This window comes from Halalkalibacter oceani (assembly GCF_040544555.1).
GTDB classification, from domain to species: domain Bacteria; phylum Bacillota; class Bacilli; order Bacillales; family Bacillaceae_D; genus Halalkalibacter; species Halalkalibacter oceani.
The window spans coordinates 576716-633481 of the sequence record NZ_JBEPKD010000001.1 but is presented as its reverse complement, the minus strand read 5'-3'; the positions used below and the strand labels follow the sequence as shown (position 1 = coordinate 633481).

62 protein-coding genes and 3 riboswitches (2 of these 65 only partly in view) are annotated in these 56766 nt (G+C 48.1%); of the genes, 56 read left to right on the top strand and 6 right to left on the bottom strand.

Translation table 11 applies throughout. The features are described 5' to 3' along the window. The 21 genes from ABMB67_RS03175 to ABMB67_RS03075 all read left to right on the top strand — a co-directional run. On the top strand, positions 1-497 hold the 3' portion of the coding sequence (locus ABMB67_RS03175; RefSeq protein WP_354571074.1) for a DUF1538 domain-containing protein. The gene continues 250 nt to the left of window position 1, outside the view; 497 of the gene's 747 nt are visible here — the last part of the coding sequence; its start codon lies off the left edge, out of view; the stop codon is at positions 495-497. After that, on the top strand, positions 451-1206 hold the full coding sequence (locus ABMB67_RS03170) for a P-II family nitrogen regulator (RefSeq protein WP_354571073.1): 756 nt from the start codon (positions 451-453) through the stop codon (positions 1204-1206). Before ABMB67_RS03175 ends, ABMB67_RS03170 begins: the two co-directional genes overlap by 47 nt. 55 nt (positions 1207-1261) lie before the next feature. After that, entirely contained in the window at positions 1262-1768 is a 507-nt protein-coding gene (locus ABMB67_RS03165) for an SMI1/KNR4 family protein (RefSeq protein WP_354571072.1), read from the top strand. Then, on the top strand, positions 1765-1911 hold the full coding sequence (locus tag ABMB67_RS03160) for a YycC family protein (protein WP_251192874.1): 147 nt from the start codon (positions 1765-1767) through the stop codon (positions 1909-1911). Before ABMB67_RS03165 ends, ABMB67_RS03160 begins: the two co-directional genes overlap by 4 nt. A gap of 164 nt (positions 1912-2075) precedes the next feature. Beyond that, positions 2076-3107, top strand: coding sequence for a LacI family DNA-binding transcriptional regulator (locus ABMB67_RS03155; protein WP_354571071.1), 1032 nt, complete (start codon positions 2076-2078; stop codon positions 3105-3107). 196 nt (positions 3108-3303) lie between these two features. Then, positions 3304-4218: a hydroxymethylglutaryl-CoA lyase gene (locus tag ABMB67_RS03150; RefSeq protein WP_354571070.1), complete on the top strand. Its 915-nt coding sequence runs from the start codon at positions 3304-3306 to the stop codon at positions 4216-4218. A gap of 11 nt (positions 4219-4229) precedes the next feature. Further along, positions 4230-5426, top strand: a complete 1197-nt coding sequence (locus tag ABMB67_RS03145) for a CaiB/BaiF CoA transferase family protein (RefSeq protein ID WP_354571069.1) — start codon at positions 4230-4232, stop codon at positions 5424-5426. 47 nt (positions 5427-5473) lie between these two features. Further along, positions 5474-6655 (top strand): iron-containing alcohol dehydrogenase family protein, encoded by a 1182-nt coding sequence (locus ABMB67_RS03140; protein WP_354571068.1) that lies wholly within the window; start codon positions 5474-5476, stop codon positions 6653-6655. A gap of 1 nt (position 6656) precedes the next feature. Then, positions 6657-8114, top strand: coding sequence for an aldehyde dehydrogenase family protein (locus ABMB67_RS03135; RefSeq protein ID WP_354571067.1), 1458 nt, complete (start codon positions 6657-6659; stop codon positions 8112-8114). 150 nt (positions 8115-8264) lie between these two features. Continuing rightward, positions 8265-9383, top strand: coding sequence for a TRAP transporter substrate-binding protein (locus tag ABMB67_RS03130; RefSeq protein ID WP_354571066.1), 1119 nt, complete (start codon positions 8265-8267; stop codon positions 9381-9383). Between the two features lie 85 nt (positions 9384-9468). Further along, on the top strand, positions 9469-9978 hold the full coding sequence (locus tag ABMB67_RS03125) for a TRAP transporter small permease subunit (protein ID WP_354571124.1): 510 nt from the start codon (positions 9469-9471) through the stop codon (positions 9976-9978). Next, positions 9971-11293: a TRAP transporter large permease gene (locus ABMB67_RS03120; protein ID WP_354571065.1), complete on the top strand. Its 1323-nt coding sequence runs from the start codon at positions 9971-9973 to the stop codon at positions 11291-11293. Before ABMB67_RS03125 ends, ABMB67_RS03120 begins: the two co-directional genes overlap by 8 nt. 142 nt (positions 11294-11435) lie before the next feature. Further along, positions 11436-11591: riboswitch (FMN riboswitch) on the top strand. A gap of 228 nt (positions 11592-11819) precedes the next feature. Beyond that, positions 11820-12902, top strand: coding sequence for a bifunctional diaminohydroxyphosphoribosylaminopyrimidine deaminase/5-amino-6-(5-phosphoribosylamino)uracil reductase RibD (gene ribD, locus ABMB67_RS03115; RefSeq protein WP_354571064.1), 1083 nt, complete (start codon positions 11820-11822; stop codon positions 12900-12902). Then, the gene (gene ribE / locus ABMB67_RS03110; protein ID WP_251195949.1) at positions 12903-13562 is read left to right on the top strand and encodes a riboflavin synthase; all 660 of its coding nucleotides are present in this window, start codon (positions 12903-12905) and stop codon (positions 13560-13562) included. Between the two features lie 75 nt (positions 13563-13637). Beyond that, complete coding sequence (locus ABMB67_RS03105) at positions 13638-14858, top strand: bifunctional 3,4-dihydroxy-2-butanone-4-phosphate synthase/GTP cyclohydrolase II (RefSeq protein ID WP_285874965.1); 1221 nt, start codon at positions 13638-13640, stop codon at positions 14856-14858. Between the two features lie 56 nt (positions 14859-14914). Then, on the top strand, positions 14915-15385 hold the full coding sequence (ribH, locus tag ABMB67_RS03100; protein WP_251222495.1) for a 6,7-dimethyl-8-ribityllumazine synthase: 471 nt from the start codon (positions 14915-14917) through the stop codon (positions 15383-15385). Positions 15386-15539: 154 nt separating this feature from the next. Beyond that, complete coding sequence (locus ABMB67_RS03095; protein ID WP_251222494.1) at positions 15540-15728, top strand: hypothetical protein; 189 nt, start codon at positions 15540-15542, stop codon at positions 15726-15728. Between the two features lie 22 nt (positions 15729-15750). Beyond that, the gene (locus tag ABMB67_RS03090) at positions 15751-16863 is read left to right on the top strand and encodes a GerAB/ArcD/ProY family transporter (RefSeq protein WP_354571063.1); all 1113 of its coding nucleotides are present in this window, start codon (positions 15751-15753) and stop codon (positions 16861-16863) included. Continuing rightward, positions 16860-18056, top strand: coding sequence for a Ger(x)C family spore germination protein (locus tag ABMB67_RS03085; protein ID WP_354571062.1), 1197 nt, complete (start codon positions 16860-16862; stop codon positions 18054-18056). The genes ABMB67_RS03090 and ABMB67_RS03085 overlap by 4 nt, the downstream gene beginning before the upstream one ends. A gap of 12 nt (positions 18057-18068) precedes the next feature. Beyond that, a complete protein-coding gene (locus tag ABMB67_RS03080) occupies positions 18069-19607 on the top strand; it encodes a spore germination protein (protein ID WP_354571061.1) in 1539 nt (512 codons plus the stop codon). 125 nt (positions 19608-19732) lie between these two features. Continuing rightward, on the top strand, positions 19733-20095 hold the full coding sequence (locus ABMB67_RS03075; RefSeq protein ID WP_354571060.1) for a GNAT family N-acetyltransferase: 363 nt from the start codon (positions 19733-19735) through the stop codon (positions 20093-20095). Positions 20096-20165: 70 nt separating this feature from the next. On the opposite strand, the gene ABMB67_RS03070 is transcribed toward ABMB67_RS03075, so the two are convergent. Then, positions 20166-20696: a DUF309 domain-containing protein gene (locus tag ABMB67_RS03070; protein WP_251222489.1), complete on the bottom strand. Its 531-nt coding sequence runs from the start codon at positions 20694-20696 to the stop codon at positions 20166-20168. A gap of 190 nt (positions 20697-20886) precedes the next feature. Between ABMB67_RS03070 and ABMB67_RS03065 the strand changes: the two genes are divergently transcribed. The 3 genes from ABMB67_RS03065 to ABMB67_RS03055 all read left to right on the top strand — a co-directional run bounded on the left by ABMB67_RS03065 (position 20887) and on the right by ABMB67_RS03055 (position 23345). Next, positions 20887-21648, top strand: a complete 762-nt coding sequence (locus ABMB67_RS03065; RefSeq protein WP_251222488.1) for a segregation/condensation protein A — start codon at positions 20887-20889, stop codon at positions 21646-21648. Then, positions 21645-22235: an SMC-Scp complex subunit ScpB gene (gene scpB / locus ABMB67_RS03060; RefSeq protein WP_251222487.1), complete on the top strand. Its 591-nt coding sequence runs from the start codon at positions 21645-21647 to the stop codon at positions 22233-22235. The genes ABMB67_RS03065 and scpB overlap by 4 nt, the downstream gene beginning before the upstream one ends. A 216-nt stretch (positions 22236-22451) precedes the next feature. Continuing rightward, on the top strand, positions 22452-23345 hold the full coding sequence (locus ABMB67_RS03055; RefSeq protein ID WP_354571059.1) for a superoxide dismutase: 894 nt from the start codon (positions 22452-22454) through the stop codon (positions 23343-23345). A gap of 307 nt (positions 23346-23652) precedes the next feature. Here ABMB67_RS03055 and ABMB67_RS03050 read toward each other — a convergent pair whose 3' ends face one another. Beyond that, complete coding sequence (locus ABMB67_RS03050) at positions 23653-24333, bottom strand: DUF421 domain-containing protein (protein WP_251195623.1); 681 nt, start codon at positions 24331-24333, stop codon at positions 23653-23655. A gap of 61 nt (positions 24334-24394) precedes the next feature. Next, positions 24395-24919, bottom strand: a complete 525-nt coding sequence (locus ABMB67_RS03045; RefSeq protein ID WP_251195624.1) for a hypothetical protein — start codon at positions 24917-24919, stop codon at positions 24395-24397. A gap of 144 nt (positions 24920-25063) precedes the next feature. On the opposite strand from ABMB67_RS03045, the gene ABMB67_RS03040 reads away from it, so the two are divergent. The 7 genes from ABMB67_RS03040 to ABMB67_RS03010 all read left to right on the top strand — a co-directional run bounded on the left by ABMB67_RS03040 (position 25064) and on the right by ABMB67_RS03010 (position 28770). Then, positions 25064-25267, top strand: coding sequence for a DUF1657 domain-containing protein (locus ABMB67_RS03040; protein ID WP_251195625.1), 204 nt, complete (start codon positions 25064-25066; stop codon positions 25265-25267). A 116-nt stretch (positions 25268-25383) separates the two neighbouring features. Next, positions 25384-25818, top strand: coding sequence for a hypothetical protein (locus ABMB67_RS03035; RefSeq protein ID WP_251195626.1), 435 nt, complete (start codon positions 25384-25386; stop codon positions 25816-25818). A gap of 15 nt (positions 25819-25833) precedes the next feature. Continuing rightward, positions 25834-26313, top strand: coding sequence for a stage V sporulation protein AC (spoVAC, locus tag ABMB67_RS03030; protein ID WP_251195627.1), 480 nt, complete (start codon positions 25834-25836; stop codon positions 26311-26313). 1 nt (position 26314) lies between these two features. Continuing rightward, positions 26315-27331: a stage V sporulation protein AD gene (spoVAD, locus tag ABMB67_RS03025; protein WP_251222485.1), complete on the top strand. Its 1017-nt coding sequence runs from the start codon at positions 26315-26317 to the stop codon at positions 27329-27331. Next, positions 27328-27678, top strand: a complete 351-nt coding sequence (gene spoVAE, locus ABMB67_RS03020) for a stage V sporulation protein AE (protein WP_354571058.1) — start codon at positions 27328-27330, stop codon at positions 27676-27678. The genes spoVAD and spoVAE overlap by 4 nt, the downstream gene beginning before the upstream one ends. Before the next feature lie 12 nt (positions 27679-27690). Next, positions 27691-27897 (top strand): DUF1657 domain-containing protein, encoded by a 207-nt coding sequence (locus ABMB67_RS03015; protein WP_251222483.1) that lies wholly within the window; start codon positions 27691-27693, stop codon positions 27895-27897. 15 nt (positions 27898-27912) lie between these two features. Then, positions 27913-28770, top strand: coding sequence for a DUF421 domain-containing protein (locus tag ABMB67_RS03010; protein ID WP_354571057.1), 858 nt, complete (start codon positions 27913-27915; stop codon positions 28768-28770). Here ABMB67_RS03010 and ABMB67_RS03005 read toward each other — a convergent pair whose 3' ends face one another. Next, the gene (locus tag ABMB67_RS03005) at positions 28771-29490 is read right to left on the bottom strand and encodes a DUF421 domain-containing protein (RefSeq protein WP_251222481.1); all 720 of its coding nucleotides are present in this window, start codon (positions 29488-29490) and stop codon (positions 28771-28773) included. A gap of 308 nt (positions 29491-29798) precedes the next feature. On the opposite strand from ABMB67_RS03005, the gene ABMB67_RS03000 reads away from it, so the two are divergent. From ABMB67_RS03000 to ABMB67_RS02960, 9 genes are all read left to right on the top strand, one after another. Continuing rightward, positions 29799-30947 carry a D-alanyl-D-alanine carboxypeptidase family protein gene (locus ABMB67_RS03000; protein ID WP_354571056.1) on the top strand — a complete coding sequence of 383 codons (1149 nt, stop codon included), beginning with the start codon at positions 29799-29801 and terminating at the stop codon, positions 30945-30947. Further along, entirely contained in the window at positions 30940-31533 is a 594-nt protein-coding gene (locus ABMB67_RS02995) for a nucleoside recognition domain-containing protein (RefSeq protein WP_354571055.1), read from the top strand. Before ABMB67_RS03000 ends, ABMB67_RS02995 begins: the two co-directional genes overlap by 8 nt. Then, positions 31530-32066, top strand: coding sequence for a spore maturation protein (locus tag ABMB67_RS02990; protein WP_251222479.1), 537 nt, complete (start codon positions 31530-31532; stop codon positions 32064-32066). Before ABMB67_RS02995 ends, ABMB67_RS02990 begins: the two co-directional genes overlap by 4 nt. A 289-nt stretch (positions 32067-32355) precedes the next feature. Then, positions 32356-33084: a pseudouridine synthase gene (locus ABMB67_RS02985; RefSeq protein WP_354571054.1), complete on the top strand. Its 729-nt coding sequence runs from the start codon at positions 32356-32358 to the stop codon at positions 33082-33084. Positions 33085-33216: 132 nt separating this feature from the next. Next, entirely contained in the window at positions 33217-33744 is a 528-nt protein-coding gene (gene resA / locus ABMB67_RS02980) for a thiol-disulfide oxidoreductase ResA (protein ID WP_354571053.1), read from the top strand. Between the two features lie 14 nt (positions 33745-33758). After that, positions 33759-35399, top strand: a complete 1641-nt coding sequence (gene resB / locus ABMB67_RS02975) for a cytochrome c biogenesis protein ResB (RefSeq protein ID WP_354571052.1) — start codon at positions 33759-33761, stop codon at positions 35397-35399. Between the two features lie 60 nt (positions 35400-35459). Next, on the top strand, positions 35460-36647 hold the full coding sequence (gene ccsB / locus ABMB67_RS02970) for a c-type cytochrome biogenesis protein CcsB (RefSeq protein WP_354571051.1): 1188 nt from the start codon (positions 35460-35462) through the stop codon (positions 36645-36647). Between the two features lie 163 nt (positions 36648-36810). Beyond that, positions 36811-37527, top strand: a complete 717-nt coding sequence (locus tag ABMB67_RS02965; protein WP_251222475.1) for a response regulator transcription factor — start codon at positions 36811-36813, stop codon at positions 37525-37527. After that, positions 37527-39305, top strand: a complete 1779-nt coding sequence (locus ABMB67_RS02960; protein WP_354571050.1) for an ATP-binding protein — start codon at positions 37527-37529, stop codon at positions 39303-39305. The genes ABMB67_RS02965 and ABMB67_RS02960 overlap by 1 nt, the downstream gene beginning before the upstream one ends. A gap of 309 nt (positions 39306-39614) precedes the next feature. Here ABMB67_RS02960 and ABMB67_RS02955 read toward each other — a convergent pair whose 3' ends face one another. Both ABMB67_RS02955 and metE read right to left on the bottom strand, forming a co-directional pair. Beyond that, positions 39615-39788 carry a hypothetical protein gene (locus ABMB67_RS02955; RefSeq protein ID WP_251222473.1) on the bottom strand — a complete coding sequence of 58 codons (174 nt, stop codon included), beginning with the start codon at positions 39786-39788 and terminating at the stop codon, positions 39615-39617. A gap of 16 nt (positions 39789-39804) precedes the next feature. Continuing rightward, on the bottom strand, positions 39805-42063 hold the full coding sequence (metE, locus tag ABMB67_RS02950) for a 5-methyltetrahydropteroyltriglutamate--homocysteine S-methyltransferase (RefSeq protein WP_354571049.1): 2259 nt from the start codon (positions 42061-42063) through the stop codon (positions 39805-39807). Positions 42064-42188: 125 nt separating this feature from the next. Then, positions 42189-42374: riboswitch (cobalamin riboswitch) on the bottom strand. A gap of 123 nt (positions 42375-42497) precedes the next feature. Further along, a riboswitch (cobalamin riboswitch) is annotated at positions 42498-42686 on the top strand. A 179-nt stretch (positions 42687-42865) separates the two neighbouring features. Between metE and ABMB67_RS02945 the strand changes: the two genes are divergently transcribed. The 16 genes from ABMB67_RS02945 to dmpG form a co-directional block, all read left to right on the top strand. Further along, the gene (locus tag ABMB67_RS02945; RefSeq protein ID WP_354571123.1) at positions 42866-43828 is read left to right on the top strand and encodes an ABC transporter substrate-binding protein; all 963 of its coding nucleotides are present in this window, start codon (positions 42866-42868) and stop codon (positions 43826-43828) included. Next, positions 43791-44849: a FecCD family ABC transporter permease gene (locus ABMB67_RS02940; RefSeq protein WP_251222471.1), complete on the top strand. Its 1059-nt coding sequence runs from the start codon at positions 43791-43793 to the stop codon at positions 44847-44849. The genes ABMB67_RS02945 and ABMB67_RS02940 overlap by 38 nt, the downstream gene beginning before the upstream one ends. Positions 44850-44867: 18 nt before the next feature. Beyond that, a complete protein-coding gene (locus ABMB67_RS02935) occupies positions 44868-46343 on the top strand; it encodes a heme ABC transporter ATP-binding protein (RefSeq protein WP_354571048.1) in 1476 nt (491 codons plus the stop codon). Continuing rightward, positions 46340-47296 (top strand): adenosylcobinamide-phosphate synthase CbiB, encoded by a 957-nt coding sequence (gene cbiB, locus ABMB67_RS02930; protein WP_251222469.1) that lies wholly within the window; start codon positions 46340-46342, stop codon positions 47294-47296. The genes ABMB67_RS02935 and cbiB overlap by 4 nt, the downstream gene beginning before the upstream one ends. Beyond that, a complete protein-coding gene (gene cobD / locus ABMB67_RS02925) occupies positions 47283-48356 on the top strand; it encodes a threonine-phosphate decarboxylase CobD (protein ID WP_354571047.1) in 1074 nt (357 codons plus the stop codon). Before cbiB ends, cobD begins: the two co-directional genes overlap by 14 nt. Next, a complete protein-coding gene (locus tag ABMB67_RS02920) occupies positions 48353-48928 on the top strand; it encodes a bifunctional adenosylcobinamide kinase/adenosylcobinamide-phosphate guanylyltransferase (RefSeq protein WP_354571046.1) in 576 nt (191 codons plus the stop codon). Before cobD ends, ABMB67_RS02920 begins: the two co-directional genes overlap by 4 nt. After that, positions 48922-50442, top strand: coding sequence for a cobyric acid synthase (locus ABMB67_RS02915; RefSeq protein ID WP_354571045.1), 1521 nt, complete (start codon positions 48922-48924; stop codon positions 50440-50442). The genes ABMB67_RS02920 and ABMB67_RS02915 overlap by 7 nt, the downstream gene beginning before the upstream one ends. Next, a complete protein-coding gene (gene cobS, locus ABMB67_RS02910) occupies positions 50429-51220 on the top strand; it encodes an adenosylcobinamide-GDP ribazoletransferase (protein WP_251222465.1) in 792 nt (263 codons plus the stop codon). The genes ABMB67_RS02915 and cobS overlap by 14 nt, the downstream gene beginning before the upstream one ends. After that, on the top strand, positions 51178-51810 hold the full coding sequence (locus ABMB67_RS02905; RefSeq protein ID WP_251222464.1) for a histidine phosphatase family protein: 633 nt from the start codon (positions 51178-51180) through the stop codon (positions 51808-51810). Before cobS ends, ABMB67_RS02905 begins: the two co-directional genes overlap by 43 nt. Beyond that, complete coding sequence (locus ABMB67_RS02900; RefSeq protein WP_251222463.1) at positions 51807-52181, top strand: bifunctional adenosylcobinamide kinase/adenosylcobinamide-phosphate guanylyltransferase; 375 nt, start codon at positions 51807-51809, stop codon at positions 52179-52181. The genes ABMB67_RS02905 and ABMB67_RS02900 overlap by 4 nt, the downstream gene beginning before the upstream one ends. Positions 52182-52191: 10 nt before the next feature. After that, entirely contained in the window at positions 52192-52776 is a 585-nt protein-coding gene (locus tag ABMB67_RS02895; protein WP_251222462.1) for a cob(I)yrinic acid a,c-diamide adenosyltransferase, read from the top strand. A 174-nt stretch (positions 52777-52950) separates the two neighbouring features. Next, positions 52951-53874, top strand: a complete 924-nt coding sequence (locus tag ABMB67_RS02890; RefSeq protein WP_354571044.1) for a DMT family transporter — start codon at positions 52951-52953, stop codon at positions 53872-53874. A gap of 28 nt (positions 53875-53902) precedes the next feature. Further along, positions 53903-54928 carry a LacI family DNA-binding transcriptional regulator gene (locus ABMB67_RS02885; RefSeq protein WP_354571043.1) on the top strand — a complete coding sequence of 342 codons (1026 nt, stop codon included), beginning with the start codon at positions 53903-53905 and terminating at the stop codon, positions 54926-54928. A gap of 214 nt (positions 54929-55142) precedes the next feature. Further along, a complete protein-coding gene (locus ABMB67_RS02880; RefSeq protein ID WP_251222459.1) occupies positions 55143-55814 on the top strand; it encodes a GntR family transcriptional regulator in 672 nt (223 codons plus the stop codon). 18 nt (positions 55815-55832) lie between these two features. Then, positions 55833-56717 carry an acetaldehyde dehydrogenase (acetylating) gene (locus ABMB67_RS02875; RefSeq protein WP_354571042.1) on the top strand — a complete coding sequence of 295 codons (885 nt, stop codon included), beginning with the start codon at positions 55833-55835 and terminating at the stop codon, positions 56715-56717. 12 nt (positions 56718-56729) lie between these two features. Then, positions 56730-56766, top strand: partial view of a 4-hydroxy-2-oxovalerate aldolase gene (gene dmpG / locus ABMB67_RS02870; protein ID WP_354571041.1) — the 5' portion only. The gene runs 971 nt beyond the window's last position; 37 of the gene's 1008 nt are visible here — the first part of the coding sequence; it begins with the start codon at positions 56730-56732; its stop codon lies beyond the right edge, outside the window.

The window sequence follows — 56766 nt, the reverse complement described above, 5'->3', positions numbered from 1 at the left end:
ACTGGGTGCTTGTGCCGATCGGCTTTGTCCTCGGTTTTGTTGCGACCTTTGCCGAACCCGCCGTTCGCATTATGAATGAGCAGGTCGAACGGATTTCAGGAGGCTACATTTCAGAGAAAGTGATGCTTTATACACTGTCCATCGGTGTCGGCGTATCGATTGCTTTAGCGATGCTGCGCATTCTTCTCGGTTTTTCATTATGGTATTATCTCATTCCAGGCTATGGCCTCGTGCTGATCTTGATGCTGCTTGTATCAAAAACATTTATTGCCATAGCCTTTGATTCAGGCGGAGTAGCGACAGGTCCGATGACGGTCACCTTTATTTTGGCGATTGCCGTCGGGGTCGCTTCCGTCATTGAAGGCAGAGATCCATTAATGGACGGTTTTGGCATGATCGCCATGGTCGCGTTAGCACCGATTTTGTCAGTACTGCTTTTAGGAATTCTTTATGAACGGAAAGGCAGGGATAAAGATGAAGCCGAGTCAGGCTCATAAATTATTACTAACAATCGTCAAAAAAAGTGAGGCGAAGCTCGTTGTACGTACTGCTAAAGAGGCGGGCGCACGAGGAGCGACCGTTTTATTAGCGAAGGGAAGTGGCATTCATGAGAAAAAAAGCTTTCTCGGGATTCCGCTAAGTTATGAAAAAGAAGTCGTCTTAACGATTGCTCCAGGCCAGGAGATGGAGAAAATTGCTAACTCTGTGACGGAGAAAGTCCAATTGAATCAGTCCGGAAAAGGAATTGGCATGGTCATCAATTTGGAAAACGTATTGGGTATTGTCACTCTTGCGCCGGGGAGTAAGGTTGAGAAACGAGACGAGGAGGAGCAAATAATGTCAGATCCAGCAAAAAAATTTGACCTGATAGTGACAATTGTAAACCGCGGCGATGCCAGCAAAGTGGTTGACGCCTCGCTGGCAGCCGGGGCCGAAGGAGCGACGGTGCTGTCCGGACGGGGCTCCGGCATTCACGAGAAGGCAAAGCTGTTCAACATTCAAATTGAGCCAGAAAAGGAAATTGTGCTGACATTAATTCACCATCAGCTAACGAAGCGCGTTGCTGAAGCAATTGAAACGGGGGTTGAACTCAATCAATCCGGCAAAGGGATCGCCTTCATTCTCGATGTGGAACGGGTGATTGGCATCAATCATCTCATTGAGGAGATCCGGCAAGAGGAGCAGACAAATCGGGAGAAAGAATAGCGCAGTTCTTGCCTTTTCCGCTATACTAAAGGAAGAGTAAGAAAGGAGCGTTTAGATGAGCTTAGATTTTTATCAGGGGGGATCGTTTTGGAAGGTCCCATCTGAATATAAACCGGGCGTTCCATTGACGGATCAGCGGATCACCGAGGTTGAACAGCTTCTTGGAGTATCCCTGCCAAAAGCCTACCTCCGCTATATGCTTGAGCAAAATGGCGGCGAGCTGGCTTATCGCTATGTATTGTTTGAGGATGGGGAGGCAGCGATTATTCCATATTTGTACGAAATGGACACAGCGAGCGGAGTCGGGATGTCGCCGCTATTCCTCGAACAATTCGGGCTGCCGGCAGGACTCGTCCTGCTAACGGGAGATTTTGATTCTTGGCTCGCGCTCGATTACCGGCAACAAACAGAGCCGGAAGTGATTTATCTTACAAATGAGGGAGATCTCGTCTCAGCTCAATGGAAGGAATACCGGCTTGCCCCGAATTTTGAGGAGTTCACCGCCAAGCTGTTTCGGCGCTCGCCATCAAAAGAGGAAAAGAAAGGAGGGACAGCCGAATGAGACCATTGCAAATTTCAGCGGAAACCGCCCAGAAGCTGGCGGAGTCGCTACAGGTTCCAATCGAACAAATCATGCACATGCCCCAGCATATTTTGCTGGCCAAATTGGCTGAGCTGGAGAAGAAAGAGAAGAAGGATGAATAGAGTGGAAATACAACCTTGCTTGCCGTAAAAATTACGGCGAGCTGTTTCTATGAATAATTATCAGAAAAATATAAATTTTTTATTGACAAATGGAATTTTTGCTACTAAACTGAAATCGTATTCAGGAATACGCATTCGGTTTAGCGGTGAAAGGAAAACTTCAAATGAAAATCACAGTTAATGAAATTGCTAAAAGAGCTGGGGTATCCCAATCAACTGTCTCAAAAGTTATGAATAATTATCCTCAAATTAAAGCCTCGACTCGTCAGAAAGTAATGGCGGCGATTGAAGAGCTGAATTTTACGCCAGACCTCATTGCAAGAAGTTTAGTCACGAATAAAACAAAGACAATCGGATTAATTGTCGGTGATATAGCGAACCCTTTTTATTCTGAGACGGCAAAAGTGATTATTAGTCAAGCTAGAGAGAGAGGGTATGATGTCAGCTTGAGTGATACGGATTTTAATACCGACAATTTAAAAGTGTCCGTGAAAAATCTTTTGGCCAGGCGTGTTGACGGGATTTTGATTGCGACAATTGATCGTGACGATTCAGTTGCGACTGATTTGTATAAAACCGGATTCCCGATTGTTTTGTACAATCAAAGGCCCAAATCTAAAGAAATTAATTATGTGAACCTGGATGATGTAATGGGCGCGAAAATGGCTGTAGACCATCTGATTACGTTAGGGCACCGACGGATTTCTTTCATTACAGGTCCTTCGGAAAGATATTCGACGTTCTATTACAGACATCAGGGATTTAAAGCAGCGTTGAATTCACATCATATCGCTTATGATGAAAGTATTGTATATGATGGTGAACTATTTAATGGGGAGCATTTACAATTTGTCCAACGTTTATTGACTAAGGAGGATCGGCCGACCGGCTTTTTTGCTGCTTCCGATGCGATTGCGATTGAGTTGATGAAAGTAGTTGCAAGAAGCGGATTAAGTGTACCCGGTGACGTCTCTATAATTGGCTTCGGTAATTTTGATATTTCCTCCAATCCATTCGTTAATTTAACGACAATTGCCCAAAGAAAAAAGGAAATGGCAAGTGTCGCGTTAGAGAAACTGCTATTGCTTGTTGAAAATGACGAAGAAGAGAAAAAGCAGCCCTATCATATTGTTTTGGAACCTGGTCTTATTGTCAGAAAGACAACAGGAATCAATTACGAGCAATTTTCCCAATGAAATCAAAAGGTACGTAAATAGATTTTTTCGGTTTACGTGCCTTTCATGATAAATTGTTTCTTTTTCACCCCGGAAAGAATACGTATTCCGTCTTTGATCTAAACATTGCTGTCGGTATGATGCTTGTTTATCACTTAAGGAGGTGATGGTGGAGTAAGAAAGGTCGCAGATGGAACGACAAGTAAGGAGGAATGAGATGAATCTAGTTAAAAAAGTGAAAATTATTGAAATTGGTCCGCGGGATGGACTGCAAAACGAAGAAAAATTTCTAGAGACTGAGCGCAAGATTGCTCTCATTAGGCAATTGGTTGAATGCGGGTTTCAGGAGATTGAAGCAACATCGTTTGTGCACCCTAAATGGATTCCGAATTTAGCTGACGCTGAACAAGTTATCCAGGAGATTATAGATCTCCCAATTACCTTTTTTGCGCTCGTACCTAATGAAAAAGGATATGAGCGAGCTAAGCAAAGTGGTGTCGATGGAATGACATTTGTTCTATCCGCAACAGATACGCACAGTCAAAAAAACTTAAATCGGAGCACAGAAGAATCGCTAAAAGAGATAGCATCCCTTGTAAAAAAAGCCCAAAATGATGACTTGCAATACAGGGCGTCAGTTTCGACCGTGTTTGGATGTCCATTTGAAGGAAACCCTGGGCTTGAAAGGACTCTGAAAATTGTAGACCAACTTGTAGAAAGCGGGTTTAAAAGAGTAGGGTTATGCGATACGATCGGCGTTGCCAATCCACTTCAAGTATTTGAATGGATGACGAAACTAAAGACTGAATTTTCTGATGTTGAATTTGAATTACACTTCCATGACACGTATGGGAGGGGGTTGGCGAATGTTGTAGCTGGCCTCGAAGCAGGCATTCAGGCGTTTGACAGCAGCATTGGAGGTTTAGGTGGATGTCCGTATGCGCCGGGAGCGACGGGAAATATTTCAACAGAAGATCTTGTTGATTTATTGAGGGAAATGAAAGTCGAAACTGGAATTAATATCGATAAATTGCTGGAAACGTCGCAAAACGTGCATCGTTTTATCGGAAAAGATTTGGACAGTAAAGTATGGAGAGTTGACAGAAGCGGCAGTCGTTACATTTCAACTTAGGAGGCTGTTACATGAAAGGACAAGAAAAAAGACCACTTTCAGGGGTTAAAGTTTTAGAAATGGGATCCCTCATTGCTGGGCCCTTTTGTACGAGAATTTTAGGAGATTTCGGGGCAGAAATTATTAAAATTGAGCCTCCTCAAGGAGGAGACCAGCTCAGGAGTTGGAGAGTTCTTCACAATGGAACGTCATTATGGTGGTATGTTCAATCGCGCAATAAAAAATGTATCACTCTTGATCTAAGGACAGAAGAAGGATTAGACGTAGTCAAACAGCTTTTAAAAGAATGTGATGTGCTAGTTGAAAATTTTCGCCCAGGTACGTTGGACAAATGGGGGTTGGGAAGAGATGTATTAGAAGAGATTAACCCACATTTAATTATTAGTCGAATATCAGGCTATGGACAAAGTGGTCCTTATCGGGATCGGGCTGGATATGGAGCGATTGGCGAAGCTATGGGCGGACTTCGGTATCTTACTGGTTACCCTGATTTACCCCCTACCAGGGTAGGGATTAGCATCGGCGATTCTGTTTCCTCACTTTATGCAGTCATTGGAATTTTAATGGCTCTTTATCATCGGGATGCAAGGGGTGGGGGAGGTCAAGAAATTGATGTTGCCCTGTATGAAGCGGTTTTTAGCCTAATGGAAAGCATGGTGCCAGAATATGATGTTGCCGGTGTGAAAAGAGAACGAACCGGATCAACTTTACCGGGTATTGTTCCTTCTAATATATACAAGACAAAAGATGATACTTTTATCATCATCGCTGCGAATGGTGATAATATTTTTCAGCGCCTTTTGAAAGTTATAGGTCAGGAAGAGCTTTTGGGAGATCAACGATTTTTAACAAATGACCAACGGGTTCTCCACGCTGAGATGATTGACAAGATGATTGAGAAATGGACATTGCAACATAATGTGGGCGAATGCTTGGAGATGTTAGCTGATAATGGAATACCAGCTGGAACCCCGTACAGTATTGAAGATATAATGAGCGATCCTCAGTATAAAGCCAGAGACATGATTTTAGATATTGACCATCCAGACCCGGACATAGGCTCTCTAAAGGTTCCTGGAATCGTACCGAAGTTAAGCAAAACTCCAGGCGAAGTAAAATGGCTTGGACCAAAGCTTGGTGAACATAATGAAGAAGTGTTCAAGCAATTAGGAATGGCAGGGCAAGCTGTAAACGTCTCAGAGGAATGAGATGTAAGCGCTTAAAAAGAAACTTTAGATAAAGGAGATTATTAGCTATGAATTATTCGATTTATGCACCACCACGAATTCATTGCGGAGCAGGCAGTATTGACCGTTTAAATGATGAGGTTAAATCTTTTGGCGTTAAGCGCCTGCTTATTGTTACGGATAAAGGTTTGAAAAATGCAGGGATTGTAGACAAGGTTTTACATGTATTGGATAATGGTGATTTTCATGTAACCGTATTTGATGAAACAAAAGCGGAGCCGACGGTTGCGATTTATCAAGCTGCATTGGAATTAGGCAAAGCGAATGATGTCGAGCTAGTAATCGGGTTAGGCGGCGGCAGTTCAATGGACGTAGCGAAAGCGGTGTCGCTCTCTTTAGTGCGCTCAGAACCTATTCTACATTTTGTAGGAATTAACCGAGTTCCAGGACCCGGCGTACCGATCATTACAATATCAACAACTTCCGGCACTGGATCTGAAGTGTCGCAAGTATTCGTTTTGACAGATGAAGATACATCGCTTAAAAGTGCGATATTCAGCCCGCATGTTCTGCCAAGCGTGGCAATAATTGATCCCGAACTAACTCTTTCTCTGCCGCCGGTGATTACCGCCCATACAGGAATAGATGCGATGGTTCACGCTATTGAAGGGTATCTCGCTGTCCGATCATCCCCATACACGGATGAACTGGCGCTCCTTGCTTTCGAAAAAATATGGAACCATCTAAAACAAGCATATGACAATGGTGATGATTTGAATGCGAGAACAGAAATGGCAGTCGGCAGCATGATCGGAGGGATGGTTATGAACACGACCTCGGGTGCTGGTATGGTTCATGGGCTGGCCTTTGCCCTTGGAGTCCATTGTCATCTTTCCCATGGTCTATCTAATAGTGTCGTTCTTCCTTATGTATTGGAAGTGGTTGCTGAATATGAACAAGAGAAAGTATTAAAACTTGCCAAAATAGCCGGAAGTAATGGCCGTACATCGCAGGAAACGATCATGAACTTTATTAACCGTATATTAGAAATGCAAAGAAGCTTGGACCTGCCAACCTCGTTAAAAGAGTTGAATATAGAGGAAGAAGTTCTTCCTGTTCTAGCAAAAAGTTCTTATGGAATGGAACGGTTGCAAAGTAATTCGCCAAAGCGATTAAGCGAGGATGAAATCTTGCAAATATTTAAGAGAGCTTTATCTGGAAAATTATTAAACGGAAAAGTGGGGGCATAACATGCTTGATAACAACATTCAAACTGTGGAAATAAAGTCACCGGTACCAATTTCTATCGGGGGGAACTGGCTGACCCTTGAGCAAACGTATCCTTTGGAATTCCCCTATACCGGAGAGGTGATTGCCCATGTTTCACTGGCGACAGTTGAAGAGGCTGAAGAAGCAGTAAATTTAGCGGTTTCGGCAAAAAAGAAACTGGCGGAGCTTCCGTTATGGAAGCGGGCGGAAATATTAAATAAAGCCGCAGATAAATTAATAGAACGGATAGAGGAGATCGCTGCATTAATTGTATTTGAGAATGGAAAGTCGATTAAAGATGCAAGAGGTGAAGTGATACGTACTGCTTCCACCTTGCGTTTTTCGGCAGATGCTGCAAAAGAATTGCAAGGTGAAATGATTCCAATAGATGCGATGGAAGGAGGGGAGGGACGTCTTGCTTTTACGTTGCGGGAGCCGGTTGGAATTGTAGCGGCTATTTCCGGTTTTAACTTCCCGTTATTAATTGGAGCGCATAAAATTGGTCCAGCGCTCGCAGGCGGCAATCCGGTTATCTTAAAGCCTTCGCGAGCAACTCCGTTATCAAGCATAGAGTTGGCCAAAATTTTGGCAGAAGCCGGGCTTCCAGCAGGAGGGTTGAGTGTGCTTACCGGCGGAGCGGCAGTCGGAGAATACTTAGTGAAGCATCCGGATGTTGATCTTGTTACTTTCACCGGCAGCTCAGCAGTAGGTAAACATTTAAGCGAAATTGCCAAATATAAAAAAGTGTTGCTCGAACTGGGGTCGAACGCAGCGACGATTGTAGATGAGGATGCAAATATTGAGTTGGCAGTTGAACGTTGCTATGCTGGCGGCTTCGGATCAGTTGGTCAATCTTGTATATCTGTACAGCGAGTTTATGTTCATAAAACAAATTATGAGGAGTTTTTGCAGCGCTTAGGACAAAAAATAGCGAGTATGAAGATTGGAAACCCGTTTGACGAGGAGACGGATGTGCCGACATTAATTTCTCAGGACGAGACAAAGCGAATTTCTGAGTGGATTAAAGAGGCTGAGTCATTAGGCGCACGTATCATTACAGGAGGAAATACTAACGGAAGAATTCTTGAACCGACCTTATTGGCAGACGTTACTTCTGATATGAAGGTCAGCTGCGAGGAAATTTTTGGTCCAGTTATTGCCACAGCCCCATTTGAAGATTTTAGCGAGGCGGTAGAATTGGTAAATCATTCGCGTTACGGCTTGCAAGCTGGATTATTTAGTAACAATATGCAAAATATCTTTTACGCTATTAAGCATATTCAAGCCGGCGGCGTTCAAATTAATGAAGTATCAAATTTTCGCGCAGATCACATGCCTTATGGCGGAATGAAAGACAGTGGAATAGGCAAGGAAGGGCCAAAATATGCGTTGGAAGAAATGACAACGAAAAAATTAGTTTGTTTCCAAACGAATCAGTAAGCAAAGGATAACGAGAGGATCTGAAGCCCTGCAAGTTTAATAGTCCTTAGGCGCTCATCGTCATTTTAGAAACCGCTTACATTTCCGGGTGCAGCTTTGAACTTCTTTAAAGTTCGTGCTAGCGAAAATTTAAGATTAGGAGTGAGTAGTGTGAAATGGAAACACTTGTTTATCACGATGTTTGTTTTCTTCATGTCTTTATCATTGGCAGGATGCCTGCAACCATCTTCAACTGAATCAAATGATGGGCCAAACAATACTAGTACGGAAGTTTATAATTGGCGGATGGCAAGTGTTTGGGCGGAAGGTAGCACGTTATTTGATTATGATAAAACATTTGTCGACACGGTCAATGAGCTAAGCAATGGAAGATTAAACATTAAGTTGCACAGTGTAGGCGAATTAGCCCCGGCAGATCAAGTACTGGAAACAGTAAGCAATGGAACGGTGGAAATTGGCGGGGACTGGCCTAATTACTGGTCTGGAAAAAATACGGCTTTTGATTTATTAGGTTCTCAAGCTCTCGGCTTAACTAATTGGGATTATTTATTATGGATAAACGCGGGCGGAGGACAAGAATTATACAACGAAATTTATGGACAATTTAATACGGTGTACTTTCCTCATACATTATTTGGCATGGAGTCCGGGATACGATCTAATAAACCTATCGAATCACTCGAAGATTTTAAAGGAATGAAAATCAGATTAGCCGGGCTGATTCAAAGTCGGATGGCTGAAGAATTAGGGGCAGTACCGACAACGATAGCCGGGCAGGAAATTTATGAATCATTGCAAAGAGGAGTCATAGACGCTGCTGAATATAGTACTCCATCGAGTGATGATGTCGCAAAGCTGCATGAAGTTACGGATTACTGGTTGACACCTGGCTGGCATCAAACAAGCTCTCTCCATGGCGCTGTTATTAATAAGGATGCGTGGGAGCAATTACCGGATGATTTAAAGAATGTAGTGGAAAAAGCTAGTAAAGTGACTATGTCGATGAATACGGCAACGGCTGCATATATGGATGCCGAGGCTGCTGAAAGAATGGTCAATGAGTATGGAATTATCACGACTCAATTATCAGATGAAGAGCTTGATGAAATGCAAACGATAAAAATGAACATTGTTGAAGACCTTGCTAATGAAAATCCAGATTTCAAGAAAGTGCTGGACAGTCAGCAAGCATTCTTAAGAATGTATGCACCTTACCGGGATTTACAAGGAGATTGGGGCTTTGGCAATAACAACAATTTAGGGCAATAACAAAGAGAAATAATAATAGAAGCCTATTTAATCTGATGGGCTTCTATTATTACTAATGAAAAGAGGTGTAATTCTCTTGGAACGTATGAAAAAAATAACCGAAGCTTTAGATAAAACGACGGAATGGGTAGGGAAAATATCAAGTTGGTCTGTCGTCGTCCTGATGTTATTGGTTGTATTTGAAGTGATTAGCCGCAGAGTGTTTAACCAGCCTACTATTTGGACGTTCGAAATTACGACGATGATCTTCGCATTTCATTTTCTGATGGTTTCTGCTTACGGTTTATTGCATAAAAGTCTCGTTTCGGTAGAAATCATTTACGAAAGATTTTCATTGAAAACAAAAGCTGTCCTCGATTTGATTACGTATTCGATCTTCTTTTTGCCGTTTGTTATAGGACTTCTTTATGGCGGGTATCATTTTGCTGCTTTATCCTGGGCGCAGCAGGAGGTTAGCTGGTCAGCATTTGCTCCTCCGGTATACCCTATAAAAACCGTTCTGCCAGTTGCTATGTTCTTTCTATTATTACAAGGGATCTCAGAAATCATGAAAAAAGTTATCATTTTAGTAGAGAGGAAGAGTAGCTATGATTGAGGTTATTATACTGATATGTATGTTTGTCGGTCTCATAATTGGTTTAGCTACTGGGCATCAGCTGGCCTTTGTTTTAGGTGGAGTTGGAGTGATTGCAGGAGTTATTGGTTGGGGCCCAAATGTCTTTAATGTATTCACAAACACAACTTATGGACATATGACAAATTACTCTTTAGTAGCTATTCCCTTATTTACTTTAATGGCTAATTTTCTGTCTGCTTCAAAGGTGGCTGATGGTTTATTTGAATATATGCGTTATTTATTTGGGCCGGTTCGTGGAGGCGTTGCTCTTTCCGTTATTTTGGTTTCGACAGTGTTTGCGGCTACGACGGGCATTGTCGGTGCCTCGATTGTAACAATGGGAGTTTTAGGTGTACCTGTTCTGATGAAATATGGTTATAGAAAGGAATTAACAGCCGGGGTTATTGCCTCAGGAGGAACATTGGGAATCCTGATACCGCCCAGTATTATGCTGATCGTGCTCGGAGCGCAAACTCAGCTATCAGTAGGACAATTGTTCTTGTCTTCGATTGTGCCCGGATTAATATTAGCTGCAGCTTATTGTATCTACATTCTAATTGTTTGTTGGAAAAATCCAGATTGGGGCCCGGCTTTATCGAAAGAGGAGGCGGCTGCCATGCCGATCAAAAAGAGGATTATTGGAAGCCTTATAAATTTAGTCCCTCCTCTAATCTTAATTGTCGCCGTGTTAGGATCAATTTTTACAGGTACGGCTACACCTACAGAATCAGCAGGAGTCGGCGCATTTCTTGCTTTGCTTATGACAATCGCTTACAGAAAATTCAGCTGGAAAATGCTCTCCGATTCTGTTTATAATACCGCTAAAATAACAGCGATGGCATTAATTATCATGGTAGGTGCCTCAGCCTTTACCTCGATGTTTTTAGCGTTAAACGGGGATACCCTCGTACAAAATATTGTTCAAAGTCTTGGGTTGGGTAAATGGGGAGTATTGATCGCCATGCTGCTCATTACTTTCATTTTAGGAATGTTTATTGACTGGATTGGAATTGTGTTAATTGTACTGCCTATTTTCATTCCACTTATCGAGCTATATGATTTTAACATGCTGTGGGTTGTGACTGTAATGGCTGTTTTATTGCAAACCTCTTTTTTAACGCCACCATTTGGATTTGCTCTGTTTTATTTGAAGGGAATTGTCCCAGAGGAAATGAAAATGGCTCATATTTATCGTGGAATCGTACCTTTTGTCATTATTATGTTGATTGTGACGACCATTATCATTCTTTTCCCTGATATTGTCCTATGGTTGCCATCTAAATCGGGTATTTGATTAGTCGAATACGCACTCAAAAATTCAGAAAGTTAAAAAGATATTGGGACGAATATGAGTCAAATTTCTTGCTTAAATAAACATTAAGTGATAAGATTCCATTAACTAAAAGCATCAAATAGAAATATTCAAATTTAATTACATGTTTCTTCGGGGCTGGGTGAAAATCCCGACCGGCGGTGATGAGGCGCAGAAGCTGCCTCTTAGTCCGTGACCCGTATCTGTGAGAATTTCGGATGCGGTGGACCTGGTGAAACTCCGGGACCGACAGTGAAAGTCTGGATGGGAGAAGGAACGAACGTGTGCTGCCACAGGCAGGCCGTGTAAGCTTTTTTAAAATAAGAGCTTATGATCACGGGAGAAGTGTGTCTTTTTTTAGCTGCTGCACATGACATGACGGCAATTTATGACAATTGTACGTTTATTTCGTTATCTCAAAACCGCCCTGAAATCGATCAAGGGCGGTTTTTTTGTTGTACATAATAAGCCCTAGATGAACCGAAGATGAGTGGAGGCGGTAGAAAGGATGAACGATTACGAGTATATGAAGCTGGCGCTGAAGCTGGCTGAAAGCACCGCGGGCCAGACGGCGCCGAATCCAGTCGTCGGCTCAGTCGTCGTTAAAGACGGAGTGATCGTCGGCTTCGGGGCTCATTTAAAGGCAGGCGAGGCGCATGCCGAAGTGCACGCCTTAACGATGGCCGGGGAAAAGGCTAAGGGAGCGACGATTTATGTCACACTTGAGCCGTGCAGTCATTATGGGAAAACACCTCCTTGTGCGGACCTTATTGTGAAAAGCGGCATAAAACGGGCTGTGATTGCCACCGGGGACCCTAATCCGGAAGTAGCCGGACGAGGGCTAGAAAAATTACGGAAGGCGGGCATTGCGGTAGAATTTGGCGTTTGTCAGAAGGAGGCCGATGAACTTAATCGGGTGTTCTTTCATTTTATGAAGCATCGGCGGCCTTATGTCACGCTGAAATCAGCGACGACGCTTGATGGGAAAACAGCGACCGTAGCCGGGAAAAGCAAATGGATCACGAGTGCCGAGGCGCGTGCAGACGCCCATTACTACCGTCATACGCATGATGCGATTTTAGTGGGTGTGAACACCGTGTTGGCTGACGATCCTTCCTTGACGGCAAGGCTGGAAAACGGCGGGAAAAATCCGATCCGGATCGTGCTTGACCGCCGGCTGCGGACGCCGCTTGAAGCGAAAATTGTTCAGGATCAGCTCGCGCCGACCTGGCTGGTTACGACGGAGGAAGCCTCGGCGCAGAAGGAAGCGGAGCTTCATCAATTAGGTGTAAAGGTAATGCGGTTGAAGGAATTGACGATTCGGGATCTTCTGACGCTTCTCGGGCGCGAAGGGGTGACCTCCCTTTTTGTGGAGGGAGGGGCTGAGGTCAATGGCAGCTTTCTCGTCGAGAAGGCGATTGATCAGATGATCATCTACTTGGCGCCAAAAGTGTTTGGCGGCTCAGCGGCTCCGTCGGCGATCGGCGGAGAGGGCATTGCGGAAGTAGCCGATGCGCCTGAATTGAACATTGTCGAGGTCACGACAGTTGGCCCCGATATAAAAATAAGAGCTGTGAAGGAAGGTGAGTAAATGTTTACTGGAATCATTGAAGAAATCGGCACGATAGAAGACGTGCGGCAAAGCGGTGATGCGATGGTGATGAAGCTGGCGGCAAAGCGGATTTTAGCCGATGTTAAGCTTGGCGATAGCATCGCGGTAAACGGCGTCTGCCTCACGGTAACCTCCTTCACCGCGGGAAGCTTCACCGTCGACATCATGCCGGAGACGGTGCGGGCGACGAGCCTGCAAGGATTAGGAAGAGGGGCAAAGGTCAATCTCGAACGGGCGATGAGTGCCGGCGGGCGCTTTGGCGGGCATTTCGTTTCAGGGCATGTCGATGGAATCGGAACGATTATCGCCAAGAAGCCGGAGCATAATGCTGTTTATTATCAAATTGCCGTATCGCCGGAGCTGCGCCATTATATGGTTGAAAAAGGATCAGTTGCTGTGGATGGCACAAGCCTGACAATTTTTTCTGTCGATGATCACAGCTTTACGATCTCGATTATTCCACATACTTTAACAGAAACGATTATTGGCGCAAAAACGGTTGGAGACAAAGTGAATATTGAATGTGATATGGTCGGCAAGTATATTGAGCAATTTATCCGCAAGCGTTTTGATGCCTCGGCGGAACGGTCGACTGAGTCGTTAAGCGGAGCTTTTTTAGAAAAGCATGGCTTTAAATAAGAGATATAAGGAGTAAAACAGACAGGAACGACAGCTCCTTTTAAACAAAAAGAAGGGATAGGGTGGTGAACCGATATGAGTGAAAGTAAAAAAGAAGCAAGCATGTTTGATCCGATTGAAGAGGCGATTTATGAATTAATGCAAGGTCATATCGTCATCGTTTGTGATGATGAGGATCGTGAAAATGAGGGTGACTTTTTGGCGATTGCCGAAAAAGCGACCCCTGAGGTCATTAACTTCATGGTGACACATGGCCGGGGCCTCGTTTGCGCTCCGATTACGGAGGAACGGGCCAGGGAGCTTGATCTTGTGCCAATGGTTGATCATAATACGGACCCTCATGGGACGGCGTTTACCGTCAGCATCGATCACCATACATCGACGACGGGAATTTCCGCTCACGAACGCGCAGACACGATCCGTGCGTTAGTTGATGAAGAAACGAAGAAGGGGCATTTTAAACGGCCTGGGCATATTTTTCCGCTGATCGCCAAAAATGGCGGTGTGCTGCGGAGAGCGGGACATACCGAGGCGGCTGTGGATTTGGCGCGTTTATCCGGGGCGAAGCCGGCCGGAGTCATTTGTGAAGTGATGAATGCTGACGGAACGATGGCGCGCGTACCGGAGCTGCGCAAGATTGCCGACGAACACGACTTGAAAATGATTACGATCAAGGATTTGATTCGCTACCGTCACCGCAAGGATACTCTTGTGAAAAAAGAGGTTGAGATTAATTTGCCGACCGATTTCGGCGAGTTCCGCGTGATCGGCTTCACCGATGTCGTCGATCAGAAAGAAAGCATCGCTCTTGTCAAAGGACAGATTCTTGAAGGGGAGCCGACGCTCGTTCGCGTTCACTCGGAATGCCTGACTGGCGATGTCTTTGGCTCACATCGCTGTGATTGTGGCCCGCAATTGCATGCCGCTTTGACGCAAATTGAAAAAGCCGGAAACGGCGTGTTGCTCTACATGCGCCAGGAAGGCAGAGGAATTGGGCTGATGAATAAGCTTCGCGCTTATAAGCTGCAGGAGGAAGGCTATGATACCGTTGAAGCGAATGAGAAGCTCGGCTTTGCCGCGGACTTGCGTGATTACGGGATCGGGGCGCAAATTTTAAGAGAGCTTGGTGTGACCAAGATGCGACTGCTAACGAACAATCCGCGTAAAATCACGGGATTGAGCGGATACGGGCTTGAGGTCGTTGACCGGGTTCCGTTACAGCTCCCTTCGACGAAGGATAATGAAAAATATTTAAGAACAAAAGTCGAAAAACTGGGCCATATGCTCCATCTCTAATTGAGGCGGTCAGGCAGCAGATAGAAAATGATTGAGATAATCAAGGAGGAACTTACATGGGACAAGTATTTGAAGGACAATTAGTAGCAACAGGGTTAAAGGTCGGAATCGTTGTCGGACGGTTCAATGAATTTATTACGAGTAAGCTGTTAGGCGGAGCAGAGGATGCGTTAAAACGTCACGGGGTTGATGAAAAGGATATTGACATCGCTTGGGTGCCGGGCGCGTTTGAAATTCCGTTCGCGGCGAAAAAACTGCTTGATACAGGAAAGTATGATGCAGTCATTACGTTGGGCACAGTGATCCGCGGGGCGACACCGCATTTCGATTACGTGTGTAATGAAGTGGCAAAGGGCGTCGGCTCATTAGCGCTTTCCAGCGGCAAGCCTGTCATTTTCGGTGTGTTAACGACCGATACCATTGAGCAGGCGGTGGAGCGCGCGGGCACGAAGGCGGGTAATAAAGGCTGGGACGCGGCGACAGCGGCGATTGAGATGGCAAATTTAAGCCGAAGCATTGAACAGTAAAGAGAGTATGCAGAGAGGCTGGACCAAAAGGTTGTTTTTTGCACCTTTTGGTCCAGCCTCTCTTTTTTTTGTCGCTTTTCTAAACGATAAATAAAATTTTTGAAAGACGTGAAAGCTAAGGAAAAGAAAGGAATGAAACCATGGGGGGAAGAAGATGTCCCAACTTTTGCATGAAGTGCTAGGCTTTATGCCGAATTTTTCAGTAATGATCGTTGCCGTTATCTCATTTTTTCTTATCTGGATCGTCCAGCATCTGACCGACTGGTTTGAGAGAGTCACGAGTCTTCCTTGGATGAAGAAGGAGAATGAGCATATACGGGATAAGCTCAAAAAACAAGAGTAGCTCATAAAAAGGAGTTCGTACTATGAGTAATACGACATCATATAAAATAGTTCCGGTTGAAATAAGCATGACGCTGATTGGCATTATTGTCGGAATCGGAATTTTAACGTTGCCGAGAAGTCTTGCCGCGGCAGGCGGGTCGGTCGTCGCTCTGTTGTCGATTTTGATCGGCAGCCTGCTTACGATTCTCTTCATCGTCATTTACACAAAGCTACAACGCAGTTTTCCCGGTGAAACGTTGCTTGAAGCACTTACTCATACAAAGGCGGGCTCTTGGCTGGCGAAGGTTCTCGGATTGGCCTTTGCCTGCTATTTTCTTCTGCTGTTGGCGTATGAAACAAGAATTCTTTCGATTGTCGTCAGAATCTATTTGCTGATTGACACACCGGCCGAAGTCGTCGCCGCTGTTATTCTTTTGACGACAACATACGCGGTCACAAAAGGACTTCAAGGGATTATCCATTTAAATTTGATGTTCGTCCCGATTACCGTTTTCTTTTTAATTGCGATGATGCTTGTCGTGCTGCCGGAATTTGAATTTGAACAATTGCTTCCTTTGACGATGGGAGACAGTAACTCAATCTTTCAGGGAGTGAAGGAAACGACCCTTTCCCTGCTCGGGGTAGAGATTGTTTTTTTCTTTTTGGCGGCGATGAAAAAGGAAGATTTAAAAACAGGGCCGATGGTTGCCAGTATTGTGATTATTTTTATTTTATATTTAGGAATCACGTTAATCAGCTTTGCGATCTTTAGTGTGGAAACGACCGAAGTGCTGACATTTCCGACCGTAGAGCTGGTGAAAGAAATTGAAATCCCCGGCGGCGTGTTTGAACGGGTGGAAGCGCTGATGATCACGATTTGGATGATGAGTATTTTTAATACAATGTCAGTTGCCCACTTTCTGACAACGAAGATTATTCGCGAAACCCTCGATATTAAGAAGCATTCGCGAATACTGCCAAGCTGGATTACGTTAGCAACGCTTATCATTGCCTTCGCCCCGCGGTCGATCTCAGAGGCTTTTCTGTTCGGGACAATCGTCGGCTATGGCGGAATTGGTTTAATTGTTATTGGGCTCATCTGCGCGACCTGGATTGTGATAAGGAAGAAAAAGCAACAAGGAGGAGCAAGATGAAGCGCGCTATCTCAACTATCTTGATTCTTTTCATTCTGACAGGCTGCTGGGACAGCAGGGATATTGAAGAGCTTGGCTTTGTCTTAGGAATTGCCTTTGATCCCGTCAAAGAAGAGGAAAGGCATGAAGACCATATAGAGGAGGAGCTCGGCGAGGCCATTGGCGACAGTGAGGCTCATGAGCGTTTTTTCCGAAAAACGTATCAGATTGCTGTCCCACAGGATTCGCAGAGCGGAGAAGACATTCAATCTCATTTTAATTTAACGTCGATCGGCTTAACAAATTTTAAAGTGGCGCGCAATTTGGCAACAAGAAGCAGCCGGGCGTTAAACAGTGAGCATTTAAAGGTGCTGATTATTAACGAAGAGCTTGTCAGAAACGGGATGCTTGAGCATCTCGCCGATTTCTATTTGCGCGACCATGAAATGAGAAGAAGGGTGCTTGTCTTAATATCGAAAGGAGAGGCAAGAGCCAATTTTGATGTTAAAGTTCCATTGGAAAAAATGCCGGCGCTTTATATCCGAGAAGTACTGGAAAATTATGAAAAGACATTACAGATGCCGAAATATGTCGAGATGGGTGATGTAACGAGCTTTATCATTAATCAGTACAGCTATATCATCCCGCGGATTGTCAGTGGAAAAACCGATATAAAAGTCGCGGGGGCAGCGGTCTTTGACGGTCAGGAAAATAAAATGGTCGGCTGGCTCGGTGAAGCGGAAACAGAAGGATATAACTGGGTCGTTGGAGATGCCGAAAATGGCGTGCTTGAGGTGAACTATGAGGATAAGGGAGTCTTTGTCTATGAATCGTTTTCGGCAAAAACATCCTTAGATTTTGAACGGAGAGGCGAGCAAAATGTGTTTACCATTGATGTGAAAACGGAAGGATCCTTTGCTGAAAAGTGGATTGAAGGGATCGATGTAGCCGATATTGAGACAAATATAAAGCTGCAGCAGGCAGTCGAGGAGAAAATTAAGGCGGAAATCAACCAAATCGTCGAGAAAATGCAGAATGAATACAGCCTGGATATCTTTCGCTTTGGCATGAAGATTAATCGGGAGGATCCTAAATATTGGGAAAAAATCAAGGGCAGATGGGACGGAGAGGATGGCTTGTTTAAAGACGCAATTGTCCATACAAATGTATCTGTAAAAGTTCGCAATTATATGACGGAGGAAAAATTAAAGTAAGGAGGGGATCTGTTGTTTAACAAAGTGTACAAGCGGCTGCGGGCGGCACAGGCTGAAGCCAACACTCAACCGGCGAATCAGTTAAAGCTGTCGTCAGAGATAAGTGAACTCTCCAAAACAATCGAGGAACTTTTTGAAGGTAGTGATGATTTTATTGTCCGTCCTCTTCTGATCGGCAAGAAGAGAAAGGCCGCTTTGTATTATGTGGAAGGGTTAGTGGACTCAAAAAAAGTGGAGCAGGTCAGTCGGACTTTAATGGCGATGAAGGAAGAAGAGCTGCTGGAACTTGAGGATAAAGAAACCGGTTTCTTAGCTCTTCTGCAGGAGCAGTATTTAGCACTTGAAGGCAGTCACACCTTCCAAAGCTTTGATGAAGCGATTCCTCAGCTGCTTGCCGGGGAAAGCCTGCTGATCATTGACGGCTTGCCGAGCTTAATCATCATTGCCAGTAAGAAAGCAAAAGGCCGCTCTGTTGAGGAACCGCAAAGTGAGGTGGTCATTCGCGGGCCGCGCGACGGGTTTACGGAAAACATTCAAACGAATATTGTTCTGATCCGTCAAAGAGTTCGCGATGTCAGCTTCAAAGTGCAAACGACATCACTTGGTCTCCGTTCCAAGCGGAAGGTCGCGATTCTTTATTTGAAAGATCTTGTCACACAGAATGTCATCGATGAAGTGACGTACCGGATTGCCAGTATCGAAACGGATGACATCGCGGAAACCGGAGTGCTGGAGCAGTTTATCGAGGATAATGTGCTTTCTCCCTTCCCGCAAATTTCCCATACCGAGAGACCGGATAAAACAGCGGCTCATCTGCTTAATGGCCAGGTTGTCATTTTAGTTGACGGGACTCCTTTTTCTCTCGTTGCGCCGATCACGTTTCATCAGCTGTTTAAATCGCCTGAGGATTATTATGATCGTTGGCTGATTGGGAGCTTGATCCGTTTTCTTCGCTATGTGGCCGCCTTTTTTACCGTTTTTTTGCCGTCGATTTATATCGCGATCGTCTCGTTTCATCAAGGGATGGTGCCGACGACATTGGCGCTCTCAATAGCCGGATCAAGGGAAGGGGTGCCCTTTCCGATCTTTGCCGAGGCGATGCTGATGGAAGCCACGTTTGAATTGCTGCGGGAAGCCGGGAACCGCCTGCCGCGGCCGATTGGGCAAACGGTTGGGATTGTTGGCGGGATTATTATTGGGGATGCTGCCGTCCGTGCCGGGATCGTCAGTCCGATTATGGTGATTGTCGTCGCTTTGACCGCTATCTCGTCCTTTACGTTTCCTGCCTACAATGTCGCGATCACCTTCCGGATTTTAAGGTTTTCCGTGATGATTGCTGCGGCGCTGTTCGGCTTGTATGGAATTGTCATTAGCTATATTTTAATCAATATCCACCTCGTAGGCTTAAGAAGCTTTGGAAGCTATTATCTTTCGCCTTATGCGCCATTCAACTCGAAAGACTGGCTCGACCTGGTCATTCGTGCACCGGTATCGCTATTGAAAATGAGAACGAAGGAGCCGAAAACGAAGGAAAGACAGACACAGCCGTAAAGAGCAAGCAGCTGTTACGAAAAAAAGAACCATTTTTTTCTCTTATTTAGTTCCCAATTTGTTTGTGGTAGAATAAGCAGAAAGTATAGGGGAATGACGAGATTAAAAAAAATGAGAGGGTTCGTATGCTAGTACCTTACAATACAGCGAATCGGAAAATCGCGATGGGTTTGCTCTCTTTTATGCGGAAGGAAAAGGACGTCAAAAGATTGCTGAAGACGATGGAACAGTATGAGAAGGATCCTGACTGGAAGCTTTACTTGTGGAAGGAAGATGATTTTATCGGTGTGATCGGTGTGTCGATCGAAGGAATCGAAGCGAAGGTCCGCCACATTTGCGTCAATCCTTCGTTTCGTGAAGAGGGGATAGGCACAAAAATGCTGGCGGCCTTAAAGCAGCTGCTGCCATGTGAAGTAAAACCGACAAAGTATACAAAAACGTTTGTTTCAGCTTGTGAAGAAAAGGAAGCTGAAACCCGCAAAAGCTGATAAGCTGTGGCATTCTGCCATCTGTTTTTATGAGCGTTGTCTGCGGGGCTGCCAGAAAAAGGATCAACCTTTAAGGCAGTCCTTTTTCTTGTCGTCTGATCACCCACTGGCGCTCCCGTTCAGCAATGACCTCTTTACGGTCGCGAAGAAGATGCTTATGAATAATAAACTCTTCGGTAGCCGGATCGTCTGTCCTCCAGCTGAGGCCGAGCTCCTTGCAGCGCTGATCGCATGCTTTTTGCAAGTCAGGTGAAAGTGAGAGCGTCATGTCTTGAAAAACAGGCGGAGTGTGAGTAAGGAATTGAAGCTGCTTGTTTAGCTGATCGTGCAAATCTGCCGGGTTAAGCCCGAGCTTCCGAAATGGATCGGGCTGAGCGGCGATTTTGGCAGCTGCTTTTTGATACATTCGCTCAGCACCCGCTATGTTGCTGCGGCGGTGGTGGTAGAGCCCGACGGCAAGCTGAATGAGGGCAACCCAGTAGTGATGGCGCTGCTCACGCGGCTGTTCTTTCCAATACTCCTCAAGCAGTTCATGACATTCAAAATAATCGCGCCTGACATGGAATTCAATTAAGTAATCAAGATATGGTGTCGGATACATTGTTCAAAAACTCCCCATTTTAAGACTCCTCTATTGTTGAAGCTACTGAAAAAGTACGATTTTCACTTTTTCAGCAGCCTTCTATGTGTTCCAGTTTATCATAGATCATGAGACGAAGGCATGTTCCCCGCTACTGAGAAGTATGTTATAATCTGCTCTAGCATATAAACTAGAAGCCTATGGTGGTCAAATGAATCCATATAGTGTAAAACTTGAAACATTCGAAGGTCCGCTCGATCTTCTTCTTCACCTTATTAATCAAGCAGAAGTGGATATTTATGATATTCCTGTTGCGGCGATTACCGACCAATATTTAGAGTATATTCATGCGATGCAGGAATTAGAGCTTGATGTTGCCAGCGAATATCTCGTGATGGCGGCAACGCTGCTGATGATTAAGAGCAAAATGCTTCTGCCAAAGCACGAAGAAGAACTGTTTGAGGATGAATGGGCGGAGGAGGAGGAAGATCCGCGGGAAGAGCTGATGTTTCGTTTAATTGAATACCGTAAATATAAAGAGGTTGCGGCGGAGCTAAAGGAAAAGGAGCAGTACCGTTCTTTAATCCATACGAAGCCGCCTGAAGATCTTGATCCCTTTATATCAGATGAAGAAAAACGGGAGATTGCGATCAAAGGAGTTACGCTTTTTGATATGCTGAGCGCCTATCAAAAGCTGATCAAGCGCAAGCAATTGCAGGCACCAAGAACGTCAACGGTAAAAAGCCAGGAATATTCGATTGAAGAGCGCATTCAGGAAGTGATGGAAAGACTCGGCCGCTTTCATGGTCAATGCCGTTTTGATCAGCTATTCACAAGAATGGAGCGTCCCCATATCGTCGTCACGTTTTTGGCGATTCTTGAGCTGATGAAAACAAAATCAATCAGATGCGAACAAAGCGATAATTTTCAGGACATCATGATCTACAGCATAGAAGGGGGCGAGCAGGGATGAAGCTAGAAGAAATACAATCGATTATGGAAGGCCTTCTCTTTGTTGTCGGCGATGAGGGGTTATCGATTGAGCAGCTTGCAAATATTATGGAATTGGAGCCGGAAACAGTCAAAGAGGCCCTTTTCGCCTTGCAAATGAAGTATGAAGAACAGCAGCGCGGCATGCAAATTGTTGAGGTCGCCGGGGGCTACCGCTTTACAACGAAGCCGGAGCATGCCAGATACATAAAAAAAATGGCCGCATCTCCGCTTCATTCAGCACTTTCCCAGGCTGCGCTTGAAACGTTGGCGATTATTGCCTACCGTCAGCCGTTGACGAGAATGGAAATTGAAGATGTCCGCGGAGTCAAATCGGAAAAGGCGATTCAAACGCTCACCTCGAAGCTGCTTATTAAAGAAGTTGGACGAGCACCGGGAGCCGGCCGGCCGATTTTATATGGAACGACTGCTTTTTTTCTCGATCATTTTGGCTTAAATGGGCTGGAGGACCTGCCACCGCTGCCTGAAGATGTCGAGGAGCAGGAAATTGCCGAGGAAGCCGATCTTTTCTTTAAAAAGTTCGAAGAAGAATTGGAAACAGGAGAATAACTCAGACCGTAGACAAAATCCTCCAATGATAAACCTGAGCCTTCTTGGGCTACGCCCTGTGGGGTATACTAATACCAAAAAAGCCTTTCGACTGAATCGCTTTTGCAAGACTTTGTCGACAGGCTGAATAATTTTTCTGTTTTCATTGGAGACAAACAACAACCCATGATGCGTGTCATATACTAAAGAATCATTGACATGCGGGGAGTGATCGGTGTGAGTACCTCACAGGATATGTATGAATGGGCATTAGAAATGAAATCGCTGTGGAATCGCTATGGAAGCACGATTGAAGCGCAGGTCCCTTACCAAACGATTAAGCCGTTTATGAGTTCCTTGCTGGAGCTTTTGCATCAATGCGAAAATTCGGAAGAGTATCGGTATGGGCAAAGCGAGGAGCTTGAAGAGCTTGCTGAACAGGTGTTGGGTAATTGGAACAATCTTATCGCTTTCCGTCAGGATGGAGGGGAGGTCAGCCGCTCACCGGTACCGATTGGCGGGCATACACTTCCTCCTTTGCCTTATGCTTACAATGCGCTTGAGCCTTACATTGCTGAAGAAATTATGAGACTGCATCATGATAAGCATCACCAGAGCTACGTCGACGGCTTGAATAAAGCTGAGCGGGAAATGCAGAAGGCGCGCAGGCGCAATGATTACGAGCTGATTAAGCATTGGGAGCGCGAAGCGGCCTTTCATGGCGCGGGGCATTACTTACACACGATCTTTTGGGAGATTATGAGTCCGAACGGTGGCGGAGAGCCTGGTGGTGAATTGGCCGCGCAAATCCGTCACGACTTTGGCAGCTTCAGGAAGATGAAGGAGCATTTCTCCGCCGCGGCGAATGAAGTCGAAGGCGGCGGATGGGCTTTTCTTGTTTGGTCCCCACGTGCCCAGCGGCTCGAAATTCTCCAAGCGGAAAAGCATCAAAATTTGAGCCAGCAGGATATGATTCCGCTGCTCGTCCTTGACGTGTGGGAGCATGCTTACTATCTCCAGTATAAAAACGACCGCCAGCCGTATATTGAAAACTGGTGGAACGTCGTAAACTGGCCGGCTGTCGAGGCGCGCTACCGGAAAGCGCAGGAACTAAGATGGGAACCTTTTTAAAAAAACGGGCATGGAAGCGAGCAAGACTGCAATCGCTTCCATGCTCGTTTTTCTGTTAAAGAGACCTACCAAAAGGAAAAGGCAGCCGCTCCGTTCTGCCCAAATGGATCAGGAAGAACCCCGCTTCCTGATCCATTTAAAACCCATGTGCAGACTCCGCACGCTGCTTCAAGGATGCTGGCCAAGCTCCGCTCGCTACGCGCGCAGAGAGGAAAAACCCCGTTCCTCTCTGCGCTTTAAAAGAATGGTAGCGGCTCCGCATTAGCTTCAGAGACCTACCAAAAGGAAAACCACCTTTTGGTAGGTCTCAATAAGTTTGGATTTCGAAGCCGTCTCCTTCGAGCCATTCGGCGAAGAGGACGGATGAGGGGCCTGGTATTCCTCGCTGTTGCAGCTCCTGGATGAGCCATTCTGGTTCTTTTTTAAGTACTGTCAGGCTTTCCTCGACAATTTCCCCGTCTAAGATCAGGAAAATCGGCAGGTGAACTGATTTTGCCGGTATTCCTAAATCTTCGTTTACCGGCGTATCGAATTTCTTTTTTCGCATCACATTGACAGAGCCGTTCGTTTCGAGGATGCCAAATTGTACTTCGCGAACGGAAAAAACCCCTTTTTCCCGTAGAAGATGATGGAGCTGGTTTAAATCAAGCTTGTTTTTTTTCAGTTCGTTATATTGAATTTTTCCATTGCTGATGATCAGGGAGGGACTGCCTTCCAAAATACTTCGTGACGCCCGGAACTTTTGCGTCAGCATCTCGATGAAATAAATTAATGCCCCCCATACCGCAATCGCATAAAGGACATACTGGAGTCCGATATCTTTATCATAGATCGCATTACCGACAAGCTCTCCAAGCACTAAGGCCGAGATAAAATCAAATGGCGTTAACTGGGTGATTTGATTCTTGCCAAGGATTTTCGTCATAATGAGCAAGGCAAAAAATCCGACGAATAGCTCTGCCGTTAAGGAGAGAAAATTGGTGTTCACACTATATGGCTCCTTTTGTGAAGTTGGTTTACTTAGAATAGTGTGCACAGGTTAACGGATTTTATGTAGCCTTCTCCAGTTGAATAAGCCACTTGTCAAACTGTTTTACCAGCTCCTTTGAGGCGAGATGAAGCCGGCCAAGCTCCGTATCAGCGAGCTCAGCTTTGCCGCGAAAGACTGTTTTGACCGCTCCGTTCTGATCAAGCCAGTGGGCTTCAAGGTAATGCCTGTAGGCTGACCAGTACCGCTGGATGACGAGGGCAGCCTCGGCGGAAAACAGCTCAGCGAGGTTGGCTTCAGACAAGCCGTGACTTGTCGGCGTATCACTGATTAAATGGGCGTGAATATCAAACTGCTGTTTCGCGACAGCTTCCCGTAAGCGGTAGCAGAGCAGAAGGAGGTGGGCGCGCCGTTCTTCTTTCAGGGCAGTTTCGGCATCTGTTGCCGCCGTGCGCTCCGCTTCCTTCAGGCTGTCTGTCAGCGTGAGAATGGCTGCTTTTAGTTTTTTTTGCTGAACATAAATCAGCAGGCTGATCACAGTCAGCAAGAGAGTACAAAAAAGCAGGATGCTGTAAGCGAGGGTCATCGGTTTTTCCTCCGTGCTTGTTTTTTCTTAAGTGTACCACAAAGGCAATTTACAAAAATTGTATCTCATAAATTGATCCAATATTTCAATCCTAAAGAGGAAGGTAATCATCTTCAACTGAGTGAACGAAAGGGGGAAAAGAAAATGACAGTTGCAGCTAAAATGAAACAAACTGTGGCCGGGTTGAAAAGTGCGCAAGCCAGTTTGGAAACCTTCGCGCTGGAAACAGAAAATCAGCAGGCGAAGCAGCTCTTCCAGCAGATGGCTACGCAAACGCAATCGATTGTTGATGGGCTTGAACCTCGTCTGCAGGAGATTGAACAAGAGGAGCCTCAATACAAGCAATAACGTCATAGCGAGTGGTTGTCTGCGCCTGGATACAGAAACCGGGCGCAGCTCGACTCCCGCTGGCGGGCCAGCGTATGGAGGCTGATCTTACATATAGAACAAAAGGAGAGATGTGTATGAAGCATGTCCGAAATGGACTCGTTCTCTGTCTGTTGCTTGCCGGCTGCCAGTCTGTCGCCAATCCCCCTGATATTCAGCCTCTTTCCTTGGAAGACCAGGCTGTGATTGAGCAGCAGCAGGCCGATGAGGCTAAGCGAATTCTTTTGTCGATGGAAGAAATCGTCGAAGTAAAAGGGGTAAACGATGGAGAAGATAATATTTATCTTGCCCCGGAAGTAAAGCATTTCGACCGCTTTCGGCTAAAGGAAATACGAAAGCAGAGTCATGATAGAGTGAAGAAGCGCTATCCAGAAGCAAATGTCCATGTTTCCACCGACAAAAAAATCTTTTTGGAGCTTGGCAGACTGGAGCAGGAATTAAAGGAGAAAAAGATAAGCGAAAAGCGGCTTACAGACGAGCTGACAAAACTGGAAGATAAGATGAAGGGGTAGGAAAGGAGGAAAACGATGTCTTCAAGTAAAAAGAAAAATGTCACACCGGCTCAGGATTCTTATCAACAGCTCGCGCAAAAGCATGAGATCAAACGTCCTGTTGTGAAAAACTGCATCCGGGCTTTCTTCGTAGGCGGGTTGATTTGCTTGTTTGGCCAGGGGCTTCAAGTGATGTATTATACGTTTTTCGATTTTACCGAGCGGACGGCCGGTAACCCGACAGTGGCAACGTTAATTTTTATCGCTGTCCTGCTGACCGGGTTCGGTGTATATGATCGCTTTGCTCAATTTTCAGGTGCCGGCACGGCCGTCCCTGTCACCGGCTTTGCCAATTCGATCGCGTCGGCGGCAATTGAGCACCGGACGGAAGGGTATGTGCTTGGCGTCGGCGGCAATATGTTTAAGCTAGCCGGTTCAGTCATCGTTTATGGAACGGTGGCGGCTTTTATTATCGGTCTGATCAAAACAATTCTCACCCAATGGGGAGGACTGTAAGATGCTGACAGGACATCAAACATGGCAATTTGAGCAGAAGCCGGTCATCACCTCGACGGGAACGGTTGGCGGACCATTTGAAGCGAACGGTCAGCTGGCACAGGATTTCGATTTGCTGCATGACGACTTGTGGCTCGGCCAGGATTCGTACGAAAAAGCGCAAAAGGTTTTGCTCGAAGAAGCGATTACGCGCTCGCTTGAAAAAGCGCAACTGCAAAATGGCGATATTCAATTTATGTTTGCTGGCGATTTAATCAATCAAATCACCCCGTCAAGCTTTGCCGGCCGTACGCTCGCGATCCCTTATTTCGGCTTGTTCGGGGCTTGCTCCACCTCAATGGAAGGGCTGGCGTTAGCGGCTTTTATCGTCAATGGCGGGGGAGCCCATCATATTGTGGCAGCTGCTTCAAGCCATAATGCGGCGACGGAAAAGCAATTCCGTTATCCAACAGAATATGGCGGGCAAAAGCCGCCGACTGCCCAATGGACCGTAACGGCGGCAGGGGCGGCAGTTGTAGCGAAACAAGGAAACGGCCCGCAGATCACGTCGGCAACAATCGGCAAGGTGATCGATATGGGCTTGTCTGATCCCTTTAATATGGGAGGGGCGATGGCACCGGCTGCGGTCGATACAATTATTGCTCATTTTCGTGACCGCGGCCTGCCTGCAGATTATTACGATCTCGTCGCGACCGGCGATCTCGGCCGGATCGGGCGCTCAATCGCCTTGGAGATGCTGGAACTGAAAGGACTTCCGTTAAAGAGCGATGTCTTTCAGGACTGCGGGCTGATGATTTATCGGGACGGCCAGCCGGTTCAGGCCGGGGCAAGCGGTGCAGGGTGCTCTGCTGCCGTTACCTATGGTCATTTACTAAACCGAATGAAGCGGGGCGAAATAAAACGAATGTTGATCGTTGCGACTGGAGCATTGCTGTCGCCCCTTTCCTATCAACAGCAGGAAACGATTCCCTGCATTGCCCATGCGGTATCGATAGAGGCTGGAGGTGAGCAAGGATGATATTCGTGACCGCATTTATTGTCGGAGGATTGATTTGCGTCGTTGGGCAAATTTTGATGGATGTCATGAAGCTGACTCCGGCTCATACGATGAGCACGCTCGTCGTCGCCGGTGCTTTACTGGACGGTTTCGGCTTGTATGAACCGTTGGTTGATTTTGCCGGAGCGGGAGCGACCGTGCCGATTACCAGCTTTGGTAATTCGCTCGTTCACGGGGCGATGGCCGAGGCGGAGCAGACGGGCTTAATCGGAGTTATTACCGGTATTTTTGAAGTAACGAGTGCCGGGATCTCGGCGGCGATTATTTTCGGCTTTTTGGCATCGCTCGTTTTTAAACCGAAAGGATAGGAGGGAACAGAGATGACGGTTGGAAGCCAGCTTCACGGCACGCTAGCATCATTGCGCTCCATCGAAGCGACATTATCAACATTGGCACAAAAAACAGAGGAACAAGAGGCGAGAGAAGCGTTTCATCAAGGAGCGCTAAAAACAAGAACGGTTATTCACGAGCTAGCGAAACGAGTGCATCAGGTGGAAAACGAAGAACCGCAGTACCAGCAAACATAAGAAAGGAGGAGTACGATGCCTGGATGGATTGAAGTCGCATTTCGAAGCATGATTGGACTGATTCTGTTGGTTGGCATATCACGACTGTTCGTCCGCAAGCCGCTTGGGGAGGCATCTCCATTGGAATTCGGGATGGTGGCGACGATCGCGATTGTGCTCGCACTTGGGTCAGTCCAGCTTGCCATTCCCCCTGCTTTTCTTTTCATCGCTCTGCTTATTTGGGCCGGAGGTGCGCTGCTCATCGGCCTGCTCACTATGAAAAGCAAAGCGTTTCGTTCGATCATCTATGGAAAAGGGATTCCGTTGATGAAAGATGGAAAAATCCTCGAGGATAATATGAAGAAGCAGCATATTTCCGCGGACGAACTGTTAAGAAAGCTGCGCAGCAAGCAGGTTTTTCAGGTCGCCGATGTTGAATTTGCCGTACTCGAAGGAAACGGTGAATTAAATGTATTGGTGAAGAAAGACAAACAGCCGTTGACGGCAAAAGAGGTTAACAAGCAGGTCGCTCCGATCAAGGAGCCGGAAACGGTGATTATCGACGGAAAAATATTGGATGAACCGTTAGCGACAAGAGGATTTAGCCGTGAATGGCTCGAACTGGAGTTGGAGAAAATGAACGCGATCGTCGAAAACGTCTTCCTGGCGCAAATTGACGAATACGGTCAAGTAACCATCGACTTATTTGATGATGTCATTCAAGTACCGAAGCCAAGCGAACTGCCGTTGCTTGAAGCCGGTCTGAAAAAGGTTCAGGCTGATCTTTCGCTATATGCGCTCGATACTGATAACAGCCAGGCGAAACAAATTTATTCATGGTGCGCGCAGCAGATGGATGAGGTTCATCAACGGGTTTCTCCTTTTGTAAAATAATTAATGCTGGATACGTTCGATTCGTTCGTCTCGCTCCGTATAGGCAAGATGCAGCTCTTTCGCTTGATTCATCGTGCAAAGAAAAACGGACTCGAGGCGAAACACGCCTTTCTTTTGCAGCTCCTGGCGTAGTTCTTCCTCGGTGATCTGGAGATCTTTTAGCACCTCCCCTTGCATGATGCCTTCAATAATTACCGGATAAGAGATCCTGTTTTTGGTCGTTTGCAACCCTAGATCATCCATCGTCGGACTTGTCCGTTCAGGCCGTTGCTTAACACTGATTTGCCCATTGGCTTCAATAATAGCAATATCAACATCTTCGATCGCGAAGATGTTCTTTTGTCTGAGCATTTGTAAAACATTGTCAATTGAATAGCGGATCGATTCAAGGTTTCCAAATATGATTTTGCCGTCCTTGATCACAACGGTCGGTTCAAAGGTGATCCACTTTCCGAATTTCCGTTTTTTGATCACAAGCCGGGCGACAATCTTTTGGAAAAATCCGATCGCGACAATTGCAAAAGCAGTATGAAGATGGCTGACGGTCGGATCAGCAATATCAGCTCCGGTAACGGAAGCAAGCGTAATAATAATCAGAAAATCAAAAATAGGAACCTCGCCGATTGAACGCTTTCCCATCAAAAGCGTAGTCGCTAAAAGCAAAGGAAGAATGGTTACGATTCTTCCAGAGATGAGAGCTAATTCCGTCAGCAGCGTCATCCTGATCTGCCTCCTTTCCGATTTCGGACAATTGGTGTTTGGATTGTTATTCTTTCCCATTTTCATAAATTTACACCTCTTTGTCATAACACGGGTTGTCTCGCATAGACTTGGCTAATAAAGGGGTTGTCTCATAGATCGTACGAAGGAGCAATAAGGCAGCACGCTGCTCGCCTGTAAACGAGTAAACGAAAGCAGTGGCTTCCAGCGCTTCGCGGTCGTCCGGCAGAGGAAATCGCGCCTGGGCGACCTTTTTAAACAGGAACGTTCAGGCGCTGATGACATTGATAGATAGGACGGGGATGGGAATGCTGAAAAAATGGCTGCTGATCGTATTATCAAGTATGATCATCATCACAGTGAGTCCAAGTAACGGATCGGCTGAAACAAGGAATTTCTCGGTATCCGCCGAAGCGGCAATTTTAATGGAAGCGGAATCGGGTCGGGTGCTATATGCGAAAAATGAGCATAGTCCGATGCGCATTGCCAGTATTACAAAGATTATGACCGCTTTACTGGCCATCGAATCCGGAAAAATGGATGAAATGGTCAAGGTTTCGACAAGGGCAGAGGGAACGGAGGGGTCTTCGATTTATTTGCAGGCGGGCGAGCAGATTAAACTCGAGGATCTCGTGTACGGGCTGATGCTGCGCAGCGGCAACGACGCGGCCGTAGCGATTGCCGAGCATGTCGCCGGAAGTCTCGAGGGCTTTGTTTTTTTAATGAATGAGAAGGCAAGTGAATTGGGGATGACCAATACGCGCTTTCAAAATCCACATGGACTTGACGATCACGAAGATCACTATTCCACTGCCTTTGATATGGCGCTTTTAACCCAGTACGCGATGGAAAACGAGCTGTATCGCACGATTTCAGCTACGAAGTCGTACCGTTCTGAGGGAGAAACGACGCGGGTCTGGCGCAACAAAAACCGGCTGCTGACAGAGCTGTATTCTTTTTCGACCGGTGGAAAGACCGGTTTTACGAAGCGGGCACGGCGGACGCTCGTTTCGACGGCAGAAAAGGATGAAATGGATTTGATCGCTGTCACGCTCGATGCGCCGAGCGATTGGCATGATCATATGAATCTGTTTAATTGGGCTTTTGACACCTATACGATCCAAACGTTAGTTGAGGAAGGGATTCAAACGAAAATTAAGGATGAATTTTATAAAGACCGGCTACTCGCGCCATATACATTTTCCTATCCGCTATCCGAAGAGGAGGAAGAACTAGTCAAAAAAGAAATCGTCGTCTATCGACCGCCGGCGAAGGAGCGTCAGGAGCAGTTCGTCCCGCCGGAGCCTGTCGGGAAAGTTGAATTGACGCTTGGAGAGGAACGAATCGGGCAGGTGCCGCTTTTCTATGACTCCCCGCCTGTCGAAGAGAAGAAAGGATTTTGGCGGAGTTTTTTCGAGCTGTTCTCGCTCATCATTGGGGTGAGAGCGAGTGATTAACAAAATATGGGTAGCTATGCTCGTCATCGGCATCGGCTTTGCCGCGGTCAATGGCAGAATGGCCGAAGTGAATGAGGCGATCTTTGCCGGCGCTAAAGATGCGGTGACGATTTGTTTAGGGCTAATCAGCATTCTTGTTTTTTGGCTCGGGTTAATGAAAATCGCCCAGGTCGCCGGGTTGCTCCGGGCCCTCAGCCGGATCATGAGCCCGATTGCCAGCCGGCTTTTTCCGGAAGTGCCACGCGATCATCCGGCAATGGGCTATATTTTATCAAATATGACGGCGAATTTATTCGGCCTCGGCAATGCCGCGACGCCGATGGGAATTAAAGCGATGGAGCAGCTGAAGCTGTTGAACCAAAACCGGACAGAAGCAAGCCGCTCGATGATTACCTTACTGGCGATCAATACAGCAAGCATTACGCTCATTCCGACGACGGTCATTTCGATCCGAATGAGCTATGGCTCGGTCTCGCCGACTGAAATCGTCGGGACGACATTGCTGGCGACAACTTGCTCAACGATCGGAGCGATTCTGATTGATCGCTATTTTTACCATCGACGGATGAGGAGGCGGGCAAAATGAGCGGATCAATCACGACGATCTCCATCTGGTTCATTCCTGTGCTGATTGCGTTTATTTTAATGTATGCGACCTATAAGGAAGTGCCGACTTATGAAACGTTTGTGGAAGGCGCGAAAGAAGGCTTCGATTTGGCGATTTCGATCATTCCGTATCTCGTTGGCATGCTTGTCGCGATTTCTGTCTTCCGCGCTTCCGGGGCGATGGATGCGTTAATTGAAGCGGTCAAGCCTTTCCTGCAGGCTGTCGGTGTTCCGCCGGAAATAGTCCCGCTGGCGATGATCCGCCCGATTTCAGGGACAGGGGCTTTAGGAATGACGACTGATTTGATCGCCACCTATGGACCTGACTCCTTTATTGGCCGCCTCGCTTCCACGATGCAGGGCAGTACCGATACGACCCTTTATGTGCTGACCGTATATTTCGGCGCAGTCGGGATCAAAAAGATGGGAGATGCGCTGAAGGTTGGTCTCCTGGCCGATATTGTCGGCGTCGTCGCCTCCATTTTAATCGTCTCCTATGTATTTGCTTACTAGAGGCTGGATCAAAAAAAACACTACTATGAATGAAAACTAACGGAATCTCGTTCCTCTTGATAGCTTCTCCAAGGAGGGAGTCTAAGCTGGGCAGAGCCATCCTTGAACTTTGGCGATACGCTAGTTACCTTTTGTCCAGCCTTTACGCAACGTGCGGAGCCATTACAACCGGAATAAAATTTTTGGAGCCTTGGACAAACGGTGACAACAGCCTTTTGTTCAGGGCTTCTGTTCTTCGCTTGAGAATTCATGTTCGGAAGAGTATGATGGAACATGAGGTGAAAAAGAGATGGAACGGTTACAGAAGATCATTGCTCAGGCCGGCATTGCGTCACGCCGCAAAGCAGAACAGCTGATTATGGAAGGAAAAGTAAAGGTAAATGGAGAGGTCGTGCGTGAGCTTGGTGTGAAAGCATCAGCGAATAAAGATCAAATTGAAGTCGAAGGCATCCCGATCGACCGGGAGGAGCCTGTTTATTTTTTGTTATATAAGCCAAGTGGTGTCATTTCAAGCGTAAAGGATGAGAAGGGGAGGAAAGTCGTAACTGATTTTCTGGAGGTCGAGCAACGGGTTTTTCCGGTAGGCCGCCTCGATTATGATACGTCCGGTCTTTTGCTTTTAACGAATGATGGGGAGTTTGCCAATTACCTCATGCATCCGAAATTTAAGATTGATAAGGTTTATGTCGCGAAAGTAAAGGGAATTCCAACGCGGGAGGCGCTGAAACGGCTGCAGCAGGGAATTCGGCTCGATGATGGGAAAACGGCGCCGGCTAAAGTCAAGATGATGTCAATTGATAAAAAGAAGCAGACGGCGATTGTCCGGATCACGATTCATGAAGGGCGCAATCGCCAGGTTCGCCGGATGTTTGAGGCGATTGGGCATCCGGTGCTGAAGCTGAAGCGCGAGGAGTACGGCTTTCTTAATCTGCGCGGGATGAACCCGGGCGATGTGAGGCCGCTGAAGCCGATTGAGGTCAAGCATCTGCGCGAACTAGCTGTCACGAAACCGTCATAAAGGAAAAACCATTGCGAACATTTTCAACGTTATAATGGAATTAATCTAATCTGCATATCACCGTATAAGCCCACTTTGCATTCCGGGCGGGAAGCGGTTAAAGAGAATAGAGGCAGTAAGGAGGTTTGAGGATTGAAACGGAAAAGACTTGTGATGCGTACAAGCATTTTGGCCATTATTGCCATCGCCCTTGCTTATACGTTTTATTCGAATTTCTTTGCCGATCGCAGTGTCGCCAAAGCGGGCGAGGGATCTGTTAATTTTGTGCTGACCGATTTGAATGGAGAACGGATTGAGCTCGAAGATTGGAAGGGAAAAGGTGTGTTTTTGAACTTTTGGGGTACATACTGTCCTCCTTGTGTGAAGGAAATGCCGGTGATGGAGGAGCTCTATGATGAGTATCGTGCTCAAGGCGTCGAGATTCTTGCCGTCAACGCTGCTGAACCGGAGCTGACAGTACAGCGCTTCGTTGATCGCTATTCGCTTACATTTCCGATCGTGATTGATAAAGGCCGCAATGTGATTGATGCGTACGGGATTTCTCCATTACCGACAACGGTATTGATTGATGAGCATGGCACGATCGTGCATGTCCATCAAGGAGGAATGACGGAAGAAATGGTCAGAGAATTTATGGAGAGAATTAAACCGGCAACATAATTGAGGTGTGAAGAGTGAACAAAATAAAATGTGAATGTGGGCACGAAAACCCTCATGGCACGCTCGTCTGTGAGTCCTGTGGCAAGCCGCTGCAGGAAGGCGAGGATCAAAAGACCCTGCTGAACATGCGCTATGAAGGGGTGGCCCGCCGCTCACAAACGTACACGACAACATTTATCGATAAGATATGGATGTTTTTTTCGTCTGTTAAGGTAGGGATCTGGATTATTGTTCTCCTGCTTGTCGCTTCGGCGCTTGGAACGATTTATCCACAGGAGATGTACATTCCGCCTACAGTCAATCCGGCCGAACACTATGCCGCTGAATATGGCATTACCGGGCAACTCTATTATCAGCTCGGGTTTCACAATTTATACGGCTCATGGTGGTATATGCTGCTTTTGGCGGCGCTCGGAGTTTCGATTTTGATCGCCAGCCTTGACCGTTTTGTTCCGCTCTACCGGGCCTTGAAAACACAGCGCGTGACGAGGCATCAAAGCTTTATGAAACGGCAGCGCGTTTTCGGGACGTCGAAGGTTGAGGATCCGGACGGGGCTTTTGCCCAAGTGAAAGAAAAGCTGAAGGATAAGAAATACCGCGTATCGGAGGAAAACGGCAACCTGGTAGCGGAGAAAAACCGTTTTGCCCGCTGGGGCCCCTACGTCAACCACATTGGTCTTATTATTTTTCTTATTGGCTGTATGCTCCGCTATTTTCCCGGGATGTACATTGACGATAATATGTGGATTCGCGAAGGTGACACGGTTGTCGTCCCGGGAACAGAAGGACGTTACCATGTGAAAAATGAACAGTTTATCATTGAGCTTTATGATGAAGATGATGAGATGTACTCAGAGGCGATCCAGCGTAACGGCGGCCCTGTTGTTAAAACGTATCAAACAGATGCGATTCTTTATGAGCAGGAGGATACCGGCGTTGTCGGGGAAGGCGAGCTTGTGCAGGTGGACGAGCATTATATCCGCGTGAATGAACCGCTGAGCTTTGATGATTTTTCATTGTATCAAGTCAGCTACCGGCTTAATGAATTAAGTACGATGAGCTTTACCCTTGAGAACAAGGAAACGGGGGAAACGTTCGGGCGGATGGATATTAACCTGCTCGATCCGGAGCCGGAATATGATCTTGGTGACGGGTATCGCGTCGTCGTAGGCCAATATTTTCCTGACTTCCATCTCGATGCGAACAATGAGCCGGCGACCCAATCAAGTGTACCGAACAATCCGGTGTTCATTTTTACGATGTACACACCTGATACACCTGAAGGGGAAACGAGCCTGGTCGGTATTAGACAGAATCTGGAGCCTCTCGGGGAAAACGAATATAAAATGACATTTGTTGATGTCGAGACGAAGCATGTAACGGGACTGACCGTCAGAAAGGATAAAACATTACCGTTCTTAATTGTCGGTGGGGCTATTTTCATGTTCGGCCTCGTCCAAGGCTCTTACTGGGCCCACCGCCGGATTTGGCTGCAACGGATTAATGGTGAAATCTGGATTGCCGGTCACACGAATAAAAACTATTTAGGATTGCGGAAGGATATTGACTATGTCATCGCCGACAGCGGGATCGCAACACCGGTAGATCAGCTGGAAGAGGCGGAAAATTCATCGCAAAACAGTAAACATGAATAAGGAATGAAAAAAAGGAAGCGTGGAAGAAACGTTTCACACTTCCTTTTAGGAGGGTTTCAAATGGCAGAATTGAGTGGGAATTTACTACAAATTGCCTTTTTCTTATATTTAGGCGCCACGATTACGTTTTCTGTTTCCGTAACCGGCCGAAAATGGCGCAACCGTCAAGGTGAGATGAGTGGAAACAAATGGGGAGTGATCGGCTATATTTTTGCGATTCTCGGTTCCCTGTTTTCGATTGGCTATTTTCTGACACGCTGGTCAGTAGCGGGACACGCGCCGGTCAGTAATATGTACGAGTATATGACATTCTTTGGAATTGCGATCGGAATTGCCTTTGTCATTTTGTTTGCGATTTACCGCTCGAATTATTTAGGGATGTTTACGATGCCGATTGTGATGCTCATTATTGCGTATGCTTCGATGTTCCCTGGAGAAATTTCTCCACTGATTCCGGCATTGCAAAGTAATTGGCTGACGATTCATGTTATCACCGTCGCCTTGGGGCAGGGCATTCTTACAATCGGGATGGCCGCCGGGCTGATTTACTTAATCCGGGCGATTGATTTTACGAAAACAAGTAAGCAGACGATCGCGATGGAGATCACGCTCTATGCGATGCTCAGTCTTGTCGGCTATATTTTGATCGGTTCGATCTTTAATGCAGCAGGGTACGAGGCATCCTTCAGCTATATTAACGAAAATGCCGAGGAAGCGACGATGGTCTATCCGATGCCGGCTTTTGTCGGTCCGAATGAAGGGACGCTACTGACGGAAGGTGCTTTGTCACCGGTTATGAACGCTCCGGCGATTATTCGGGCGAACGATTTGAACACGGTCATCTGGTCGATGCTGACCGGCTTGGTTTTATATTTCCTGCTTCGGTTGATTTTCCGCAAAAAGGTGGGGGCGATCCTGCAGCCGTTGTTAAGACGCGTCAGCCTGCAAGCTGTTGACGAGATCAGCTATCGGGCCATTGCGATTGGCTTCCCGGTATTTACATTAGGCGGGCTCGTGTTTGCGATGATTTGGGCGCAATATGCGTGGACGAGATTCTGGGGCTGGGACCCTAAGGAAGTATGGGCGTTAATTACGTTTCTGTTCTATGCGGCTTATTTGCACTTGCGCTTGTCAAAAGGCTGGCATGGAGAGCGTTCGGCTTGGTTGTGTGTAATCGGCTTCGGGATTATAATGTTTAATCTCGTCTTTGTTAACCTTGTCATTGCCGGCTTACACTCGTATGCATAATAGGTAAGGAATAAAGTGAAGGTGGGGATGTCTTAAAGGGGGTATGGTTTCCCTTTTTGAGACATCCCCTAAGCAGCTTTTATTTTACCGGCTTTTGTTACGCTTTTTTCGCCGGGGGGACAATGGTACACTACTGTTAAACATAGCGAGGAGGAAAAGGTCAATGGAAAAAGAAGCACGGATTTTAGTTGTCGATGACGAAGATCGCATTAGACGCTTATTAAAAATGTATTTAGAAAGAGAAAATTATGAAATCGAAGAAGCCGAGAATGGCGAACAAGCGTTAGAGATGGCGTTAAATGAGGAATATGATTTGATTTTGCTCGATATTATGATGCCGGGCAAGGACGGGATCGAAGTCTGTCAGGAGCTGAGAAAGTCCAAGGCAACACCGGTCATGATGCTGACGGCAAAAGGCGAGGAAACGAACCGCGTACAAGGATTTGAAGTGGGGACAGACGATTATATCGTCAAACCGTTCAGTCCGCGCGAAGTCGTGCTGCGGGTCAAGGCGTTACTCCGCCGTTCTTCTTCGACAAAGTTCTTGCAAACGGATACGCAGACGAAGGATGTCCTCGTTTTTCAACATTTAACGATTGACAATGATGCGCATCGCGTCACCGTTTCTGGTGAAGAAATCAATTTGACCCCGAAGGAGTATGAGCTGCTTCATTATCTTGCTCAATCTCCAGATAAAGTGTTTTCGCGTGAGCAGCTGCTAAAGGATGTCTGGAATTATGATTTCTTCGGTGATTTACGAACGGTTGACACGCATATTAAGCGATTGCGGGAAAAGCTTAACAAAATTTCTCCTGAAGCCGCGGCTTTAATTTCGACGGTCTGGGGCATCGGTTATAAATTTGAGGCTGTGAAGGAGTAATGCTCTGGCGCAGTGTAGTTGGAAAGCTATGGCTGACGATTTTGTTTCTTGTTTCGGTCGTCCTGACGATTCTGATGGTTCTGCTGCTGCAATCGTTTGAGCAGTTTAATGTAAGTGAGGCAGAATCGCAGCTCGTCAACCATGCGAATATGATTGCTTCGATGTATGAAAGCTATGAATCAAAGGAAGATGCGTTGCAAAATATCTCGCAGTACGGCGCTGCTTTTCAATCCGATATTATCATTTTCGTTGAAGGAGAAAACGTATGGAGCAGTGATCAATTGCAGCGGGAGGCGCTTGAAATCCTGTTTACCGATCAGGCGCTGTCCCAAGTATTTTCCGGGGAGAAAGTCGTCACGACAGAGGGCGATTTTCCTTTTTTAAGCGAAGGGGAAGAGAGCCATTCGGAAATCATGATTGTCGGTGTGCCGCTTCAGCCAACGGAGCTGGAAGACAGTGCGGTTTTTCTCTATCAGTCGCTGTCGGCGATTGAAGAGACATCCAATGAAACGAAGCAGATCATTTATTTTTCGGCCGGAATTGCCATTATTCTTACCACGATCTTTGCTTTCTTCCTGTCATCGCGGATTACCGCGCCGCTTCGGAAAATGAGACAGGTCGCACTTGAGGTCGCCGAAGGGAAATTTAAAACGAAGGTTCCGATTTTAACTCATGATGAAATTGGCCAGCTGGCGATTGCCTTTAACCGGATGGGGCGTGAATTGAACAATAATATTCACGCGTTGAATCAGGAAAAAGAACAGCTTTCGCGCATTTTAGTCAGCATGGCGGATGGCGTTATCACCTTAAATAAAAAAGGGGACGTCGTGCTGACAAATCCGCCTGCCGACCGTTTTATCCAATCCTGGTATTATGAACAGGGAATGGTGAATGAACAGGATAAGGCGCTGCCCGAAGCGTTGCAATCATTATTCCAGCGCGTCGTGGCGCTGGAGAAGGAACAGTTTATTGAGTATGAGATGCAAGGGCGGAGCTGGACGATCTTGATGACGCCGCTCTATGATGATCATGATATTCGCGGGGCGGTCGCCGTCTTTCGCGACATGACAGAGGAGCGCCGTCATGATAAGCTGCGTAAAGATTTTATTGCCAATGTCTCTCATGAGCTGCGCACGCCGATTTCAATGCTGCAAGGCTACAGTGAAGCGATCATTGACGATATCGCCGGTTCCGATGAGGAAAAGAAAGAAATTGCGAAAATAATTTATGAGGAATCGCTGCGGATGGGCCGGCTTGTCAATGAACTGCTTGATTTGGCGCGGATGGAAGCGGGACATGTCGAGCTGAAGATTGAGCCGACCGAGGTGCAGCCGTTTGTCGAACGGATCGTCCGCAAGTTCCAGGGACTGGCCCGGGAGCAGGATGTTGTGCTGGAGTTGGAAACGGCCGATGTGACGACGATTATGTGCGATCCTGACCGGATTGAACAGGTGCTGACCAATCTGCTTCATAATGCGATCCGCCACACAGAAAAAGGCGGTAACGTCACCTTGATTGTCCGTCAGTTTGCGGAGGGATTAAAGGTCGATGTCCAGGACAATGGTTCAGGCATCCCGGAGGCCGATCTTCCTTACGTGTTTGAACGTTTCTACAAGGCGGATAAAGCAAGAACGAGAGGGCGAAGCGGCACAGGACTTGGTCTGGCGATCGCTAAAAACATTATCGAGGCCCATCAAGGCCAGATTTCGGTTCACAGCAAGGTGAATGAAGGGACGACATTCTCTTTCTTTATTCCGACGAAGGAGCAGAATGAATAAAGTGAAAGTAGGGGTGTGGCAAAGGAGAAAATAATCCTTTTGCCGCACCCTCTTTGTTCAGGCGAGCAACGCGCGAAGCCGTTATTCTTCTTCGAGTTACGAAAAAGGAAGGTTTTAATGGCCTCCTTATGGGAGAAGCTGCTGAAAAAGTACGACTTATACTTTTTTAGCAGCTCTTTCGTAATGAGCGTAGCCGTTGCCTGATTTGAAAAGCCTTGCTACGAGTGGGTTTCTCGAAGCAAGGCGCGCAACGCGCGGAGCCATTACTCTTCTTCGAGTTACGAAAAAGGAAGTTTTTCAGTGGCCTCCTTATGGGATGAGGTTTTCATAAATGGTGAGCCAGCGCTTTTTCGTAATATCGTCTGTGAGAGAAAGATAGTGAAACAATGTCGACAAGCTTTTTCCATCCATGTTTTTCATGAAGGCCAGCATCAGCTGTTCATCATTTGTATGCTGCAGGAAGTGGACAAGTTCGTACCTCACTTCAATCAACTCCTTCTCATCTAGTCGAAAGCATTTTGGCACGGGCTGCTTTTGCGGCCTTCACCATGTTTGTCAGAGCGGCGACCGTTTCGGCTTCTGTGCGCGTTTTTAAGCCGCAGTCAGGATTGACCCAGAACAGTGATGGTGGGAGAACGGCGAGGGCGCGCTCAATCAGCGCCAGCATTTCGCCTACTTCGGGTATTTGCGGGCTGTGAATATCGTAGACGCCAAGGCCGATTCCTTTGTCATACACGTTATGTTCAAAAGCAGAAATTAATTCCGCATGGCTGCGCGATGTCTCAATCGAGATCACGTCAGCATCAAGCGCGTCGATCGCCTCGATGATGTCGGCGAAATCGCTGTAGCACATATGGGTATGAATTTGTGTCGTGTCGGCAATCGCCGATGTGCTTCGGCGGAACGCTTCGACCGCCCAGTGCAAGTAGTCATTCCGCTTCGCTTTTTTGAGCGGAAGCCCTTCGCGCAATGCCGGTTCATCGACCTGAATCATCGTAATACCGGCTTGCTCCAATGCCTGGACCTCTTGCAGCAGCGCCGCGGCAATTTGAAAAGCGACCTCCTGCTTCGGGATGTCATTTCGAACAAATGACCAGTTCAAAATCGTCACCGGACCTGTCAGCATTCCTTTCACCGGAGCAGAGGTGAGCGACTGCGCATAGACGGTTTCCTCGACAGTCATTGGTCCCGTGTACGCGACATTGCCGTAAATGATCGGCGGCTTGACGCAGCGTGATCCGTACGATTGCACCCAGCCGTTTTTAGAAAACGTAAATCCGGCAAGCTTCTCCCCGAAAAATTCAACCATATCATTGCGCTCGAACTCACCGTGAACGAATACGTCGAGGCCGATCTCTTCCTGAATCGCAATCCATTTTTGAATTTCGGCCTGAATCCGGGCCTGATAGTCGGCAGTTGAACATTCATTCTTTCGCCATTGGGCTCGGATGTTGCGAATTTCCTTTGTCTGCGGGAAACTGCCAATCGTCGTTGTCGGCAGCAGTGGCAGCTGCCATTTCTGTTGCTGCAGCTCATATCTCGTTTGAAAGGAGCTTGTTCGTTTCGCGCGGACGGCATCGGGCTCCTGCTTTTTACGCCAATCAGAGCGAATGAGCTCGTCGTAGCTTTGCTGGTGAGCTGCGATTTTTTCCTTGCTCGCTGCCCCGCTGATAACGTCCTTTAACAAGGTCAGCTCGTCAAGCTTTTCATCGCAAAAGGCGAGAGAGGCCTTAATCGTTGGGTCGAGCTCTGTTTCTTGGCGGACGCTGACCGGGACGTGCAGCAAGCTTGACGAAGGCTGGATCATCTGGCGTTCGAATGGGATGATGTCGCTCAGCTGTTTGAGCAGGTCCACGCTTTTTTCGAGGTCGCTGCGCCAAATGTTGCGGCCGTCAATTACACCGGCGGCAAGAATTTTGTCCGCCGGAAAGCCGTACGCCTGAATCGCGGCCAAATTGGCTTCGCGGCCGTCGACGAAATCAAGGCCGAATCCGGCGACCGGCAACGCAATCAGCTCTTGATAATGAGTGACAGCTTCAAAATACGATTGCAAAATGAGAGCAAGCTCAGGCACATGTTGCGCGATTTCTTTATAGGTCGCAGTAAAGAGCGCCATCTCTTCTTTTGTAATATCGAGGACGAGAGCCGGCTCATCGATTTGAACGATTGTCGCCCCGGCTGCGGCCAGCTCCTGCAGCATTTGCTGATAAACAGGGATAAAGCGCTGCAGGAGAGAGGCGAACTGTTCCGGCTGATAGCCCTTAGCCAATGTGACAAACGTGAATGGGCCGAGAATGACCGGCTTCGTATGAAGGCCGAGCTCGCGCTTCGCCTCTAAAAAGTCACGCAGCGGCTTGTTATCAACGAGCTTTGGGGCGCACTGTTCCAATTCCGGTACGATGTAATGGTAGTTCGTATCAAACCATTTCGTCATTTCGCAAGCTTGTGCTCCTTTTTCGCCTCTCGCCATCGCAAAGTAAGTCGACAGCGGCACGGGTCCGCCGTCATAGGCGAATCTTTCTGGGACAAGGCCAAACATCGCTGCTGTATCGAGCACGTGATCATAATAAGAAAAGTCGCCTGTCGGCACGAGGTCAATTCCTTTCTCGCTTTGCGCCTGTAAATGCTCGAGACGTCGGGATTTCATTTGCGCATGAAATTCTTTTTCTGTAATTGTGTTCGCCCAGAAGGCTTCGAGCGTACGCTTCCATTCGCGGCTTTTTCCGATCCGCGGGTATCCTAAATTACTTGTTTTCATCAATCAAACCTCCTACATTCATCGTTCATACAAACAAAAAAGGATATTATTACCAGGTAAAAGGTAATAATATCCACAATTCAGTCGTTATATCGTGAACACCTCCCTATCTCCCGTAGGTAAAAACAGTGCTGTTAAAGCTGGCAGGTCTCCTGGCTCTAGTATCATCATCATCGTGGTCTTCCCGGCCGTTGGCCAGTGACGTGATCACGATAACTCCTCTATTACAGTGGCGGGACCGCTCCGGATTCAACACCGGATTCCCTTTTAAACTTCGATAAAATCAAAGTACCAGCTTCCAACATATGAAATTGGTACTCACTTTACCGCAGAACTGTACGAATTGTCAATCTTTAATTTGTGGTTTAAAAAGAGAATCGAAAAAAACTGCGAGCCTGTCCATTTTCATGTATAATGGAATTACTTATTTGAAATTGAATAGCAATCGTAAAGGTCGTCCAGGCCAGCCTGGATGATAATAGGGAAGTTGGTGAAAGTCCAACACGGTCCCGCCACTGTAAATGCTAGATTTCTTTAGAAGCCCACTGTCTGAAGCTGTAGATGGGAAGGGGAAGAAATTGTCATGCATAAGTCAGGAGACCTGCCTTTACGAATGTGTGAAACCTTCGAGGAAAAGGGGAAGCAATAATGATCTGGCTTATCATTCAAATGAAAAGCCTGGTCGCGTTATTGACTGTCCCGGCACTCCTCTTTATAGAGGAGTGTTTTTCTATGATAAGGGAAGAGAAAAAAGGAGTGGAAGAGTGTGAACAGAACGAAATGGATCGCTGTCACGATCGTAATGCTGCTGTGGACTGTTGTCCTGGCGGGTTGTGGCGGACAGCCCGAGGAACAGCCGGTCGAACCGGTGGAAACAGAAACGGAACAGACTGCCGAGGGGGAGCAGGAAAGCGAATCCGGCTATCCTAAAACCATTATAGATGCGTTAGAAAATGAAGTGGTGCTCGAAGAACAGCCAGAGCGCATCGTTTCCCTTGTGCCGAGCATTACGGAAACGATTTTTGCCTTAGGAAAAGGGGAAACGGTCGTCGGACGAACAGAGTGGGACAATTATCCAGAGGAAGTGTTGGAGGTTGAGAGCGTCGGTGATATGAATTTTGACGTGGAAAAGGTGATCGCGCTTGGGCCTGATCTTGTGCTTTCCCACGCTTCAAATGCCCACAGCTCCGAAGAAGGACTGAATCAGCTTCGCAACGCGGGTATTCCCGTTGTCGTTGTTTATGATGCAGCTTCGATTGACATGGTCTATGAAACGATCCGGATGATTGGCGAGGCAGTTGACGCCGGAGAAGAAGCCGAAACAGTAATCGCTGATATGCAGGCCAAGTTTGCCGAAGTGGAAGAAAAAGCGAGTACAATCGCCGAAGAAGAGCGGCGCAAAGTCTGGGTCGAAGTGTCGCCCGCGCCTGAGTTGTACACGACTGGCAAAGGAACCTTTCTTGATGAGATGTTAACGGTCGTCAATGCGATCAATGCCGCCGGTGAGCAAGAGGGCTGGATTCCGTATACGGAAGAAGAAGCGGTCGCTTTCCAGCCTGATGTCATCGTCACGACGTACGGCTATTATGTCGACAATGCCGCCGAGCAGATTAAAGAGCGCCCGGCCTGGCAGGATGTTCCTGCGGTTGTCAATGATCGCATCTATGATTTAGTTTCAGATGAGGTGACACGTTCAGGTCCGCGTCTGGCAGAAGGAGTCGAGGGTCTTGCGAAAGCAGTTTATCCAGAGGTATTTGGCGAATAATCTTGTTATAGCTTATGCTTCTGTCGTGCTCTTTTGTATCGGAGCACTTATCGTCAGCATCAGTTGGGGAAGCGTCCGGCTTCCCTTTCTCACTGTTGTGCAAATCATTTTACAGGAAGTGTTTTCTCTACAGGTGGAGCAGACAATTGATCCGATGTTTATCAATATCGTGATGGAAATCCGTTTTCCGCGCGCTTTGCTGGCCATGCTCGTTGGCGCCAGTCTCGCCCTCGCCGGCTCGGCCTTTCAAGGCTTTTTGAAGAATCCGCTCGCTGACCCTTATACGCTCGGCGTATCGTCAGGATCAGCGGTCGGTGCGGTCGCTGTGCTGTTTTTTTCATTTTCGCTTCCGTTAATCGGCCGTTTTACGTTGCCGTTGGTTAGCGTGCTGGCCGGCTTTGCGACGCTGTTTCTCGTCATGCTGTTCGCGAGGCTTGTTCAGCGTTCGATGGCGACGGAAACGATTATTTTGGCCGGGATTATTTTCAGTTCGTTTTTAGGTGCGTTTATTTCCTTGATGATCGCTTTGACCGGCGAGGAGCTGCGTCATATTATCAGCTGGCTGATGGGAAGCGTGGCGATGAGAGGCTGGAGCTATATTTGGCTGATGCTGCCATTTTTTCTAACCGGCTTTTTGTTGCTGTTTTTCTGCCGCAAGGAATTGAATGCGCTCGCCTTCGGAGAGGAAACGGCGCGGCAGCTCGGTGTGAATATTGCCGTCAGAAGAGTGATCATACTCCTTGGGGCGACGACGCTGACGGGTGGAGCAGTCGCTGTTTCCGGCACGATCGGCTTTGTCGGGTTAGTGATCCCCCATTTGACACGCTTGCTTTGGGGACCTGATCATCGCCACTTATTGCCGCTGTCAATGTTTGTCGGCGCTGGCTTTCTCGCGCTGACCGATCTGGTCGCGCGGACGATTATCGCGCCAACGGAGCTGCCGATCGGTGTCATTACCGCGATTGTCGGCGCCCCGGTATTTGCTGCTATTTTGCTGAGACAGCGCAGATTACAAGCGTGAATAGAAAGGAAGACGACGATGATTACTTGTGAGGATCTCACTGTACAATATGGGACGAAGGATGTCGTCCGCTCGCTTACGTTTACGGTGAACAAAGGTGAAGTATTCGGCATTATCGGGCCGAACGGAAGTGGAAAAACGAGCCTGCTGAAAGCGATCAATGGCGGTTTGCCTGCAGCTGACGGACGGATTGAGATCGATGGCAAACCACTGGCGGCTTACAGCTCAAAGGAACTGGCAAAAAAGATGGCCGTTTTGCCGCAGCAGGCGGAAACCGCTTTTTCGTATTCTGTTTCCGAGGTCGTCGCTTTAGGGCGCTATCCGTATCAAAAAGGCTGGTTGCAACGGACGACGAAGCAGGATGAAGAGGTGATCAGGGCTGCAATGAAGCAAACGGATACGTGGAGGTTCCGCGACACGCCGCTTCAGCAGTTGAGCGGCGGCGAACGGCAGCGGGTGCTGTTGGCACGGGCTCTCGCGCAGGAACCGGATATACTTCTGCTTGATGAGCCGACCAACCATCTTGACCTTTCCCATCAAATGCAGCTGCTCGACGCCTTGCATGAGTGGACGGAAACACGTCAATTAACCGTCGTCACAGTGCTCCATGATTTGAATATGGCCAGCCTTTACTGCGATCGGATATTGCTTTTGGAAGAGGGGGAAATGGTCGCGCTCGATTCACCGCATAAAGTGTTGAAAGAAGACCAGCTGGCGAACGTCTATCAAACAACGCTCATGCGCAAGGAACATCCCTCTGTCCCGCGGCCGTTAATTACGCTTATTCCCGACAATGGGGAGCAGGCGCCAGCTTCCGCGCTTGACGCTCTTACGATTGAACATACAGACAAGTGGATCAAAATGACGAGCGTGACGAAATGGAAAACATTGTCGTCCGCTGTACTTGGCGCCGGCTTCCGCTGGCATCATACATTTGTGAACCGCCATGTTGACAAAGATTATCACGCTGTTGATCCGGAGGAGGAGTACCGCGCATTTTTGACGGAGCATGGCTTAGATGACGAGGATACACTGGCGATGATGACCGCGGCGCGCTTAGAGGATGCCTCGATTCTCCGCTCGGAGAAGCAAAGTCCTGCGCTGCTTGTGATGATCAGTGCCGGCACGTCCAATGCGGTCGATGCTTCACGCGCCCATCGTCTTCCTGATTACGCAAAAACGGTCGGAACGATCAATATATGGGTATTTATCGATGGCGAACTTCCGGAGGCCGCCTATGTTCAGGCGCTGATGACCGCAACCGAGGCGAAAGCGAAGGCGCTGCATGATGAGGAGATCCGTGACGGGAGCAGCGGCACGATCGCGACTGGCACCTCAACCGACAGCGTAATGATTGCTTCCTCGCAGGCCGGAGAAATGTTTCCGTACGCCGGCACGATCACCCCGTTAGGAAAAGAGCTCGCCCGGCTCGTTTATGAAGGGATGCGGCAGACACTCCAGCGCTACAAGCGCCGCCTCGGTGACAGACGATGACGTTCCATCTGTTAGCGCTTGTGCTGGCGGTGCTGATTGATCGCCTCGTCGGCGACCCGCGGCAGCTGCCTCATCCGGTTGTCGGCTTCGGAAAGCTGATTTCAATCGGAGAGCGCCGGCTGAACCGCGGCAAGGCGCGAAAGCAAAAAGGCTTGCTGATGCTCGTCGCTGTCCTGTCAGTTGTTGTTTTCGTATCCGCTCTGCTCGTCTGGAGCGCGTATTGGCTTCATCCGGTCGCCGGACTTCTTGTGGAGGCGTGGCTCATTTCAACGACGATTGCCGAAAAGGGGCTAAAGCAGGCGGCGGATGAGGTGCGGAAGCCGCTCGAGGCTCATCATTTGGAGGAAGCCCGTCTCCGGCTTTCCTATATTGTCGGCCGCGATACAGATAAATTGGATGAAGCCGAGATCACCCGGGCGACGGTCGAAACGGTAGCGGAAAATACAAGCGATGGCATTACCGCTCCGCTCTTTTTCGCCTGGATAGGCGGAGCGCCGCTTGCTCTGCTGTACCGCGCGGTCAACACATGTGATTCGATGGTCGGCTATCAAAATGAACGGTACCGCGATTTCGGCTGGGCTTCGGCCAAATTTGACGATCTGCTCAATTGGCTGCCAAGCCGGCTGACGGCGCTCGTGATGATTATCGCCAACCGGCCACAGCTGCAGCGCTCGACGCGGCAATGCTGGGCGGTTGTCCGGCGCGATGCGCGCAAGCATCCGAGTCCGAACAGCGGCTGGGGCGAGGCGGCGGTCGCCGCGCTACTCGGCATTCAGCTCGGCGGAACAAATACATATCAGGGGCTCGTTTCAAACCGGGCCAAAATCGGAGACGCGCTCGTGCGGCTCCGTGTTGTCCATATTGAAGGGGCAACGCAAATTATGAGCAGAACCGTGACTTTGTTTACGCTGCTTCTGCTCGGATGCGGAGGTGTGATCATTGTCCTTACCTAATCATGGAGCAAATCCAAAGCAGTTTGCTGAAGCGCTTGCCATCAAACTGCCGGAACAAGCCGAAGACTTCAGTGTCAATACGAATCCATATGGGCCGCCCGAATCTGTTCTCTCCTTGCTCGCTTCCGGGCTCGGGGAAACAGCTTCTGCTTACCCCGATCCGCGCGGGACAGCTTTAACACATGCTGTCGCCGTGGCAAATGATCTTCAGCCGGAAAATGTGCTGCTTGGCAATGGGGCGGCGGAGCTGATCTTTCTGCTGGCTGCTCATTTTCGCGGCAAACGGGTCGGGATCATTGAGCCGGCTTTCTCGGAATACCGCGACGCGTGCGAAGCATATGAGTGCGAGGTTGAATCGATCGTGTTGCCGGCGCCGTGGGAGCTGCGGCTTGAGCTGATTCGTCCGCTGCTGCCGGCCGTCGATCTGCTCTTTTTATGCAGTCCGAATAATCCGACAGGAATCAGCTACAGCCGTCACGCGATCGTTGAACTGCTTCAAGCCGCTGAGGATCACGATGTTTATCTCGTCGTTGATCAGGCGTTTTACGATTTTTGTCTGGAAGACGTCCATTTGCAACATTTGCTTGCCGATCATCCGCGGCTTATTTTGCTGCGCTCATTGACAAAAATGTATGCGATTGCCGGTCTGCGGCTTGGCTACCTTTTAGCTCAGCCGGAGCTGGTGCAGGCGATCGCGAGGCGTCAGCCGCCATGGAGCGTCAACGGATTTGCGCAAATTGCCGGAATGCAGGCCTTGCAGGAGCAAAGCTTCGTAAAGCAAACAGTAGCGATGATCGCAGAGGAGCGTGAGCGGGTCAGCACGGAGCTGGAACGGTTATCCTTCGTCGTTTCTCCTTCAACCGTCAATTTCTATTTACTGTCCGAACGAAAAAAGCAGGACATGAAGCCGCTGCTGCTTTTTCTCGCCGAAAAAGGCGTCATCGCCCGCCATACGTATAATTTTAACGGGCTGGACGGACGTTATATCCGTCTCGCCGTCAAGCAGCCTGAGGCAAATGAGCGATTGCTTGCGGTGCTCAAGGAGTGGAGAGAGCGGTGATTTGTTTTATGACAGGTGGAGTAAGAAGCGGAAAAAGCCGTTATGCTGAACAGCGCGCGATCGAGCTGGCACAGAAGAAGGACTGCCGGCTTCACTATTTGGCGACAAGCGCTGTCTATGACGGAGAAATGGAACAGCGCGTAAACATCCACCAGCAGCAGCGGCAGGCGAGCGGCCAAAATTGGCACGTATGGGAGCAAGAGCGCAATGTCGATACGCTGCTCGCCCAGATCGATAAACAGGATGTCGTTCTGCTGGATTGTGTGACCACATTGGTCAGCAATGAATTATTTTACGGCTGGGAACGGGGAGAAGAGCGCTGGCGTGACGCAGACTATCAGCGGAAGGTCGTCGCCAAGCTGACTGCGCTGTTCACCCAGCTGGCGGCTGATTATCAGGCAGTGATCGTCTCGAATGAAGTCACGTCAGATCTCCCGGTGGCTGATGAAGGTACTTTCGTGTATCAGCGGATACTCGGACAGCTTCACTGTGAGCTTGTCGCTCTCGCAGATGAGGCGATTGAGCTTGAATGCGGCCTGCCGTGCTGGAAGAAAGGAGGAAGGGTATGCTAGGTGTCATGATTCAAGGCACATCCTCTGATGTCGGAAAAAGCTTTATTTGCACGGCGCTTTGCCGGGCGTTCGCCCGCCGCGGCCTGAGCGTCGCTCCATTCAAATCACAAAACATGTCAAACAACTCCTATGTGACGAAGGAAGGGGCTGAAATCGGCCGCGCCCAGGGCATTCAGGCCGAAGCGGCGGGAGTGGAAGCGAGCGTCATGATGAATCCGATTTTGCTCAAGCCGAGAAACGATCATACATCGGAGGTCATTCGCTTCGGCCGTGTTCATCAGACACTTTCCGGCAAGGATTACCGCCAGCAGTTTTACGAGCTTGGCTTGGAAACGATCTGCGAGGCGCTGGCAACGCTTGAAGCCGAGTATGATGCGATCGTTATTGAAGGAGCGGGCAGTCCGGTTGAGATGAATCTTAATGACCGTGAACTCGTTAATATGAAGGTGGCAGAGCTAGCTGATGTGCCGGTGATCCTTGTCGCCGATATTGACAGAGGCGGCATTTTCGCCAGCATCGCCGGGACGCTCCAGCTGCTGAGCGAGCAGGAGAGAAGCCGTGTCCTCGGCGTGATCGTCAATAAATTCCGCGGCGATCCGGATCTGTTTGTCAGCGGGCGAAAGTGGATTGAAGAAAACCTCGGCGTCGAAGTGCTTGCCGTCCTACCGTATCTCGACAATCATCGAATCGAAGCCGAGGATTCGCTCTCGCGTCAAACACGCTATCGTCAGCCGGCAAAGCAGGGTGATCAGCTTGAGATTGTGATGATTGACTTGCCGTATTTGTCGAATGACACGGATCTGGAGCCTTTTCTTCATGAGCCGGATGTGTCACTGCGTCTCGTCGGGATGCACGATCAGCTTGGCTCTCCCGACGCGGTGCTGCTGCCGGGGACGAAAAGTACGATTCGTGATCTGGAGGCGATGACGGCAACCGGGCTGAGCGAGCAGCTGAAGGCTTATGTCCGCCAAGGAGGAACAGTCATTGGCATTTGCGGCGGCTACCAGATGCTCGGCCGGACGATCATCGACGAAGCCGGCACCGATACCGGAACGGCCGGGCTGGAAATAGAAGGGCTTGGCATTTTACCGGTTGAAACGGTTTTTGCCCAGGAGAAATGGACGAGTCAGTCTGTCGGCCGGCTCGTTGCGGCGGAATTTACAGCGCTGGCTCCGCTAACCGGCTTTGAAATTCACCTCGGCCACTCGCGGCGGCTGACGGAAAGCGCCCTTCCCTTTTTAACGGTCGGGGAGCGCGAGGACGGGATATTCGCCGAGGGAGGCCGGTTAATCGGCAGTTATTTTCATCATTTGTTTTACAATGATCAGTGGCGGACGTGGTGGTTGAACCGCTTGCGGAAAATCCGCTCTTTGCCGGAGCAGCCGGTCCGAAGCCTGCAAAATGAGCGGCAAAAGGGCTATGAGCAGGCCGCAGATTGGCTTGAAGCAGAGCTTGATGTGAGGCGGCTGCTTAAGAAAATCGAGGCATGGAGGAAAAGCGATGCGGCATATTAACATTTTGTTCGACGGCATCGTCCTGGCGATTCAGTTTTTAACAATTCTCCCGCTTAAAAAAAATGTGGAATGGGATGAACGGAGGGCTTCTGCTTCGGTGGCTGCTTATCCGCTCGTCGGGCTGATTCTCGGTGCTTGCCTCGCGCTTCAGGGCTATTTGCTGCTGCAGTATTCGCCGATGTCTCCCTTGATCATTGCCCTCTATGTGCTTAGCTTTTCACTGCTTTTTTCCGGAGGCCTGCATGTTGATGGCTGGGCCGATTTTTGCGACGCCGTTTTTTCGCGGAGAGAGCGGGCGCGGAAGCTGGAGATTATGAAGGACCCCCGCCTCGGCACGTTTGGGGCGCTTGGCGTCCTCTTCCTTCTCGGCTGGCGCTTTGCCTTCATCTGGGAACTCGTGCAAGCGGGAAGCGGACCGTTTCTGTTTGGGCTTTTTCTCATTCCTGTCATCATGAGGCTGCTGCTTGGCTGGCAGCTGCTGCTCGGGCAGTTTGCCCGGCAGGAAGGAATGGCAGCTGCTTTGCGTCCAGCGCAAAACCGGACGGTGATGATCACCTATATTGTGTGGTCGCTGCTGACGGTGGCGCTTATCGTGATCATCTATCCGCCTTTTCTGATTCTGTTCGGCGGAGCGGCTCTCTTTTTGGCGATTTGGCTGAAGTGGGTCAGGCAGCAAATTGGCGGGATTACAGGGGATACGGTCGGCGCTGGCGGCGAAGGAGGGGAGACATTATTATGGGCGATGCTTTGGCTGTTAGCCTTATTCGGCATGGCTTGACACGTTATAACGAAGAGAGCCGTTACCTAGGTTCAACCGACCTTCCTTTATCAGCGCAGGGAAGACAACAGCTGACGGCTTTGGCCGCGCTTCCCCTTGGCGAAAGCGATTTGCTTGTCACGAGCGATCTCCTCAGATGCCAGGAAACGGCGCAGCTTCTTTATCCCGGTCGACGCTTCCGCACTTTTTCGGCCCTGCGCGAGCTAGACTTCGGCTTATGGGAAGGAAAAACATACGAGCAGCTGAAAGAGGATCGTCTTTACCGCCGGTGGCTCGATGATCCGACCGGGGTTTCTCCGCCAGAGGGAGAAGGCTTGCGCGATTTTCAACGGCGGACGAAGCAGGCCTTTGGTGAGCTGCTATCTCTCGCGGAGGACGAGGGAGCGGACAAGGTGGTCGTCATTACTCACGGCGGAGTCATTCGCCAGTGGCTGACGGAGTATGCGCCGCTCAAACGGAACTTTTTTGAATGGCATGTACCGATTGGCTGTCGTCTCACCTTAAGCGGAAAAAAATCAGATGTAAGGAGGGGGCTGCGATTCATTTCATTACTGGAGGAGCCTTTCACGGAAAGAATAAATGGGCGATGAAGCACGCTTCCGGAGCCGGTCCTGCTGAGATTCAATGGTATAATGGCTATGAACGGTGCCCGCATCCAAGCCGGAATCAAACCGGCACGGTGATTATTTTCGGGCTGGAAGCAATCGTGCGGGCCTTTTTAACGGAGGGGGAAGCGGAAGCGCGTGAACGATTTCATTTATGGCTTGAGAGCTGGCTTTGCTGGGAGCAATCTGGCGGTCTTCTTTATTTGATTGGTTCAGATGTTGGCAAGGGCGTTGTCCCGCTTGAAAAAGAAGCACGTCTGTTTCGTGATCATGTCGGTGTCTGTTTTCAGGAAGTAGCAAGGAAGGCAAAGCGCGTCGATCTGATTTGGTATGGGTTGGCGACACAATTAAAATAGGAGGCTGGATATGAGACTTTATACAAGAACAGGGGATGAAGGGCAAACAAGTGTCATTGGTGGAAGAATGGCGAAAGACGATACGCGCGTCATCGCTTACGGAACGACGGATGAGGTCAATTCCTTTGTCGGTATGGCGGTAGCTCAGCTTGATGAGGAGGTCTTTCCTGATATGAAAGCGGAGCTTGTCAAAATCCAACATGAGCTGTTTGATTGCGGCGGCGATTTGGCGATGCTCAAGCAAAGGGAAGATCGGCCCTATAAAGCAAAGCAGGAAATGATCGACTTCCTTGAGGAACGGATCGATGCTTATATCCAGGAAGCGCCGGAGCTGGAGCGATTTATTTTGCCGGGGGGCTCTGAGGCGGCCGCGACGATTCATGTCTGCCGGACAGTCACAAGGCGCGCTGAGCGCTATGTGACGAGACTCCACCGCGAATCGGATGTCGTCAATCCAATCGTGCTAAAATATCTCAACCGTCTGTCCGACTATTTTTTTGCGATTGCCCGCGTGATTAATTATCGCCTTAACGTGAAAGACGTCGAGTATGAACGGAGCGCGATCGTCTTTCGCAGCGGCAAACGGAAAGAATAGCATCCGCGATCAGAATAGAAAAACGAAGCAGCGTGTTATCCGGCTGCTTCGTTTTTCGTATGGCGAAGTGTTTGACAATTATTACCTCATGGTTTATAGTTTAGTAGATCGATCTACTACATTATGAAAAGCCCTGTGCGGTTTTCTTATATCAACTTAGAAGGAGGCATTCTTTTGTTTTCTTTTCAAAAGCATACATACTTATATGCTACAATAATAACAATCCTGATGGGCCATAACATGCTTTTAGTCAAGTCACTCCTATATACGGTTGAGCCGCTTGTGCTGACATTTGTGCGGATGACGCTGACGGCCTTGGCTCTTTTAGCCATTTGCTATTTCGTTTATGGTGTCGTCAAACCGACAATGGAGCAGTGGAAGCTTTTGACGCTGATCGGTTTTTTTGGCGTGTTCGTCCATCAAATTACGCTGGCGATCGGGCTGGAAACATCGCATGCGACGAACGGCGCGCTCATTTTAGGATTAAACCCGATCGCGACGACATTGCTTGGTGCTTTATTATTGAAGGAAACTTTATTTCGCCGCCACTATATCGGCGTAATCCTGAGCTTTATCGGAATTTGCTTTATCGTGTTCCGCGGCTTTTCCTCATTCAGCTTCTCAAGCGGCGATATCCTGCTGTTTTTCTCGATGCTGGCGCAGGCACTGAGCTTTGTCTATACGCGGAAGCTTTCAGGACAAATGAAAATTATCCCGGTAACGGCGTACAGTTATTTAGTAGGGGCGGGCATGCTTCTCGTTTTGCCATTTGTTCAGGATATGACGAGCATTTTCACCTTTTCGGCGTTTATCTGGGTTAAAATCCTGCTCGCTTCAGTCGTGTTAACGGCATTCGGCTTTATTGGCTTCAATCTCTGTATTCAGCGCCTTGGAGCCGGCGGGGCGTCGATCTTTTTAAATGTGATTACGGTCACGGCTTTAATTGGCGCGGTCATCTACTTAGGGGAAGAGCTGCTGATCCAGCATATTTTCGGCTTTTTATTTATTAGTGTAGGGATTTGGGTCGCCACCCATCATAAGGACCCGGCTGTAAAAACAGACCTGCAAAACCGCTCCCATTCGGTTTCTTCGTCATAGGAGCGAGAAAAGGAGGAATTTCTGACAAGTGAATTCCAAGAAAAAGCGGCGTGTGACGCTGCAGGATGTCGCCAAGGCGGCGGGAGTGTCACGGGCAACCGCTTCTTTAATCGTCCGTGGCAGCCCGAAAATTTCTGCCGCAACGCGCGAAAAAGTGTTGGGAAAAATGAATGAATTAGGCTATGTCTATGATCGGGTCGCCGCCAATCTGCGATCGAAACAGTCGACGACCGTCGGTTTATTGATTACCGAAATTGCGAACCCTTTTTTTTCCGAGCTGCTTGACGGGATTACAGCTGAGCTTGAAAAGGAAGGGTACACGATTATTTTAGGGACAACCTCGGACTCTTACGACAAGCAGGAGCGGCTGCTGGCGACGATGCTGGAAAACCGCGTTGCCGGTATTTTGTGGACGCCTGTGTCCGCCAGTACCGCGGAGACAACGAAACAGCTGATCCACAGCCAGCTTCCCGTCGTTCAAGTCGGCCGGGAAATAACCGGCTCGACGTTTGATTACGTCGGGATTGATAACCGGGCCGGGGCGGAGCTGGTGATTTCCTATCTTGTAAAGGAAGGACATCGCCGGATTGCCTACCTGGGAGGCCCATCAGCGGCTTCACCGTGGCGCGAACGGATTTCAAGCTATAAGCAGGCATTGCTTCAGGCCGGATTGGACGTCGATCCTTCGCTCATTGTCGAAAGTGTCGCGACGAGAGAAGGCGGAAGGATGGCGATGGCTGAAATTTTGACAAGGGAAAGCAGACCGACGGCAGCGTTTTGCTTTAATGATATTGTCGCGATCGGGGCGATGCAGGAATTGAAAGGAAGGGGATTGACCCCGGGCGTGGATATGGCAATCGTCGGCTTTGACAACGTCCAGGAGGCGTCGATTTTTACGCCGCGCCTGACGACGGTTTCCTCTTTTCCCCGAATGATCGGAACCGAAGCCGCCAAGCTGTTGCATCAGCGAATTGATGATTTTGCCAGGCCTGCCGAACGGATTATACTGGAGCCGGAACTCCACATTCGTGAATCGAGTCAGGTCAGACTTTAATCAATGAGACTATGAAAAGCTTGAGACACTGGACTTTAACAGATCGTGGCGGTTCCGCTCCTTGCTTAAGGGCTGGGCAAAAGGTAAAAAAACAACCTTTTGTTTCAGCCCTTCCTTTTCTTTTCTTGACAATGATAGTAAGCTTATACTATATTACTAGTGAAAACATTAAACTGTTAACATTCTGATGATTCCGAATAGAGAGGTAATAATAATGGAGCTGTTCACAGAAGAAGTGCAACGAAAATTAATATGGCAACAAGTGCTTGAGAAATTACGCAAGCGAATCATTTTAGGAGAAATGAAAAAAGGCGAGCATTTGAAGGAAGTCGTCCTGTCAAAGGAGCTTGGCGTCAGCCGCGGCCCGGTGCGGGAAGCAATCGTCCAGCTGGAGAAAGAGGGTCTGGTCCATACGTGCAAAAATGGGCGGACGAAAGTGAACGGCTTTTCCAATGAGGACGTCAACAATCTTTATTATGCACGGAGTGTAGTAGAAACGGCGGCGATAGAGCAAATTCAAATGCCGGTTGACGAGCAGTACTTGACCGAAATGAGAGAATTGCTAGATGCGATGGAAGATGAAGATTTGTCGAACCGCAATGTCAACTTTCTTGATTTGCAATTTCATTATTCCTTAATCCGGTTATCAGAAAACAAAACATTGATTCAAATGTGGCTCAGCACGAATGGAGTCATTAAAGCGATTATGGAAATCACGAATGAACATACCCGCCAGCAACGGGCAACGAGCTTGACGCAGCACGAGGAAATTTTAAAAGCGCTTCAATCAGGCGATCGACAACAGGTAAAGCATACGTTGGAGACGCATTTACATTACGCGAGGAAGGTTTTGAAAAACTTTTTCGAAACAATTCATATATCTTAAAAGTACAGGAGGAACGTTATGGAAGAGAAAAGAAAGGTCCCATGCGGTATTATCGGCTCGGGGAATATTGGCACAGACTTATTGGAAAAGCTCAAACGGAGTAAGGTGTTGGAGCCGACGGTGATGATCGGCATTGATCCACAGTCAGACGGTTTACAGCGGGCAAAGCAAAAAGGGCTCACGACGATCGACAATGGCATTGAAGGCTTTAAGGCGCAGCCTGATTTGGCCGACATTCTTTTCGATGCAACAAGCGCCAAAGCCCATATTCAAAATAACAAAGTGCTGCAGGAGCTTGGCAAAACAGTCATCGACTTAACGCCGGCTGCCATCGGTCCTTATGTCGTTCCGGTTATTAACATCGATGATCACATTCAGGAGTCGAATGTCAACATGGTCACATGCGGAGGACAATCCACTGTTCCAATTGTAAGCGCTTTAAATAAGGTGGCTGATGTCGCCTATGCAGAAATTGTTTCAACGATTTCCAGTAAAAGCGCCGGGCCCGGCACACGGCAAAACATTGATGAATTCACGCAAACAACTGCGAAGGCTCTAGAAGAAGTCGGAGGAGCCGATAAGGGGAAAGTGATTATCATTTTGAACCCGGCAGAGCCGCCAATCATGATGCGCAATACGATTCACGTCATAATTAAAAAATATAACGAGGAGATTTACGAGCAAATTAGAACGACAGTGACAAATATGGTCGAGCAAGTGCAGCAATACGTTCCAGGATACACATTAAGCGCTGAGCCTTATTTTAACGAAGATCGAGTGACCATCTTCCTGCAAGTTACCGGTCTCGGTGATTATTTACCTGAATATGCAGGCAACCTTGATATTATGACGTCAGCCGCCGTAAGAGTCGGAGAAGAATTTGGACAGCGAAACGATCGCTAGGAGGGGAAAAGGATGGGAACAGAAAAGATTACAATTAATGATGTAACGC

Bases quoted from the DNA above. Each gene is read 5' to 3' on its own strand.
- ABMB67_RS02880 (WP_251222459.1), top strand. From the start codon at position 55,143: ATGGAGCTGTTCACAGAAGAAGTGCAACGAAAATTAATATGGCAACAA.
- ABMB67_RS03145 (WP_354571069.1), top strand. From the start codon at position 4,230: ATGAAAGGACAAGAAAAAAGACCACTTTCAGGGGTTAAAGTTTTAGAA.
- ccsB (WP_354571051.1), top strand. From the start codon at position 35,460: ATGGCAGAATTGAGTGGGAATTTACTACAAATTGCCTTTTTCTTATAT.
- ribH (WP_251222495.1), top strand. From the start codon at position 14,915: ATGGGACAAGTATTTGAAGGACAATTAGTAGCAACAGGGTTAAAGGTC.
- scpB (WP_251222487.1), top strand. From the start codon at position 21,645: ATGAAGCTAGAAGAAATACAATCGATTATGGAAGGCCTTCTCTTTGTT.
- ABMB67_RS03105 (WP_285874965.1), top strand. From the start codon at position 13,638: ATGAGTGAAAGTAAAAAAGAAGCAAGCATGTTTGATCCGATTGAAGAG.
- ABMB67_RS03010 (WP_354571057.1), top strand. From the start codon at position 27,913: ATGCCTGGATGGATTGAAGTCGCATTTCGAAGCATGATTGGACTGATT.
- ABMB67_RS03065 (WP_251222488.1), top strand. From the start codon at position 20,887: ATGAATCCATATAGTGTAAAACTTGAAACATTCGAAGGTCCGCTCGAT.
- spoVAE (WP_354571058.1), top strand. From the start codon at position 27,328: ATGATATTCGTGACCGCATTTATTGTCGGAGGATTGATTTGCGTCGTT.
- ABMB67_RS02945 (WP_354571123.1), top strand. From the start codon at position 42,866: ATGCTGCTGTGGACTGTTGTCCTGGCGGGTTGTGGCGGACAGCCCGAG.
- spoVAD (WP_251222485.1), top strand. From the start codon at position 26,315: ATGCTGACAGGACATCAAACATGGCAATTTGAGCAGAAGCCGGTCATC.
- ABMB67_RS02960 (WP_354571050.1), top strand. From the start codon at position 37,527: ATGCTCTGGCGCAGTGTAGTTGGAAAGCTATGGCTGACGATTTTGTTT.
- ABMB67_RS02895 (WP_251222462.1), top strand. From the start codon at position 52,192: ATGAGACTTTATACAAGAACAGGGGATGAAGGGCAAACAAGTGTCATT.
- metE (WP_354571049.1), bottom strand. From the start codon at position 42,063: ATGAAAACAAGTAATTTAGGATACCCGCGGATCGGAAAAAGCCGCGAA.
- ABMB67_RS03040 (WP_251195625.1), top strand. From the start codon at position 25,064: ATGACAGTTGCAGCTAAAATGAAACAAACTGTGGCCGGGTTGAAAAGT.
- ABMB67_RS02905 (WP_251222464.1), top strand. From the start codon at position 51,178: ATGGGCGATGCTTTGGCTGTTAGCCTTATTCGGCATGGCTTGACACGT.
- ABMB67_RS03135 (WP_354571067.1), top strand. From the start codon at position 6,657: ATGCTTGATAACAACATTCAAACTGTGGAAATAAAGTCACCGGTACCA.
- ABMB67_RS03150 (WP_354571070.1), top strand. From the start codon at position 3,304: ATGAATCTAGTTAAAAAAGTGAAAATTATTGAAATTGGTCCGCGGGAT.
- ABMB67_RS03000 (WP_354571056.1), top strand. From the start codon at position 29,799: ATGCTGAAAAAATGGCTGCTGATCGTATTATCAAGTATGATCATCATC.
- ABMB67_RS03095 (WP_251222494.1), top strand. From the start codon at position 15,540: ATGTCCCAACTTTTGCATGAAGTGCTAGGCTTTATGCCGAATTTTTCA.
- spoVAC (WP_251195627.1), top strand. From the start codon at position 25,834: ATGTCTTCAAGTAAAAAGAAAAATGTCACACCGGCTCAGGATTCTTAT.
- ABMB67_RS03045 (WP_251195624.1), bottom strand. From the start codon at position 24,919: ATGACCCTCGCTTACAGCATCCTGCTTTTTTGTACTCTCTTGCTGACT.
- ABMB67_RS03070 (WP_251222489.1), bottom strand. From the start codon at position 20,696: ATGTATCCGACACCATATCTTGATTACTTAATTGAATTCCATGTCAGG.
- ABMB67_RS03085 (WP_354571062.1), top strand. From the start codon at position 16,860: ATGAAGCGCGCTATCTCAACTATCTTGATTCTTTTCATTCTGACAGGC.
- ribE (WP_251195949.1), top strand. From the start codon at position 12,903: ATGTTTACTGGAATCATTGAAGAAATCGGCACGATAGAAGACGTGCGG.
- ABMB67_RS03090 (WP_354571063.1), top strand. From the start codon at position 15,751: ATGAGTAATACGACATCATATAAAATAGTTCCGGTTGAAATAAGCATG.
- ABMB67_RS02985 (WP_354571054.1), top strand. From the start codon at position 32,356: ATGGAACGGTTACAGAAGATCATTGCTCAGGCCGGCATTGCGTCACGC.
- cobS (WP_251222465.1), top strand. From the start codon at position 50,429: ATGCGGCATATTAACATTTTGTTCGACGGCATCGTCCTGGCGATTCAG.
- cbiB (WP_251222469.1), top strand. From the start codon at position 46,340: ATGACGTTCCATCTGTTAGCGCTTGTGCTGGCGGTGCTGATTGATCGC.
- ABMB67_RS03075 (WP_354571060.1), top strand. From the start codon at position 19,733: ATGCTAGTACCTTACAATACAGCGAATCGGAAAATCGCGATGGGTTTG.
- ABMB67_RS03165 (WP_354571072.1), top strand. From the start codon at position 1,262: ATGAGCTTAGATTTTTATCAGGGGGGATCGTTTTGGAAGGTCCCATCT.
- ABMB67_RS02900 (WP_251222463.1), top strand. From the start codon at position 51,807: ATGAAGCACGCTTCCGGAGCCGGTCCTGCTGAGATTCAATGGTATAAT.
- ABMB67_RS02965 (WP_251222475.1), top strand. From the start codon at position 36,811: ATGGAAAAAGAAGCACGGATTTTAGTTGTCGATGACGAAGATCGCATT.
- ABMB67_RS03005 (WP_251222481.1), bottom strand. From the start codon at position 29,490: ATGACGCTGCTGACGGAATTAGCTCTCATCTCTGGAAGAATCGTAACC.
- ABMB67_RS03120 (WP_354571065.1), top strand. From the start codon at position 9,971: ATGATTGAGGTTATTATACTGATATGTATGTTTGTCGGTCTCATAATT.
- ABMB67_RS03125 (WP_354571124.1), top strand. From the start codon at position 9,469: ATGAAAAAAATAACCGAAGCTTTAGATAAAACGACGGAATGGGTAGGG.
- ABMB67_RS03140 (WP_354571068.1), top strand. From the start codon at position 5,474: ATGAATTATTCGATTTATGCACCACCACGAATTCATTGCGGAGCAGGC.
- ABMB67_RS02875 (WP_354571042.1), top strand. From the start codon at position 55,833: ATGGAAGAGAAAAGAAAGGTCCCATGCGGTATTATCGGCTCGGGGAAT.
- ABMB67_RS02990 (WP_251222479.1), top strand. From the start codon at position 31,530: ATGAGCGGATCAATCACGACGATCTCCATCTGGTTCATTCCTGTGCTG.
- ribD (WP_354571064.1), top strand. From the start codon at position 11,820: ATGAACGATTACGAGTATATGAAGCTGGCGCTGAAGCTGGCTGAAAGC.
- ABMB67_RS03170 (WP_354571073.1), top strand. From the start codon at position 451: ATGAACGGAAAGGCAGGGATAAAGATGAAGCCGAGTCAGGCTCATAAA.
- ABMB67_RS03155 (WP_354571071.1), top strand. From the start codon at position 2,076: ATGAAAATCACAGTTAATGAAATTGCTAAAAGAGCTGGGGTATCCCAA.
- ABMB67_RS03035 (WP_251195626.1), top strand. From the start codon at position 25,384: ATGAAGCATGTCCGAAATGGACTCGTTCTCTGTCTGTTGCTTGCCGGC.
- ABMB67_RS02935 (WP_354571048.1), top strand. From the start codon at position 44,868: ATGATTACTTGTGAGGATCTCACTGTACAATATGGGACGAAGGATGTC.
- ABMB67_RS02915 (WP_354571045.1), top strand. From the start codon at position 48,922: ATGCTAGGTGTCATGATTCAAGGCACATCCTCTGATGTCGGAAAAAGC.
- ABMB67_RS03015 (WP_251222483.1), top strand. From the start codon at position 27,691: ATGACGGTTGGAAGCCAGCTTCACGGCACGCTAGCATCATTGCGCTCC.
- ABMB67_RS03160 (WP_251192874.1), top strand. From the start codon at position 1,765: ATGAGACCATTGCAAATTTCAGCGGAAACCGCCCAGAAGCTGGCGGAG.